The 56,051-nt window shown below is 62.7% G+C and carries 55 protein-coding genes and 2 tRNA genes (1 of these 57 running past the window's edge); 33 read left to right on the forward strand and 24 right to left on the reverse strand.

Annotated elements, in window-relative coordinates:
* The 6 genes from P1U75_RS14295 to P1U75_RS14320 all read left to right on the forward strand — a co-directional run.
* The coding region (locus tag P1U75_RS14295; RefSeq protein WP_300244652.1) for a type I restriction-modification enzyme R subunit C-terminal domain-containing protein at positions 1–1,945 on the forward strand (1,945 nt) is incomplete at its 5' end.
* A gap of 339 nt (positions 1,946–2,284) precedes the next feature.
* A complete protein-coding gene (locus P1U75_RS14300) occupies positions 2,285–5,194 on the forward strand; it encodes a hypothetical protein (RefSeq protein ID WP_300244654.1) in 2,910 nt (969 codons plus the stop codon).
* A complete protein-coding gene (locus P1U75_RS14305; RefSeq protein WP_300244655.1) occupies positions 5,191–5,655 on the forward strand; it encodes a response regulator in 465 nt (154 codons plus the stop codon). The genes P1U75_RS14300 and P1U75_RS14305 overlap by 4 nt, the downstream gene beginning before the upstream one ends.
* A gap of 1 nt (position 5,656) precedes the next feature.
* Positions 5,657–6,814 (forward strand): hypothetical protein, encoded by a 1,158-nt coding sequence (locus tag P1U75_RS14310; protein ID WP_300244656.1) that lies wholly within the window; start codon positions 5,657–5,659, stop codon positions 6,812–6,814.
* Between the two features lie 518 nt (positions 6,815–7,332).
* Complete coding sequence (locus P1U75_RS14315; protein ID WP_300244658.1) at positions 7,333–7,749, forward strand: DUF6088 family protein; 417 nt, start codon at positions 7,333–7,335, stop codon at positions 7,747–7,749.
* Positions 7,739–8,650, forward strand: a complete 912-nt coding sequence (locus tag P1U75_RS14320) for a nucleotidyl transferase AbiEii/AbiGii toxin family protein (protein ID WP_300244659.1) — start codon at positions 7,739–7,741, stop codon at positions 8,648–8,650. The genes P1U75_RS14315 and P1U75_RS14320 overlap by 11 nt, the downstream gene beginning before the upstream one ends.
* A 187-nt stretch (positions 8,651–8,837) precedes the next feature.
* Here P1U75_RS14320 and P1U75_RS14325 read toward each other — a convergent pair whose 3' ends face one another.
* From P1U75_RS14325 to P1U75_RS14345, 5 genes are all read right to left on the reverse strand, one after another.
* On the reverse strand, positions 8,838–9,644 hold the full coding sequence (locus P1U75_RS14325) for a DNA adenine methylase (RefSeq protein ID WP_300244771.1): 807 nt from the start codon (positions 9,642–9,644) through the stop codon (positions 8,838–8,840).
* A 179-nt stretch (positions 9,645–9,823) separates the two neighbouring features.
* Entirely contained in the window at positions 9,824–10,168 is a 345-nt protein-coding gene (locus tag P1U75_RS14330) for a hypothetical protein (protein WP_300244660.1), read from the reverse strand.
* 45 nt (positions 10,169–10,213) lie between these two features.
* Entirely contained in the window at positions 10,214–10,987 is a 774-nt protein-coding gene (locus P1U75_RS14335) for a glycoside hydrolase family 19 protein (RefSeq protein ID WP_300244662.1), read from the reverse strand.
* A gap of 69 nt (positions 10,988–11,056) precedes the next feature.
* Entirely contained in the window at positions 11,057–11,386 is a 330-nt protein-coding gene (locus tag P1U75_RS14340; RefSeq protein ID WP_300244663.1) for a phage holin family protein, read from the reverse strand.
* 68 nt (positions 11,387–11,454) lie between these two features.
* Positions 11,455–11,904 carry a peptidase G2 autoproteolytic cleavage domain-containing protein gene (locus P1U75_RS14345; RefSeq protein WP_300244665.1) on the reverse strand — a complete coding sequence of 150 codons (450 nt, stop codon included), beginning with the start codon at positions 11,902–11,904 and terminating at the stop codon, positions 11,455–11,457.
* On the opposite strand from P1U75_RS14345, the gene P1U75_RS14350 reads away from it, so the two are divergent.
* From P1U75_RS14350 to P1U75_RS14385, 8 genes are all read left to right on the forward strand, one after another.
* On the forward strand, positions 11,891–12,094 hold the full coding sequence (locus P1U75_RS14350; protein ID WP_300244666.1) for a hypothetical protein: 204 nt from the start codon (positions 11,891–11,893) through the stop codon (positions 12,092–12,094). The genes P1U75_RS14345 and P1U75_RS14350 overlap by 14 nt on opposite strands.
* A gap of 26 nt (positions 12,095–12,120) precedes the next feature.
* A complete protein-coding gene (locus P1U75_RS14355) occupies positions 12,121–12,420 on the forward strand; it encodes a hypothetical protein (RefSeq protein WP_300244667.1) in 300 nt (99 codons plus the stop codon).
* A gap of 69 nt (positions 12,421–12,489) precedes the next feature.
* Positions 12,490–12,864 carry a hypothetical protein gene (locus P1U75_RS14360; protein ID WP_300244668.1) on the forward strand — a complete coding sequence of 125 codons (375 nt, stop codon included), beginning with the start codon at positions 12,490–12,492 and terminating at the stop codon, positions 12,862–12,864.
* Positions 12,865–13,259: 395 nt separating this feature from the next.
* On the forward strand, positions 13,260–14,243 hold the full coding sequence (locus tag P1U75_RS14365; RefSeq protein ID WP_300244669.1) for a DUF2303 family protein: 984 nt from the start codon (positions 13,260–13,262) through the stop codon (positions 14,241–14,243).
* An 89-nt stretch (positions 14,244–14,332) separates the two neighbouring features.
* A complete protein-coding gene (locus P1U75_RS14370; RefSeq protein ID WP_300244671.1) occupies positions 14,333–14,542 on the forward strand; it encodes a hypothetical protein in 210 nt (69 codons plus the stop codon).
* Positions 14,539–15,585, forward strand: coding sequence for a hypothetical protein (locus P1U75_RS14375; protein ID WP_300244672.1), 1,047 nt, complete (start codon positions 14,539–14,541; stop codon positions 15,583–15,585). The genes P1U75_RS14370 and P1U75_RS14375 overlap by 4 nt, the downstream gene beginning before the upstream one ends.
* Positions 15,586–15,873: 288 nt before the next feature.
* Positions 15,874–16,806 (forward strand): hypothetical protein, encoded by a 933-nt coding sequence (locus tag P1U75_RS14380; RefSeq protein WP_300244673.1) that lies wholly within the window; start codon positions 15,874–15,876, stop codon positions 16,804–16,806.
* Positions 16,806–17,543, forward strand: coding sequence for a hypothetical protein (locus P1U75_RS14385; protein ID WP_300244674.1), 738 nt, complete (start codon positions 16,806–16,808; stop codon positions 17,541–17,543). Before P1U75_RS14380 ends, P1U75_RS14385 begins: the two co-directional genes overlap by 1 nt.
* A 510-nt stretch (positions 17,544–18,053) precedes the next feature.
* On the opposite strand, the gene P1U75_RS14390 is transcribed toward P1U75_RS14385, so the two are convergent.
* Both P1U75_RS14390 and P1U75_RS14395 read right to left on the reverse strand, forming a co-directional pair.
* Positions 18,054–20,024: a hypothetical protein gene (locus tag P1U75_RS14390; protein ID WP_300244676.1), complete on the reverse strand. Its 1,971-nt coding sequence runs from the start codon at positions 20,022–20,024 to the stop codon at positions 18,054–18,056.
* Positions 20,025–20,401: 377 nt separating this feature from the next.
* Positions 20,402–20,487, reverse strand: a tRNA-Leu gene (locus P1U75_RS14395).
* Between the two features lie 148 nt (positions 20,488–20,635).
* Between P1U75_RS14395 and P1U75_RS14400 the strand changes: the two genes are divergently transcribed.
* Positions 20,636–21,214 carry a YqaA family protein gene (locus P1U75_RS14400; protein WP_300244678.1) on the forward strand — a complete coding sequence of 193 codons (579 nt, stop codon included), beginning with the start codon at positions 20,636–20,638 and terminating at the stop codon, positions 21,212–21,214.
* Positions 21,211–21,672: a disulfide bond formation protein B gene (locus P1U75_RS14405; protein ID WP_300244680.1), complete on the forward strand. Its 462-nt coding sequence runs from the start codon at positions 21,211–21,213 to the stop codon at positions 21,670–21,672. The genes P1U75_RS14400 and P1U75_RS14405 overlap by 4 nt, the downstream gene beginning before the upstream one ends.
* Here P1U75_RS14405 and P1U75_RS14410 read toward each other — a convergent pair.
* Entirely contained in the window at positions 21,669–22,094 is a 426-nt protein-coding gene (locus tag P1U75_RS14410; RefSeq protein WP_300244681.1) for an Lrp/AsnC family transcriptional regulator, read from the reverse strand. The two genes, P1U75_RS14405 and P1U75_RS14410, sit on opposite strands and share 4 nt — an antisense overlap.
* 103 nt (positions 22,095–22,197) lie before the next feature.
* Between P1U75_RS14410 and rocF the strand changes: the two genes are divergently transcribed.
* Together rocF and P1U75_RS14420 are read left to right on the forward strand one after the other, a co-directional pair.
* Complete coding sequence (gene rocF, locus P1U75_RS14415; RefSeq protein WP_300244682.1) at positions 22,198–23,127, forward strand: arginase; 930 nt, start codon at positions 22,198–22,200, stop codon at positions 23,125–23,127.
* A complete protein-coding gene (locus P1U75_RS14420; protein WP_300244683.1) occupies positions 23,124–24,185 on the forward strand; it encodes an ornithine cyclodeaminase in 1,062 nt (353 codons plus the stop codon). Before rocF ends, P1U75_RS14420 begins: the two co-directional genes overlap by 4 nt.
* Before the next feature lie 48 nt (positions 24,186–24,233).
* Here P1U75_RS14420 and P1U75_RS14425 read toward each other — a convergent pair whose 3' ends face one another.
* Positions 24,234–24,818: an HNH endonuclease gene (locus P1U75_RS14425; RefSeq protein ID WP_300244684.1), complete on the reverse strand. Its 585-nt coding sequence runs from the start codon at positions 24,816–24,818 to the stop codon at positions 24,234–24,236.
* A 227-nt stretch (positions 24,819–25,045) separates the two neighbouring features.
* On the opposite strand from P1U75_RS14425, the gene P1U75_RS14430 reads away from it, so the two are divergent.
* Positions 25,046–25,621: a pseudouridine synthase gene (locus P1U75_RS14430; protein ID WP_300244685.1), complete on the forward strand. Its 576-nt coding sequence runs from the start codon at positions 25,046–25,048 to the stop codon at positions 25,619–25,621.
* Between the two features lie 12 nt (positions 25,622–25,633).
* Positions 25,634–26,086: a VOC family protein gene (locus tag P1U75_RS14435; RefSeq protein WP_300244687.1), complete on the forward strand. Its 453-nt coding sequence runs from the start codon at positions 25,634–25,636 to the stop codon at positions 26,084–26,086.
* 9 nt (positions 26,087–26,095) lie between these two features.
* On the opposite strand, the gene P1U75_RS14440 is transcribed toward P1U75_RS14435, so the two are convergent.
* The 3 genes from P1U75_RS14440 to P1U75_RS14450 are packed head-to-tail and all read right to left on the reverse strand — an operon-like array spanning position 26,096 to position 27,696.
* Entirely contained in the window at positions 26,096–26,398 is a 303-nt protein-coding gene (locus P1U75_RS14440; RefSeq protein ID WP_300244689.1) for a putative quinol monooxygenase, read from the reverse strand.
* A gap of 3 nt (positions 26,399–26,401) precedes the next feature.
* Positions 26,402–27,067, reverse strand: coding sequence for an alpha/beta fold hydrolase (locus P1U75_RS14445; RefSeq protein ID WP_300244690.1), 666 nt, complete (start codon positions 27,065–27,067; stop codon positions 26,402–26,404).
* Positions 27,064–27,696: a DNA-3-methyladenine glycosylase 2 family protein gene (locus tag P1U75_RS14450; RefSeq protein ID WP_300244692.1), complete on the reverse strand. Its 633-nt coding sequence runs from the start codon at positions 27,694–27,696 to the stop codon at positions 27,064–27,066. Before P1U75_RS14450 ends, P1U75_RS14445 begins: the two co-directional genes overlap by 4 nt.
* A gap of 76 nt (positions 27,697–27,772) precedes the next feature.
* Here P1U75_RS14450 and P1U75_RS14455 point away from each other — a divergent pair, with 76 nt between their 5' ends.
* Positions 27,773–28,993 carry an MFS transporter gene (locus tag P1U75_RS14455; protein WP_300244693.1) on the forward strand — a complete coding sequence of 407 codons (1,221 nt, stop codon included), beginning with the start codon at positions 27,773–27,775 and terminating at the stop codon, positions 28,991–28,993.
* A 2-nt stretch (positions 28,994–28,995) separates the two neighbouring features.
* Here P1U75_RS14455 and P1U75_RS14460 read toward each other — a convergent pair whose 3' ends face one another.
* From P1U75_RS14460 to cysS, 4 genes are all read right to left on the reverse strand, one after another.
* Entirely contained in the window at positions 28,996–29,775 is a 780-nt protein-coding gene (locus P1U75_RS14460) for a squalene/phytoene synthase family protein (protein ID WP_300244694.1), read from the reverse strand.
* Positions 29,759–30,730, reverse strand: a complete 972-nt coding sequence (locus P1U75_RS14465; protein WP_300244695.1) for an alpha/beta hydrolase — start codon at positions 30,728–30,730, stop codon at positions 29,759–29,761. The genes P1U75_RS14460 and P1U75_RS14465 overlap by 17 nt, the downstream gene beginning before the upstream one ends.
* Positions 30,727–32,355: a citramalate synthase gene (gene cimA / locus P1U75_RS14470; RefSeq protein ID WP_300244696.1), complete on the reverse strand. Its 1,629-nt coding sequence runs from the start codon at positions 32,353–32,355 to the stop codon at positions 30,727–30,729. The genes P1U75_RS14465 and cimA overlap by 4 nt, the downstream gene beginning before the upstream one ends.
* A 298-nt stretch (positions 32,356–32,653) precedes the next feature.
* Positions 32,654–34,042, reverse strand: coding sequence for a cysteine--tRNA ligase (gene cysS, locus P1U75_RS14475; protein WP_300244697.1), 1,389 nt, complete (start codon positions 34,040–34,042; stop codon positions 32,654–32,656).
* A gap of 260 nt (positions 34,043–34,302) precedes the next feature.
* On the opposite strand from cysS, the gene P1U75_RS14480 reads away from it, so the two are divergent.
* On the forward strand, positions 34,303–35,487 hold the full coding sequence (locus P1U75_RS14480; protein ID WP_300244698.1) for an aminotransferase class I/II-fold pyridoxal phosphate-dependent enzyme: 1,185 nt from the start codon (positions 34,303–34,305) through the stop codon (positions 35,485–35,487).
* Between the two features lie 60 nt (positions 35,488–35,547).
* On the forward strand, positions 35,548–36,204 hold the full coding sequence (locus P1U75_RS14485) for an FkbM family methyltransferase (RefSeq protein ID WP_300244699.1): 657 nt from the start codon (positions 35,548–35,550) through the stop codon (positions 36,202–36,204).
* A gap of 355 nt (positions 36,205–36,559) precedes the next feature.
* On the opposite strand, the gene P1U75_RS14490 is transcribed toward P1U75_RS14485, so the two are convergent.
* From P1U75_RS14490 to pdxH, 5 genes are all read right to left on the reverse strand, one after another.
* On the reverse strand, positions 36,560–40,234 hold the full coding sequence (locus tag P1U75_RS14490) for a vitamin B12-dependent ribonucleotide reductase (RefSeq protein ID WP_300244700.1): 3,675 nt from the start codon (positions 40,232–40,234) through the stop codon (positions 36,560–36,562).
* A 548-nt stretch (positions 40,235–40,782) separates the two neighbouring features.
* Positions 40,783–40,859: transfer RNA gene (locus P1U75_RS14495), tRNA-Pro, on the reverse strand.
* A 41-nt stretch (positions 40,860–40,900) separates the two neighbouring features.
* Complete coding sequence (locus P1U75_RS14500) at positions 40,901–41,362, reverse strand: DUF192 domain-containing protein (RefSeq protein ID WP_300244702.1); 462 nt, start codon at positions 41,360–41,362, stop codon at positions 40,901–40,903.
* A complete protein-coding gene (locus P1U75_RS14505; protein WP_300244704.1) occupies positions 41,362–41,904 on the reverse strand; it encodes a cold-shock protein in 543 nt (180 codons plus the stop codon). Before P1U75_RS14505 ends, P1U75_RS14500 begins: the two co-directional genes overlap by 1 nt.
* A gap of 152 nt (positions 41,905–42,056) precedes the next feature.
* A complete protein-coding gene (pdxH, locus tag P1U75_RS14510) occupies positions 42,057–42,662 on the reverse strand; it encodes a pyridoxamine 5'-phosphate oxidase (protein WP_300244706.1) in 606 nt (201 codons plus the stop codon).
* A gap of 133 nt (positions 42,663–42,795) precedes the next feature.
* Between pdxH and fabI the strand changes: the two genes are divergently transcribed.
* From fabI to trpE, 4 genes are all read left to right on the forward strand, one after another.
* Positions 42,796–43,602 carry an enoyl-ACP reductase FabI gene (fabI, locus tag P1U75_RS14515; protein ID WP_300244707.1) on the forward strand — a complete coding sequence of 269 codons (807 nt, stop codon included), beginning with the start codon at positions 42,796–42,798 and terminating at the stop codon, positions 43,600–43,602.
* Between the two features lie 39 nt (positions 43,603–43,641).
* Positions 43,642–44,145 carry a xanthine phosphoribosyltransferase gene (gene gpt, locus P1U75_RS14520; protein WP_300244708.1) on the forward strand — a complete coding sequence of 168 codons (504 nt, stop codon included), beginning with the start codon at positions 43,642–43,644 and terminating at the stop codon, positions 44,143–44,145.
* A 111-nt stretch (positions 44,146–44,256) separates the two neighbouring features.
* The gene (locus P1U75_RS14525) at positions 44,257–46,101 is read left to right on the forward strand and encodes a peptidyl-prolyl cis-trans isomerase (protein WP_300244709.1); all 1,845 of its coding nucleotides are present in this window, start codon (positions 44,257–44,259) and stop codon (positions 46,099–46,101) included.
* A gap of 10 nt (positions 46,102–46,111) precedes the next feature.
* A complete protein-coding gene (trpE, locus tag P1U75_RS14530; protein ID WP_300244710.1) occupies positions 46,112–47,623 on the forward strand; it encodes an anthranilate synthase component I in 1,512 nt (503 codons plus the stop codon).
* Positions 47,624–47,632: 9 nt separating this feature from the next.
* On the opposite strand, the gene P1U75_RS14535 is transcribed toward trpE, so the two are convergent.
* Both P1U75_RS14535 and dksA read right to left on the reverse strand, forming a co-directional pair.
* A complete protein-coding gene (locus tag P1U75_RS14535) occupies positions 47,633–48,811 on the reverse strand; it encodes an FAD-dependent monooxygenase (protein ID WP_300244712.1) in 1,179 nt (392 codons plus the stop codon).
* A gap of 110 nt (positions 48,812–48,921) precedes the next feature.
* Positions 48,922–49,344, reverse strand: coding sequence for an RNA polymerase-binding protein DksA (gene dksA, locus P1U75_RS14540; RefSeq protein WP_300244714.1), 423 nt, complete (start codon positions 49,342–49,344; stop codon positions 48,922–48,924).
* Between the two features lie 184 nt (positions 49,345–49,528).
* Here dksA and P1U75_RS14545 point away from each other — a divergent pair, with 184 nt between their 5' ends.
* The 4 genes from P1U75_RS14545 to P1U75_RS14560 all read left to right on the forward strand — a co-directional run bounded on the left by P1U75_RS14545 (position 49,529) and on the right by P1U75_RS14560 (position 53,367).
* Positions 49,529–50,368, forward strand: a complete 840-nt coding sequence (locus P1U75_RS14545; protein ID WP_300244716.1) for a MoxR family ATPase — start codon at positions 49,529–49,531, stop codon at positions 50,366–50,368.
* Between the two features lie 258 nt (positions 50,369–50,626).
* The gene (locus P1U75_RS14550) at positions 50,627–51,997 is read left to right on the forward strand and encodes a DUF2927 domain-containing protein (RefSeq protein ID WP_300244717.1); all 1,371 of its coding nucleotides are present in this window, start codon (positions 50,627–50,629) and stop codon (positions 51,995–51,997) included.
* 7 nt (positions 51,998–52,004) lie between these two features.
* Positions 52,005–52,172: an apolipoprotein acyltransferase gene (locus tag P1U75_RS14555; RefSeq protein WP_300244718.1), complete on the forward strand. Its 168-nt coding sequence runs from the start codon at positions 52,005–52,007 to the stop codon at positions 52,170–52,172.
* A gap of 10 nt (positions 52,173–52,182) precedes the next feature.
* A complete protein-coding gene (locus P1U75_RS14560) occupies positions 52,183–53,367 on the forward strand; it encodes a VWA domain-containing protein (protein ID WP_300244719.1) in 1,185 nt (394 codons plus the stop codon).
* Here the strand turns inward: P1U75_RS14560 and P1U75_RS14565 are convergent.
* On the reverse strand, positions 53,364–54,533 hold the full coding sequence (locus P1U75_RS14565; RefSeq protein WP_300244720.1) for a sialidase family protein: 1,170 nt from the start codon (positions 54,531–54,533) through the stop codon (positions 53,364–53,366). The genes P1U75_RS14560 and P1U75_RS14565 overlap by 4 nt on opposite strands.
* Positions 54,534–54,646: 113 nt before the next feature.
* On the opposite strand from P1U75_RS14565, the gene P1U75_RS14570 reads away from it, so the two are divergent.
* Positions 54,647–55,336 carry a M48 family metallopeptidase gene (locus P1U75_RS14570; RefSeq protein WP_300244721.1) on the forward strand — a complete coding sequence of 230 codons (690 nt, stop codon included), beginning with the start codon at positions 54,647–54,649 and terminating at the stop codon, positions 55,334–55,336.
* 30 nt (positions 55,337–55,366) lie between these two features.
* Positions 55,367–56,051, forward strand: partial view of an LLM class flavin-dependent oxidoreductase gene (locus tag P1U75_RS14575; RefSeq protein ID WP_300244723.1) — the 5' portion only. Its footprint extends 311 nt past the window's final position; 685 of the gene's 996 nt are visible here — the first part of the coding sequence; the start codon lies at positions 55,367–55,369; the stop codon falls past the right edge of the window.

Below are 56,051 nucleotides of genomic sequence, written 5' to 3' on the forward strand. Positions count from 1 at the left end.
GATCGTGATCGACGAGGCGCACCGCTCCGTCTATCGGAAATACCGCGCCATCTTCGAGTATTTCGACAGTTTCCTGATCGGCCTGACCGCAACCCCGAAGGACGAGATCGACCACGACACCTATTCGCTGTTCAACCTCGAACGCGGGGTGCCGACCGATGCCTATGATCTCGAAGATGCGGTGGAGGACGGCTATCTTGTGCCGCCGCGCTCGATCTCCGTCCCGTTGCGGTTCCAGCGCGATGGCATCGCATATGATCAGCTTTCCGAGGAGGAAAAAGACGAATGGGATGCCCTGGACTGGGATGAGGACGGCACCGTCCCGGACCGCGTAGAGTCGAACGACCTGAACAAATGGTTGTTCAACAAGAATACCGTGGACAAGGTTCTCGAACACCTGATGCGCAATGGGATCAAGGTGGCGGGCGGCGACCGGCTGGGCAAGACCATCATCTTTGCCAAGAACAGCAGACACGCCCAATTCATCGTTGAGCGGTTCGACGCGAACTACCCGCATCTGGCCGGGACTTTCGCCCGGTTGATCGACTACAGCGTGTCCTATGCCCAAACCCTGATCGACGAGTTCTCCGAGGCCGAAAAAGCCCCTCATATCGCCGTATCCGTCGACATGATGGACACCGGGATCGACGTGCCCGAGGTGGTCAACCTCGTGTTCTTCAAGATCGTCCGGTCCAAGACGAAGTTCTGGCAGATGGTCGGTCGGGGGACGCGGCTCTGCCCGGATCTGTTCAGCCCAGGTGAGGACAAGGAAGAGTTCCTGATCTTCGATTTCTGCCAGAACCTGGAGTTCTTCCGGGAAAACCCGGATGTCCGGGAGGCCGCCGGCACCCGCCCCATCGGCGAGCGTCTCTTCGCGACCCGCGTGGAGTTGATCGGCGATCTTCAGGAACAGCAGGACGATCACTCCGACCTTCTCGGCACCCTGAAATCCCGGCTCCGTGATGAGGTCATGGGCATGTCAGTCGACAATTTCATGGTCCGTGACAAACGCCGGGCGGTGGAGCTGTTTCAGGATGAGAAGAGCTGGGCAACGCTCGATCTCGACGCCCGCATGACGCTGAGCGAGGACATCGCGGGCCTGCCCTCCGCCTATGTCGACGATCCGCTCCCGGCAAAGCAGTTCGATCTGTTGATCCTGAACGCCCAACTGCTCCTGCTAAGGGGCGAAGCCGGGTTCACGACGCTCCAACGCCGGCTGATCACCTTCGCCAGTGCCCTTGAAGCTCTGTCAAACATCCCGACCGTTGCGAAGCAGATGCCGCTTATTCTCGAGATGCAGACAGACCCGTTCTGGGCGGATCTCACCGTCGAGATCCTCGAGGACATTCGCCGACGGTTGCGCAGCCTGGCCGACCTGATTCAGCCGAGCGAACGCAAGATCGTCATCACGAACTTCGAGGATGAAATCGGGGAAGGTGAAACCGTCGATCTTCCAGAGGTCGGCGGCGGCGTCGACAAGACCCGCTTCAAAATGAAGGTGCGTCGTTTCATTGAAACACACGCAAACCACATCGCCTTGCAAAAGATCCACCGGGGCGAACCAGTAACACGGCTGGATCTGGAGGAAATTGAAACAATGCTGATCGAGCAGGGCGTGGCAGACACGACGGCACTGAAAGAAATCGAAAGGGAGCAACCCCTGGGACGTTTTCTGAGGGGGCTTGTGGGCCTTGATCGCTCGACCGCAAAACAGGCCTTCAGCACCTTCGTGACATCCAACCGGCTCAACGCCGATCAGACCGAGTTCATCGACATGATCATCGACCACCTGACCGAAGGAGGCATGGTCGAACCAGCCCGCTTCTACGAAAGCCCTTTCTCCGATATCGATGGTCTTGGGATCGAAGGCGTGTTCAACAAGGACCAGACGTCAGAAATCATCCGGATTGTGCGCGCGATAAACGACGCTGCGGATGCTGCATGATGGGCGGTGAGTGGAGATTCGCTGCGCTCAAGACGAACGTCCGCGATGCGCAGGAAGTGGACGGTCGTCACCCGGCTCATGAAGGACAGTGCCCCAAGCCGATAACCCGCTGTAGATTCTCGTTTGATCCGGTCCAGATCCCGGGAAGAAGAGCATCGGCACCCAGCATAGCCTGCAAAGCAAAGCCCGCTCGCCTGTCTGGGGCAACACCGCGTATCAGCGTGGCACCACAAGGCTTTCCTTGCCTCCTCAAAGAAAGTGGCATTAACCTCGGTCGTGTCTATATGGCAAACAGGCGAATTAAGAAACCCTCTTGGAAGCAAAGCGCGAAAAGAAATAATGACGGTGAGTAACATTAGGTCGAAAAAGACAAAAAACCAGCTTCGAGGACTCCAAGGTAAGGACGCAAACAGCGCTACACTTAAGACATTGAATTTGTTGAGACAAGAAACCAGTCTGGAAGATGCTGGAGCTGTCGCCAACTGGCTATATGGCAGTGCACTATTCAAAGGCCTTAGCCTGCCAGTAGAGTTCCCGAAGCAACCTGCCAACTTCGACCGCTACGTATCTCTAGAAACAGCTAGCTTACAAGTTGAGATCGCGATGCTGTGCTCCCGGTTGGCTACAAACGAAGGCAAGCTCTTACAGTTCATAGAGACATACAAAGAAATTAATATTCTAATCAATGAAGAGCACCTAGGAGACGCACAATCTCTTATTGAGAGAACTGCAGAAGAATATGGGCACTCTATCCGAATACTACTCAAAGCTTCATACATCTACACACACCCTAGCGCTAATCCAAATACGGTCACAAGGTGCAAAATCTTCCTCGACTCATGCGGAATGGGGCAGAGAAACTTCGTTGCGCGAGGCGCAGTAGACATGCTCAGTGCAGACTATAACTTCCTCTCAATACGGCGAAATATCGCATCAAGGGAACGTGCTGGAAACAGAACGGCGTTTTCGAACGACATTGGTGAATGGCTGTTCTTTCCTATTCAGCGCACGCAACTGGGCTTCTCCGCTCAACTTAGAAGTCAGCGACAAGCTTCATTAATCGATGCCGCGTTCACTCTGTTTGAAAATGTTCTGAATCTGGATGGCGGCGATCGGTTTAAACTGAATGTCCGATCAATGACCGGTTTGGTGCGACTTTGTGCGGCTTGGGATGGACTGGCTTCGAAACCCACAAAAAGCCTAATGAAAAGAAGCGAAGGCTCCAAAGACAAAACCTTTCAGATATACCGAGATTCCATTGCCTGGCTTGAGATCGCCTCGATAACTCGGTTTCGAGCGCGCGTTGACGCTCTATATCGTGATCCCAAAAGTCGGAACGAACTTGAGGACGAATACTCAAGAGGGTTGAACCGGCTATACTACCGCGGTGTAAATTCTCTAAAAGAGCTGTGCGTAGACAGCTCCAACGATGCGAGTTTACAAGACTATTTCGACCCGAAATCGGAAAGTATTTTTGGGCGAACGCTTGCAGTACTCAACTTAATGCAGTCGCCATACACAGAAAAAAAACTGGATACTAGTGATCTACTCGCTTTGATGAACACCACCAGTGACATCGACACTCTCTTGGGTGAGTCAGACCTCGATATTCTCTTAGAGCATGGTGACGGCGCCCCACTTTTCCAGGTGATCATCCTTACACTGAAGTCACAACACACAGGCAGTCCAAGAGCCGCCAGTCGCCTGAGAACGGCTTTTGAAAACCTAGTGTGCGACAGTTACCACTCAGATCTCAGAGCCTTCTTCAGTGATCTAAACAAAAAGGCGACAGTAGTTGCTCAGTACCTGTTTGAACTTTGCGATGAACGGTTCCTAGAGTTACTGTATGAAGTGGTTCCAGAAGATGCTTCAGTATTGCAGATAAGAGCAGACCTTCTACTTTGGTATTCAGAAACATATGGAGAAAAGACGTATGCGGAACGCGCCCGCATCATGCAGATTGACGCGCGTATCCAACAAGTACGAGGAGCTATCGATGACACTCGCATCTATGTAGATAAGGTCCGATTCGCACATTGGATTCAAGACAACTACCTCGATGAGATCGCAGCCATTTCTAGAGAAGAAGTTAAATTGACAGATATTGCTGTTCTTGGCGGCTTTGGCGGGCAGGAGGATTCCTACCTACCGGAAGTGAGGATGGCAAAGGTTTTGCAGGCCGCTTACAAAGAGTTCTGTGAAAACACTCATTTTGGAATCGCATCGTATTTGGGCCGTCGTATTCGCCATGGAACTTTAGCGGGGGTTCTAATTTCTAAGATCGAGGAGTCAATCTCAACCGCAAAAGAAAATGATTTTTCTGAAAATTTGCAGGCTCAACGATACCTGGACACATGGCTTGAGGGCTACAAAAAGAATGTCAACAAGCTTGGGGCGGACTATTTGCAAGTCTACTCCCCAAAAGCAAAGCCGCACGGCCTATTAAATACCAATATCTGGGAAACACCGAAGGTTGATATAACTCGTGGAAGTCTGCGAGGTCTGTTCGAAGTTTTGGAATCAGATAACATTATGGACATGATAAACGGTATCATTCAGTCTTGCTGGCAGTTGATACAACTAGATCTTGTCCGCATAAGAGGTTTCCTAATATCAAGGCGTACGCACTGGGGCACGCTGGATGCTACAGAGTTCGCAAGAGCAAGCCACGCAGAGCGCAAAGCGGTTTCGGCATTCTGTGCAACCACGAACAATCTAACAGACGAGCTCTTCAAATCTGTTGTGAGTTGGTTTCATCAACCGCAAGAAATGGTTCCATCAGCACCGCTTACTTTGCTTTTTGACGCGGTCATGAAAGAAGTCCAAGAGGCCTTCCCGAATTTTGATCCAATTCTTGAGCCCCAAGGTGTAAGCGAGGTTACTCTCACCGGAGGCACCTATCATATCGTCTATGATGCATTGTATATTCTCCTTGGAAATGCCGCAAAGCATGGGAAGCAACCCATTAAGATTAGAAGGAAGCTTGAGTTTGTGCGCGATAAAGACAATCACAGGGAGCTTTTAGTGGTTGTCGCGACAGGTTGTTCTGATGCCCAAGCTACGAAAATCAAAGACAAGATGAATGAAGCGCTTTCGGGAGACAATTCTGACGCGAATAGCTTGGACCATGGCAGTGGTTTTAAGAAACTCGCCCATCTGCGAGACACCACCCGTGAACTAAAAAGGGTGGAGTACTCGATCGAAAATGGAGAATTTGGCGTGAATTTGTTCTTCGAACTTTTGGCATGAAGATGTCCGGCCGTATTCTGATAATCGAAGACGATGAATTCAAAGCGAATGATATTCAGTCGTTGCTTAAGAGGGAGCTGCCAACCTACGCCGTTCTAGTGGTTGGAGATGTGGGGAGCGGTGTCAAAGCTCTTAGGGGATCAGTCTTCGATTTAGTGATATTGGATATTGCTCTCCCGAGCCGACAGCTTAGACCGGGCGGTGGATCAACAGCTTCTCTTTTGTCGGGGGGGGTGGAGATCATTTACCGACTTGAGGAGGAAAATAGATCTGTCCCGGTTGTAATTCTGACGCAGTATCCTGACATTGAAATTGAGGGAGAGCAAGTGCCGGTCAGCAAAATGCGAAGCGTGCCTGAGAGATATTTCGATGCAAATATCGTTGCATGCATTAGGTACATGCGGGAGGATCAGGCTTCATGGACAACAACACTATCGAACGTACTTAAGGATTTGGGCTAATTTGCAACTACTGATTATTGAAGACGATGAGAAAAAGTTTGCGGCTCTTAAGGAGATTGCAGCATCTTTGCTAGGTGGCGGCAGCCTTGAGGTTGTTCGGGCATCTACGATGCGCGCTGCAACACGTGAGGTTTATCAGACCAAATATGATCTCATAATTGTCGATTTGATGTTGCCTGTGCGAGAAGGTGAACAGGAAATTGATGTTTCATCTGAGATACTGGAGGTATTGGCGAACAGTCAACTTAATAAAAATACTAGAGCAATTGCAATCACCGGATTCTTGGATCTTCTGGATGGCCGAAGCCGAGCATTTAATGAGTTGAACATCCCTATCGTTTACTATTCGCACAATGAGGATTCATGGAGCTCTGCTCTAAGCAGAAAACTCTGTGAAATTCAGAATGCGTCGGTCTTCGACTTTGTTATTGTCTGCGCTTTGGAAAAAGAACGTGAGGCCTTTCAGTATACCTCTGCTATGATAGGGGAGAAGCGCCTCATTAGGGGATTGGATTGCAGCGAAATCTCCATCGGCGGGCGCAAGGGCATGATTGTTAAGCCGCCTCGGGTGGGTGTGGTCGACTCCTCCATCACAACGACCCGCGTGATTGAATCGTTTAAGCCGCGGATCGTTTGCATGTCTGGCATATGTGCTGGGATACCTGGAGAGGTCGAAATTGGAGATATCGTGATCGCCGAAAATTGTTTTGAATACCAAGTCGGCAAATGGACAAAGAATGGTTTCGCGTTTGAGCTCTACCAGGTTCCAATACCAGAGACGGTAAGAGCACTGCTATCCCACCGTCTCTTGACGTCGGAAGTCAACGGTTCCATTAGATCAAATTTGGGCTTTCCTGAACTCTCTGGACGCTCGGTAAAGTTCGTTACACATGCAAGCGGGTCTGCTGTCGTCGCAGACAAGACAAAGCGAGACGAGATCAAAGCGCAGCACCGCAAACTTGCGTCAGTTGAGATGGAAATTTTTTCGGTCTATCGCGCGGCGAGTATTTCTATCCATGAGCCTCTTTTCTTTGCTGCAAAAGGTGTGGTCGATGATGCGGGCGTTTCTAAGGATGACAAGTATCATATCTACGGAGCGGTTACGTCTGCGCGCGTAATTGTCGAGGGTCTTGAAGTGCTCTTGACTGAGGCAATCTAAACAGCGTCCTACAGAAAAAGACTCAAACGGGCGCTTGCTATCGGTGACCCATAGCTCAATAACCGAGGGGTGCCCGGAGCTCTAAGGCTACTGAATGCATTACGGACGCACAACAATTTTGGTTCTCCTCGTTATCGTACAACGGCATTAGTAATGATCAGACTTCAGCTGGCGTCCCTCGCCGCATCATGCCAGCTAGGGATGAATGTCCTGTTGGCTTGACGCTGTCGTTCGCCGCACGGAACTCGAACGCCAGCAAAGGGCCGTTCCATGGAACTTTGCGAACCCCGCTCCTGCGCATCGCCGACGTTCGTGCCAGGTGCCGCGAAGGTCGGGAGCCAGCCCAAAGTTGCCGGTCGCTCCGGCCTATATCGGTTGGAGGCTCCGGCTGAGATGGTGGGAAACGGCCTTCCTACACCGCGGCGCTAGAAAAGCGAAAAGATGACAAGATAGAACCTTGTTTGATGTCGGGTTTTTGCATACACTATTTGTCGGGTGCTTGCAGAGGAAGGCTGAACATGCGCCGGACCAAGACATTGAAACAAAGAATCGAGACTCGCGTCACCAGAACGAAGCGGACCGATGTTTTTGTGCCACGTGACTTCGCCGATCTCAGCGGTGAGGATCAGGTTCTGCGTGCGCTTAGGTCGTTGGTGCATGAAGGGACACTGTTACGGCTTGGCTATGGTGTCTATGCTCGTGCGATGCGTTCACGCCTGTCCGGTCGTGTCATGGTCGCCAGTTCCAATGGTTTTCACAGCGCAGCGCTTCAGGCGCTTAGCAAGCTCGGTGTGCCTTGGGAGTTGAGCGACACCACCAAATCCTACAATGAAGGTCGTTCGACCCAGATCCCGGTGAATCCGACCGTCAAAGTAAAGACTCGTTTCACCAGAAAACTGTCTGATGGTCGCACGGAGCTTCGCGTTGAACGATAGACCAGAACTTAGAACCCTTCTCGAGACGCAGGAATATTTCGGCCTTCCTTCGGCTTCCTTGGTGGAAAAGGACTGGTTTATCGTACGGGCCCTCGCGGCCATCCACGATGTGCAGGTCGATGGCCTGACGTTGGCATTCGGCGGAGGGACGGCATTGGGCCGCGCCTACCGTCTGCTCGAACGCATGTCGGAAGACATTGACCTACGTATCGTAGGGGACAATGCTCGTTCACGCGGGTCCCTCAAGCGTCTGCGAGGCGAAGTGAACGAGAGGCTGAGTGCAGCAGGATTCTCGGTAGATGGGCACTATGCCGTCAAACAAAGCGACCGATACGTCCGTTACGATCTGCCCTATGAAGCCATCGCGAGTGGGGAAGGCGTCTTGCGCCCGGAAATCAAAATCGAACTCGCCGCTTTTCCGATTTGTGCCGATCCAGAGCAGTGTCCGGTTTCGTCGTTCATCGCTGAAGCCGAGGGGGCTAAACCCGAGGCAGAAAGCGTAGCCTGCGTTAGACTCATCGAAACCGCAGCAGACAAGTTTGTGGCTTTGGGACGTCGTAGTGGTTTTGCTTTCTCAGGCCTAGGTGAACTGGACCATACGCTTGTTCGTCATGTCTACGACCTGTCACGAATGGATGGCCACTATGATCTGGACGATGCTGCAACAATAGCCCTGACTACCATGATGTTAGAGGCTGCGAGCCGCGCTGACGACTATCCAGCTTACAAGGAAGATCCAAAAGCTGAAACGCTCCGAACATTCGAAGTGATGGCTAGCCATCCGGGCTTCATCGAAGAATATACGAAGCTTCTGGGCGATCTCGTCTATGGCGATAGGCCTGACTTCCCTGTAGCCTTCGATTCAGTCCAACGGTTCGCTCAACGCGTCCGCGATTCATAGGATCCACCCAGCGCACCCAGGCTTTGCACAGACCGATTTCTGCGCCTTCCTGCCGATCAGGGTGATTTGGCGACCGACTGCTTCCTGCCCGTTCCTGCCATTTGAGCATGACACAGCGAAGTTCCGGAAGTCGCCCTTCCCGCCCGCCGACCCGAGGCCCCTGCCCCGGACCGGCCTGGCGCCCCCCTCAGATCAACCCAACCCTGGGCGTGAAGTTGGCAATGATCAGCTCGGCGGCCTCGGTCGACCCACCGGCTGCAACAGAGTATTTCAGCCTCACCTCCTCCATCTCAAAGCCGGAGAAGATCTCGCGGATCTCGGGGCGGTCATTGATCGAGAGGATGAATCTGCCGCGGATCCCGGCCAGCTGCTCGGCCATGGTCTGGAACTGGCTGCGATCGAACAGCCCCTTGCCATAGTCGTTCTCGCCGCCCCAGTACGGCGGATCGAGGTAGAACAGCGTCTGGGCCCCGTCATAGCGGGCGATCAGGTCCGACCAGTCGAGGTTTTCGAAGACAACGTTTTCCAGGCGTTCATGGGCGGCCTCGAGGATCGGCTCGAGCCGGGTCAGGCTGAAGCGGGGCGGCCGGTCGGTTGCGACCCCGAACACCCCGCCGGGTTTGCCGCCAAAGGCCTGCCGCTGCAGATAGAGGAACCGGGCCGCGCGCTGCAGGTCGGTCAGGGTTGAGGGATCCACCTTGCGCAGCCGCTCGAACTCCCGGCGCGAGGCGATCTGATAGCGCATCACCTCCATCAGCTGCGGATAGTGCTGCTGCAGGATGCGGAACAGGTTGGTGATCTCGCCGTTGAAGTCATTGGCGACCTCGAGCTGCGGCTTCCAGCTGCGCCGCAGGAAGACACCGCCCATGCCGACAAAGGGCTCGGCATAGGTGGCGTGATCGACAGCGTCGATCCGCTCGATGATACGGGCGCTCAGGGCTTTCTTGCCGCCGAGCCAGGGGGCAACGGGTGCGGCCGGGCGCACCTTTGTCATTGTTGTCATGGATGATTCCAGAATATGCAGCGCCCACTCTCGCGAGAGTCGGGCGACATTTTCTGATAGGTCATGTCGGCGCAGCTACTTTCAACGGATGGCTGCGTGGGTAAGGGTGTTACAGCACCCGATCCCCCCGCCCTGCAGGCGGAAGGATCAATCGCATGGGTCGGCGCGCGTTAGCGCAGCGGCAGATCGACCAGGTTGAACTTGCCGGCCGCCAGCCGCTGCAGCACCGCGTCACTGGCCCCGAGCCGCGCGATGGCGTCGGGCACCGAGGCCCGCGCATGGGCGACCGCGCGCTCCACCAGAACATCGCGCCCTGCCCCCGGCCCGTCCTCGAACGCGGCGCGGGCGCCGCTCATCAGCGCGCTGTGCAGGGCCTCGCGGTGGCGGGCCTCGATATCGAGGCCAAAGCGCTGTTTGGCTTCGCGGGCGGCAATGCCGATCAGAATCGACAGAACCAGGCTCAGGGTGCTGATCAGCGCGGGCTGCAGCTGCACCAGAAGGTCATTCAGGGTCATGGGTCATACCTCGTTTCAGGAGTTGAGGGGGGAACGGCCGGCGGATCACGCCGCCAGCCAGGGAAAGATCCGCGCAAGAAGCGCGCGGAATGCGGAAGGTTGGAGGCGTGGCGCGGGGAGGATCGGCGGCAGCGCCAGCAGCGCCGCACGCAGCGCCACGCGGGATTGCGGGCCAAAGCGGCCATCCACCACCAGCCCGGCGCCGCGCTGGAAGGCGCGCAGATTCTCCGGGCCATGGCCCAGCAGCACCAGCTGCGCCCGATCGGTAAAGCGCTGACGCTCCGCCAGATGGGTATAGCCACCGTTGATCCGGCGGGTGATCCGGCGCAGATCGCCCGCGTCCGCCAAGTCGTTCAGCCCCCGGGTCGACCAGTACCAGAGCGGCCCCAGCCCCTCCCAGGGATCAAGGTTCGCCGCATCCGGATCCGCCTCGAAATCCGGCGCCGTGGGATCAAGGGTGCGCACCCACCGGGTGAAGGCGCGGTAGTTGCCCCGCCCGGTGATCTGGATCCCGGTGCGGCCCCGGTAGAGATAGCCGTCGCCGTCGCGCGCCGGCGTGTTGCCCAGATCGGTGCGGCTGTCATAGCGGGCCTGCGCCGGGGTCGGGCCCCAGATCTCGCGGTCATACCGGAAGGCGCCGCATTCCAGCAGCACCTGCCCCAGCAGGTAGGACAGCCGGTGCGGCCGGTTCAGCCCGCACGCCTCCCCGTGGCGGTTCAGCGCCAGCAGGAAAGAGCGCGCATTGCGCTCCTGGGCGCTGCCGGGCGCGATCGGCCCGGTGATCTGCTGCAGGGTGGCAAAGGTGAGGATGTCAGGCATGGGATAGCTCCAAAGAAAAACCCCGCACAGGACGGGGCGATTGCAGAAAATTCAGGATCAGGGGTCAGATCAGGGTTTGGGTGACGCGCCCCAGCGCCGCTCGATCAGTTCGAACAACCCGCGCGGGCCGAGGTAGCTGACCACCGCGACCACGCCGGTCGTGACGGTCGGCGGCAGACCGCCCCAGGAGGCGCCGGCCTCGGCCACCACCGCCATGGCCACCGCCGTGGGCGCCTCCCAGGCCAGATGCCAGCCGATCCACGGACGGCGCCCTGCCCGGGCCTCCTGCCCGTGCCAGATCAACCGGGCCAGGCCGGCCACGATAAGGGTGGTCACGCCACCGCCGAAAATCGCCTGCATCCAGCCGATCAGGCTGGTGGGTTGGGTGGGGTCGTGCATCCTGTTTCCTCCGGGCACAAAAAAACCCGCGCGCGGCGGGTGCCTTGATCTCAACTGTTCGGGGGCGCTCAACGCACCAGCCATTCCTCGACGCCGGCGCTCACATCCCGCATCTTGATCCAGGACGGCGCCACCGGCTGGCCTTTGAGCACCCGGCAAATCCCCAGCACGCCCACTGCATCCCATTCCGGGCGCTCCAGGCGCGGGGTATAGGGAACGTCAGGATCATACGACGGGTTCAGTACTTTGCGCTGCTGCGTGGTTCGCGCGGCGTCCGCAGGCACGGTCACGCCCTCGGGCACCGCATCGGCCGCATAGGAATGCGCAACCTCTTTCTCGATCACTTTCTCGACCTCGATCATACGAGGCGCCCGGTGCGCCCCCAGATCGTTGCCGGCCTCATCCCGCATCGGGAATTTATCGAACACCGGAACCTGAACCGTCTCGGTGATCGTGCGCTTGATCGCGGTGCCGTTCTCGACCTCGATCACCTCGCGCGCGCGGGTGGTTACCGCCACCCTCCTCTACGCCACCGCAATGGCCACCGTCGCGATGACCGGGCTGACCGTGGTCACGCTCGCCCTCGCCCTGCGCACGGCGATCCGCAACCTCTTCGCCCGGCGGTTCGACCAGGTCTTTACCGCGCCGCTGCTGGCGCTGACCGGGGCGACCGCCGCGCTGATCGCAATTCACCTCTGGGGGCTTTGACCGTGACCCACGAAAGGACCATCGCCATGACCCGACCCACCCCGCGCGACGTGCTCACAGATCCGGCGACCTACAGCGCCCTGCCCGCCCTCTTCGCCGAGGCCTGGGCCGCCCATGCCGCCGCCAGAGGCCGCGAGATCGACCCGGCCCGCCTTGGCCCCTCGGCCCACCTGATCACCCCGGCCGATGCCGCCTGCGCCCGCGCCGCCCGCATTCGGGCGCGCGTTGCCCGCCATGTCCGGCGCAAGGGCTATGACGGCCCCGCGCCGCTGATCCTGAACGACGCTGCCCTCGCCACCACTCACCCTCGAACGCGGAGCCGCTGAAACCTGCGCCCGCAAACTGGCCGGGGTGTGGGGACAGGCCCCGGCCGCTTTTTTCGACAGAGGATCACCATGAGCCACCAATTCGAAATCCGCAGCCTCGACCAGCTTTTCGCGCTGCTCGACGGCGGCAACTTCCTGCAGGAGGTGCTGGCCGCCAATACCGAGCTGCAGCGCGCCCTGCTGCACCACCGCGACGAACACGGCGGCAAGCCCAAGGGCGAACTCAAGATCGCGCTGAACTACCAGATGAACAAGCACGGCGATGTCTCGATCACCGGCACCTTCGACACCAAGGCCCCGAAGGCCCCCGCCGCCGCCGGCGTCGCCTATGTCAACCCGGACGGCCAGCTTTCGCTGCACTCGCCCATGCTGACCCAGATGCACAGCGGCGTGCGCGACGCCAGCGAGCGCCCCCGCGAAGTCCGCACCCCGGCGGCTGAGTGACCGCCATGCGCCGTATACGCGACCTGCTGAACCGCCTTTTTCCCTGCCGTGCCGAGCACGATTGGCAGTCCGGCGCGTTCATCGGAACCCACCCGGCACCGGGCGGCGGCCAACAGGTCGGATTTCTGCACGGCACCCGGTGCAGCCGCTGCGGCAAGTTCAAACCTACCTGATCTTGGAGGCACCAATGCCGAGGAAGAACGCACGACCTGCCGCCAAGAAAGCAGCCGCGAAGAGGAAAGCAAAGATCGCCGCGAAGTCATCGCCGAAACGGCGGGTCGGGATTATCGCACACCACCACCCATCAGGCACGACGCTGGCGCTTCTCGTTGCTGCGACGCTCCGCCGCTCCGACATGAACTAAACCTGAACCCACCACCATGAGAGGCAAGACCATGGAAGCAGACCACCCCACCCCCGAAAACGTCGCCCAAACCATGCGCGAGGCGATGGAACAGTTCGGCGCGACCGAGAAAATCCATCACCCCGAGCCGGACGAAATCCACTACCAGCCCGTCTTGGTCAGCGTTCCTCATGGGCGCGACATCAAGGATCTGACCAAGCATTTCCACGACGCTCTCGAATGGCTGCGCCCGGCCCGGCGCAAGGGCACCGCCAGGCTGCGCACGCTCGACAGCCTGATCGGCTGGGCCAACCGGTTCCAGGGCGAGACTAGCGTGCTCTATGCCGATCCCCGCCGCGACGCCCCCAGCCTGACCTGCATCGCCAACTATCACGGCGCAGGCCCGACCAACCTCGGCCCCGAGGGTGACAGTGCCGCCCATTGCGACCACCGGGGCACCTATGACTTCCCGCTGTCCAAGGAGTGGCAGGCCTGGATGAAGATCAGCGGCCAACCGCTTTCGAAAGATGACCTTTCCGAATTCATCGACGATCATGTCAAAGATCTGATGGACCCCACCCCGGCGCTGCTTTCGCCCGGCAAGGTCGAGACCACCGAGGATTGGGAGACCCGCAACCTTGAGATTGCGCAAAAGATCATGGGCCGGTTCGGGCAGGTGCATCAGCTCATCCACCTGAGCCGCGAATTCCAAGTCCACGAAAGCTCCGATCTGCATATCTCGACCGACCGCGACACCGGCGAAAGCACCGTACGCTTCGAGGAAAAGCACTCCGACGCCGCCGGCAAGCCGCTGCGTCTGCCCAACCTCTTCCTGATCGCGATCCCGGTGTTCGAGGCCGGCGACGTGTTTCGCCTCACGCTGCAGTTCCGCTACCGCAAGCGCGGCGGCAGCGTCCAGTTCGTCCTGTCGCTCTACGACCCCGAAACGGCGCTTGACACCGCCTTCGAAGAGGCCGTGAACAAGGCCGCCGAGGAAACCGACCTGCCGCTACTGATCGGCACGCCGGAGACCTGAGCGAACCACCCGCGCCTCTAGCCAGGGCACGGTTTCGGCGGCGCGGCCCCACTCCCTGCCGCGCCGCCGATCCAACCTAGGGACACGAAATGACCAAGGTCACTCAAATCGCTGTCAGAGAAGCCAACGCGGCCCGAATGCTCGACATACAGCGCAGTGATTTTCGCCGCCTTGTCTCGCTGGGCGCGCTGCCGCCCCCCGTCACGGTGGCCGGAGACATCGAACTCTGGCTTGTAGACGATCTTCGCGCCATCCTGACCGGGTCGGCCGCTCGCCCAAGTCAGGACTTCGAACTGTGATACGCCCGCCCAAGCCCCGGATCGCCAAGCCGCGTCTGACATGGAAATGGAACAAGAGCCGGGCGCGCTGGGATCCCTATCATCGCGTGAGCTGGATGGAGGACGGCAAACAGCGGCAGCGCGCCGTTCTGCTGAACTGGAAGGGTGATGCGCGGGAACTCGATCGCCTCTATTGGACGTGCGAGGCCGGGCGGCATGAGAGACAAAAGGTTCCAGCCAAATACACCTGGGGCGAGTTGATCATCGCCTGGCGCAAAGACCCACGCGTGCAGAACCGGCTGTCGGCCAGCACCAAGGCATCCTACCGGCGGGACATGGACCGGATCATGGAGAAAAACCGGGACAAGGACACGCGAGGCACCACGCGCCAGGCGGTGCGGGCGGCGCACGACAAGCTGGCAGCGACGCCGCGCAAGGCCGACAAGTATTTGCAGACCGTTAGCCTGCTGTGGAACTACGCGGCCGACAAGCTGGACTGGCCGCTCGGCCCCAACCCCGCGAAGGGCATCGACCATTTCGGCAAACAGCGCGAATACGAGCCGTGGCCGGACTGGATGGTCGAGAAACTGGCCGAGGCACCGCGAAATGTACGTACAGCGGCCGAGCTGATCCTCGGAACAGGGCAGCGCCCCAACGCTGCGATCGGCATGCGCCGCGACCAGTTTCGCGGCGAGTGGATGCAGGTGTTGGATGAGAAGTCCGGTGGGCTGTTTGAGACCTACTGTCCGCCCGACCTGCGCGCCTATCTCGATGCGCTGCCCAGCAAGGGCAGCCATGTACTGGCCAAGAACCTGACCCAGCCGCTGGGCTATGACGCTATCGAACGCGCCTTTCGCTCATGGCGCTCGGGCCTCGGAGACAACGCCCGGCCGTACGTGCTGCATGGTCTCCGTAAGCTGGCGATCGTCCGACTGGCCGAGGCCGGCTGCAGTGATGCGGAGATCCAGGCGGTGACAAACCAGAGCGCCGAAATGGTGGCGTATTACCGGAAACGGGCCAGCCGAAAGGCACTGTCGCGGTCAGCGCAGGAGCGGCGGCGGTAGATAGGCGCTATCGGCCCATAGCCGTCACTCCATCAGGTGTCACAATGCTGCGGTTGCAGCCCGCATAGCGGACTTTCACCGCGTGCGCAAAATGGGAAGATTGCCCTTTGACCTATTCGCTGGCCAAGCCGATGTTGGGCTCCTGACCGGTTGCGCTTGATTTACGCCCGTCTCTTCCGCAGACTGATTTTATTTAGTACCGGGATGGTGGGTATTATGCGCATAATTCTGACTGGTTTTCTTGTTGTGACGGGTACTTCGGCCTCGGCTGAGGACTATTGTCCAAACATGCATCTTTTCACCGAGCATCGAAGCGACGAGGCCTATGTCGGAAATTACGAGGCGGGCTACACCTCGGGATATCGCAAGACGGCGCAAGGGGATCACTTCTTTCGCTACTGCGTCAAAAATCTCAGCGATCAAACCATGTTCCAGTTTCTTTGGAAGGGCCCGCGCCCGGGGCGTTTGTTTCAAGGACGTCTGGCCTATGGTCATGACCAGGCAAGCGCTTGGTTTACGTCCGACAAAGGCCCAGATGACATTGACATGCGCGATCTTGGTTTTCGGAATGGTCGTGGCAGTGATTACACGACTGAACCGGTTGAGACCTTTTTTCGCAAGGCCGAGCTTCATGACCACGCGCAACCCTTGCGCGTGCAGGCCGTTGAAACCTTTGACCTTTCGTCTTGGGATCGGTTCACAACTGGGCTCCAAAACGCTTTGAACCCCGACGATCCCAGACTGCGCCGCACCGCCGGCGTCACGTTTAACATGCCTTCCGATCCGGCAGAGTGGGAGAGTTACATCGAAGGCAGCGAGGAGCCACTGCAAAGCCCGCCGGTTCCGGTTCAGGTCTTCATGGGACTCGAATACGATTTTGCGAGTTACGAGGTCTCGGTTATCACAAGCCTTGGTCTGAACGTCGAGGCTGCTGCTTCAACCGGCGCGAGTGAGGCGATCGTCGCAGCAATCACGCTTGAATTTCCAGGCCTTGCTGAGTTAGGGTTTGAGATCGGAAGCTCAAATTTCTCGACTGATGAGTTGTCCCAGACGGCAACGCAGCTTCAGGATTTCCGCAAGCAACCCGTTGCCAATTTCAAAGCATTCCTTCAAGACGAGCGGCCGGTTGGGAAGAGCATCTTTCCGATGACAGTCCTATTGAATAATGAACCGATTTTTGAAGTGCCGTTTCAGGCGCTTTTGTTACCCGAGGGGCTCTGATGCCCGTCTTTCGCGTAAGTGATTATCAGGTTGTCCCCACCGATGACGCCGTGTTTTCCAAGGCAACACCAGCCGCACTTGTGACTATCTGGGATGATGTGCAGCGGGTGCAAGGATTGATGCCTGCCGAAGTGGTCACCCCTGAACGTTACGCGCGTCTCAATCGGTTGGCCGGAGCGCTGAATAGGGTTGCCGATGGTGGCAACGTGCCGGCGGCCAAGGCCGAGATAGAAACGGTTGAGGCCGAGATCCTCGAGTCGCAGCGCGCGGTGCGCAAACATATGGCCAAGGCAGATTGGAAAGAGATTTGCTGGACCTTGGGCGCCGGAATTTTTGGTCTTGCCATATATTGCTTGCTTCGGTCAAACGGCTTCATCGATGTCCCCGATGGTGATACGGCGTATAGGCGAAACCTCCTTCAGAATTCCGTCGGTGCGACCGGCTATGCCATGCTTGGATTTGCGGTTGGGGTTGTGTTTCGACGGCTCTATCAGATGAAAAACCTACCCTTTTCAAGCCTTCTCGAAAGGTTTCGCCAAGGTCGGCGACCAATATTGGGCGCAGTTGGCAACCTCGCGCTTGTTCTTGCAGTCTGTCTCTCGGTCTTGATGGGGGTCGAGATTTTCGACACAGGTAATTTCGGTTGGCCCAATATCGAAAGGCCCCAAAGCGCGATCGTTCCCGGACTTCTTATTGGCCTCGCGGGGCAAAAACTCTTGAAGCTGCTCTTTGATTGACCCGCACAAAATATGGTGCGACCGATGAAAGACTGTTGGCTTCGGCGGCTGAGCCCTAATTTCCGCCATTTATGAGATTGATTTTGTACACGATATCAGACCGTTCGACCTCGAAGGCGTCCGTGCCTGATATGATTAATCTGAGCTGGAAAAATTGTCTGCGACCGCAGCAAGAAAAAACTCGGCTGGTGGCAAACACGGAACGTCAGCCCAGCTCCGTTCGCGGGTCATTCATGGAATGATGCGGCAGTCGTACGACCGCGCAAACCTCCCATTGAGCGTTGCAGAGAAATCAAGATACCGAGGTTACTCGGATGTCCGCTTGCATCGAATTGACATCGACAGCTCGATAGCGCAGCGAAACTGCTTCCCGCCCTGTCTGTCGTATGCTGCGACCGGCCCGGAGCCGCCGTCCGCCCGGGTCACCGCCCGCTGCGGTGCGGCCCGTCAAACCAGCCATTCGTTGCGCGCGCGTAGCTAAGGGCTGACAGGGGCACTTTGGGTTTCGCATCATTTGCCATCTTCTGATTGTGGCACTTCAGCCAGTGTCTTTACCGCAAGCTCCTTGAGTTCCTTATCTATCGTACAACGAAGAACCTGGCGCTCGTTATCATAGACGGCAATGAAGTCTTTCTTGTTTGGGAAGGAGTCTAATAATCCAGCTGGCTTGAGCGAATTTCTTTGGCGATCTGTTTGATAATGACCAACAAGAACCGAACCCATTAATCGCCCTGAAACCGTGACGTCGAACGTTTCAACAGTTTTATCGTCCTTCCCAATAAGCGCAGTTCCTAAGCCGTTTCCCGATTGTGTTCTCTGGAAACTACCCTTGGCCGTCACGCGGTCTGCCGCCTTGTTTACGAACAGTGTGACTTCTTCATCCACCCAAGTGTCGCCCATTGTGCTGGGAGTGGCTTGCCAAACCTGGTGCCCGACTTCCGAAAGAAACTTGCTTAGTTCTGGAGCGCCGCCCAGCTTCTTAACTCGTTCCTCTTCTTCATCTGCGGGTATTGAGTCGAGCCTTACTTGCGACTTCGCGACGTTCTTATGTGCGCCATCGATCTCTTTGGCACGCTGAAGTTCGCCCTCCGCCTCCTTCAAGAAACCAGCGGACATGAGCATCTCGGCTAGGTTGCTCATCGCCAATGTTTCTCCTTGGTTGGCAGCAGTCTTGTAGGCAGACACAGACAACCCCGGCAGCGAAAATCCCTGATAGACCACACCTAGATTATTCCAAGTAATGTGGTCGCGCTTTTCGCCTGGGATTTTCTCGTAGTGATACATCGTTAGAGAGTTGTTATCGCTTTCTGAGTGCGCATATGCGAGTTGAAATCGTTTCTGCATATCAGTCGGATCAATTTCAAGTTCACGTTCCATTATGGCCAGCTTCAGAATTTTACTTTCGCCATGCCATGAGGCCAATTTCTCTATTGTCGAAAGTAAGTCCTTTTCGTCTTCAGATGTTTCGACCAAGGATCGCAACTCGTTGATCGCGGTTTCGACACCACTGATGTCGCCGATAGACTGACAAATACGGGCAAGCGCAGATAACGCAATCCGCTTTTCAGAGTTCTCAACACTGATCTCCAAAGAAGCCTGATACTTTTCCCGCGCTCTATTGTAATCTTCGAAATGCTCGTATGCTCGAGCCAAATTCATCTGGATTTTCGAATTTTCGGGATAATTATTGGAAATGGAATTTATTTCCGATAGGTGGTTTTCTTCGGTAAACTGCGTCTTCATTAGCAGGCATGAAGTTGTCCAAATCGCCACTATTTCTTTATCTGCGCCGACCCTTTTGAGCCATGCGTCTGAGACAATTTCAGCCCTCTCCGCGTCTTTGAAAATTACTGCTTTAAAATACTCAAAGTCGAACTTCTTCTCGTTCCATTCGTCGTTTGGCTCTTCTGCGTCATGGCCCAACGGCTCTTCATGATCTTCACCAGATGCCGTGCCTTCGTTTTGTAATCTCGAAGAACGCGCAGCACTAACGCCTGAGCCTTGAAGGCTCGTTACCATCCCTAAAATGCTACTGAATGATTTTTCAACCGCGTCCCGATCAAATGGAATATACTCTATGTTGCCTTGCAAGCTGCCCGGCTTTCTTACGCCCCCCTGAAGGAGGATGATGATTTTCATCTTCCGACCGATTGCTAAGCCGATCTCTTGGATGATCCAATCAGATGTTTTGGCTTGGAGTTCGTCTTTCTTAATCTTCCAGAAATTTCCAAAAATGGTTCTTGCAAAACTATTTTCCTTTGCTACGCGTTCGTTTGGCGTACAGATTCCAATAAACAAGTTCCGACCATCTATGAGATCGAGCACCTTAAAGGCCACGTCGTCGGGTCTCGGCTCAGTAGCGTGAACCCAGTCGAATTCGTGGCTCCTTGAAAGCTCGTCAAAGAAATCTGTGAATTTTCTTACTACGGCTTCATCCTCTGGCAGGAAGCTGTGCCCAACGAATGCGCTAATATTTGCCATGTCTAAAACTACCGCTCTGATCTTGCTTCTAAGGTTCTTTCAGTCCTCAGCTTGAAGTTAGTCGCTAAATGCCGAAAGTTGTAGCTTCAATCTGACGTAAGGAGCGTTCGTTTGGAGCCGTTGCCGTAAGTTGGCCTATGACAACCTGCGGCGACATCGAATGTCAGCTACCATTTTGGCCGCCTAGCTGGCTCGCGATCGCAGCAAACGACCGCTCTCCGCCCTCCCCGACAAGCTGTCTCTTGGCACACGCTATGCCCTGCTAACCGAAGAACAGAACAAAAACAAAACAGGTCTATGTGAGTGGCGTGTGAGAGTCGCACGATCTCGGCCAAGGAGCCACACAACTTTCGGCCGGTTAACCCCTTGAAATCATTTGGTGCCCAAGGCGAGACTCGAACTCGCACGCTGTTACCAGCGGGGGATTTTGAATCCCCTGCGTCTACCATTCCGCCACTTGGGCCGCGCTCCGGGATACCCCAAGGCGCGGGGCGAGGTCCAGAGCGAAAAACGCACCCTGTCCCCCGGTGGGATGCCGCCAAGGTTGACCGCGGCGGCGGCGCATGGTTTGGCGATGGGTCAGAGACCTTGAGCCCGGGGACCGGCCAGCCATGTTGAACCGCCTTTACGACCGCACGCTTGCCCTGGCCGACCATCCAAGGGCGATGTGGGCGCTGGCGCTGGTGGCCTTTGTCGAAAGCTCGGTCTTCCCGATCCCGCCGGACGTGCTGATGATCCCGATGATCCTGGCCCGACCCAACCGCGCCTGGGCGATCGCGGGCGTCGCGCTCGTCGCCTCGGTGCTGGGCGGGCTGCTGGGCTATGCCATCGGCGCATTCGCCTACGAGGGGATCGGCCAGCCGATCCTGGCGACAATGGGCAAGGGCGACGCGATGGAACAGTTCAACGCACGGTTCAACGATTTCGGCTTCTGGGCGGTGCTGGCCGCCGGGGTCACGCCGTTTCCCTACAAGGTGATCACCATCATGTCGGGCTGGACCGGGATGCCGATCCTGACCTTCGTGGCGACATCGATCCTTGCCCGCGCGCTGCGGTTCTTCGTTCTGGCCGGGCTGCTGCGCACCTTTGGCGCGCCGATCCGCACCTTCATCGAATCGCGGCTCAACCTCCTCTTTTCCGTCTTCGTCGTGCTGCTGATCGGCGGTTTCCTTTTGGTGAAATACCTATGACCCGCAAACTCCTGATCCTCGCCGCCGCCGGCGGCTCCGCCGCGCTGTTGCTTGGCGCGCTGGGATTTCAATACCTGGGCGGGCTGCCCCCTTGCGACCTGTGCATCTGGCAGCGCTGGCCGCATCTGGCCGCCGTGGTCCTCGGCGGTGCCGCGCTGACCCTGCGTGGACGCGCGCTGCCGCTACTCGGCGCTGTCGCGGCCCTGACCACCTCCGGGTTCGGCCTCTACCACACCGGGGTCGAGCGCGGCTGGTGGCAGGGCCCGAGCACCTGCACCTCCGCCCCGGTTGGCGGGCTGACACCGGACCAACTGATGGAGCAGATCATGTCCGCCCCGCTGGTGCGCTGCGACGAGGTGCCGTGGGAACTTCTGGGGCTGTCGATGGCCAGCTGGAACGCCATCGCGGCGCTGGGGCTGGCGCTGGTCTGGCTGGCCGCCGCCCGGGCCACCCGCTAGGCCGACTTCCGGGTCGAGAGCAGCAGGCTGGTTTCACTGGTGCTGACCCCGTCCAGCATGCGGATGCGCGCCAAGGCCTGATCCAGCGCCTCCAGCGTCTCGGTGCCCAGTTCCACGATCAGATCCCAGCGCCCGTTGGTGGAGTGGATCGCCCGCACCTCGGGCAGCCCGTGCAACTGCCGGGTGATCCGTGCGGCCCCCCTGCCCTCGATCCCGATCATCATCAACCCGCGCACCGGGTCGCGCAGCGCATCGGCCTTCAGCACCACGGTAAAGCCCAGGATATCGCCGCGCCGCTGCAGCCGCTCGATCCGGGTGCGCACCGTGGTGCGCGACATCCCCAGCTGCAACGCCAGGTCCGAGAGCGAGGCGCGCGCGTCATGGCGCAGGGCAGCGATCAGGCGTTCGTCCGTTTTGTCCATTTCACCACCCGTTTCGTACATACACGAGCCGATTTGACCATTTTAGCCCGTTCACCTCAACGCATTTCGGCGGCATTCCCTTATGCGACACAATGGCGGAGCGATGATGGACCAAACGGACTGCATTCTGATCGGCGCGCCGGTCGACAGCGGCAAGCGCCGCGCCGGTTGCCTGATGGGCCCCGATGCCCTGCGCACCGCCGGGCTGGGTCAGGCCTTGCGCGATCTTGGCCACCGGGTCGAGGATCTGGGGAATCTGAGCCCCGAAACGTACAATCCCGACACTGACGACAACCGCCTGTTCAGACCGAGGGAAACCGCCGGCTGGGCCGCGCGGCTGATCGCGGCGGCCGAGGCGGCGATGGGGCGCGGGTTGCCGATCTTCCTCGGCGGCGATCACGCGCTGTCGCTGGGTTCGGTCGCGGGCGTGGCCAACCATGCGGCGCGCACCGGGCGACCACAATTCGTGCTCTGGCTGGATGCGCATAGCGACTATCACACGCCCCAGACCACCGACTCCGGCAACCTGCACGGCACGCCGCTGGGCTATGTGACCGGGCGCGACGGGTTCGACGGGTTTCCGCCGGTCGCCAACCCGGTGCCGCAGGAAAACATCTGCCTGCTCGGGCTGCGCTCGGTCGATGCGGCGGAACGCGCGGCGCTGGAGGGAACGGCGATCCAGCGACACGACATGCGCGAGATCGACGAGCGCGGCATCGCCCGCCCGCTGGGGGAGTTTCTCGACCGGGTCCGCGCCGCGAACGGGTTTCTGCATGTTTCGCTCGACGTGGATTTCCTCGACCCCACCTTCGCCCCCGCCGTGGGCACCACAGTGCCGGGCGGCGCCACCCTGCGCGAGGGGCATCTGGTGATGGAGATGATCTGCGACAGCGGGCTGATGAGCTCGCTCGACCTGGTGGAACTCAACCCGTTTCTCGACGAGCGCGGCCGCACCGCGCAGCTTCTGGTGGACCTCGCCGCCTCGGTGCTGGGGCGCCGGGTATTCGACCGACCGACAAGGGCCTTTGCATGACACATACGACCGAACCCTCCGACAAGGCGCTGGTGCCTTTCGTCTCCGTCGACCACATGATGAAACTGGTGCATCGCATCGGGTTGGCACCGATGCTGCGCGGGCTGGCCGAGAATATCGAGGCCGATTTCCGCCGCTGGGAGCTGTTCGACAAGACCCCGCGCGTGGCCAGCCATTCGGCCGAGGGGGTGATCGAGCTGATGCCCACCTCGGACGGCGAGGTTTACGGGTTCAAATACGTCAACGGCCACCCCAAGAACATGAAGGAGGGGCTGCAAACCGTGACCGCCTTTGGACTTTTGGCGGATGTCGGAAACGGATACCCGGTGCTGTTGAGCGAGATGACGCTGCTGACCGCGCTGCGCACCGCCGCAACCTCGGCCATGGTGGCGAAACACCTGGCGCCCATGGGGGCCCGAACCATGGCGATGATCGGCAACGGCGCCCAGTCGGAGTTCCAGAGCCTTGCGATGAAGGCGATCTGCGGCATCGACAGCGTGCGGCTGTGGGACATCGATCCGCAGGCGACGGCGAAATGCGCCGCCAACCTGGCCGGACACGGGCTGCGCGTGACCGCCTGCGCCAGCGCCGAAGAGGCGATCGAGGGGGCGCAGATCCTGACCACCTGCACCGCCGACAAGCAATGCGCAACGATCCTGAGCGACAACATGGTCGGCCCCGGCGTGCATATCAACGCCATCGGCGGCGACTGCCCCGGCAAAACCGAGCTGGCGCCGGGCATCCTGAGCCGCGCCGGTGTCTTCGTGGAATACCCGGACCAGACCCGGATCGAGGGCGAGATCCAGCAGATGCCCAAAGATTTCCCGGTGACGGAGATCTGGGAGGTGATCACAGGCCGGACGCCGGGCCGGAAGCGCGCCGAGCAGATCACCCTGTTCGACAGTGTCGGCTTTGCCATCGAGGATTTCAGCGCCCTGCGCTTCGTGCGCGACCGGGTGGCGGGCACCGACCTTTACCATCCGCTCGACCTTTTGGCCGATCCCGACGATCCGCGCGACCTCTTCGGCATGGTCCAGCGCGCGGCGCCCGTCGCGTGACTCCGGGGACCAGGCCCAGCGGATGTCGGGCGGCCAGTGGTCGCCCGATCAGGCCTCCAGTTCCGCATCCCAGTAAAGAAAGTCCATCCAGCTTTCGTGCAGCAGGTTGGGCGGGAACTTGCGCCCGGTGTTGCGCAGCTCCTCGGCGCCGGGCCGGCGCGGCGGGCGGCGCAGCGACATGCCGGCGCGGTGCAGCGACTTGGAGCCCTTTTTCAGGTTGCAGGGCGAACAGGCCGCGACCACGTTTTCCCAGCTGGTCACGCCACCGGCGGCGCGCGGCACCACGTGATCGAAGGTCAGATCGCCCCTGGCGCCGCAGTACTGGCAGCGGAATTCGTCGCGCAGGAATAAATTAAAGCGCGTGAAGGCCACGCGCTTTTGAGGTTTGACGTAATCTTTCAGGACCACCACGCTGGGCATCCTGATGCTGGTACTGGGACTGTGCACGAACTCGTCGTATTCGGCGACGATGTCCACCCGGTCGAGCCAGGCCGCCTTGATTGCCTCCTGCCAGGACCACAGCGACAGCGGATAATAGGATAGCGGCCGGTAGTCCGCGTTCAGCACCAGCGCCGGGTGCTGCTTCAACGCGCCGGGTTCGCGCACAAATTCCGTTCTGAAATCGCCGTCCATCGCGTGACTCCGCCCTCGCCCTGGCTGCCCGTTGCGCGCCCCAGGACGGGGAGTCCCGCCCCAGCCGTAATCCGACTATATATCGCGGTTGACCTCTGGCAAGCCCAGAATAACCACAACATGTCGCCACATCGATACGTTGCCCGGATGACAGGCGGATGACAGTTATCCACAAGGGCGCGCGCGCGGCCGTTCCCTTTCACCGCGCGGTGAGCTAGGGGCGGCGCATGGCGCATCTGATCCGCTTCAACAAACCCTTTGACGTGCTGCCCCAGTTCACCGACCGGGGCAGCGACGGCAGCCCGCGCCGCACGCTGTCGGATTTCATCGACCTGCCCGGGGTCTATCCCGCCGGGCGGCTGGACCGCGACAGCGAGGGGCTGATGCTGCTGACCGATGACGGGCGGCTGCAGGCGCGCATCACCGATCCCCGGCACAAGATGGAAAAGACCTACCTCGTGCAGGTCGAGGGGGAGCCCGATGAGGCGGCGCTGGCGGCGCTGTGCGCGGGCGTCGATCTGAAGGACGGGCGCACCCGGCCCGCCAAGGCGCGGCGGATCGAGACGCCGCCGGGCCTCTGGCCGCGCAATCCGCCGATCCGGGTGCGCAAGAGCGTTCCCGATTGCTGGATCGAGCTGACGATCCGCGAAGGCCGGAACCGGCAGGTGCGACGGATGACGGCCGCCGTGGGCCACCCCACCCTGCGGCTGATCCGCTGGCGCATCGGGCCGTGGTCGCTGGACGGGCTGGCGCCCGGCGCCTGGGAGGCGCTGCCGCCCCCTGACAGGGGCGCGCGGCGTTGATAGGCTTTTGCCATGTCACAGAATCATCTTTATCCGCTTTCTTCGCTTCCCCCCGCCCCGGCCCCCGGCGCCGTGCTGGAAACCGCGCTTTATGCCGCCGATCTCGATGCGGCCGAGGCCTTCTATGGCGGGCTGCTGGGGCTGGAGCGGATCACGCGGGCGGGCAATCGCCACGTGTTCTTTCGCGTCGGGCCGGGCGTGCTGCTGCTGTTCAACCCGGAGGAGACCGAAACCGACACCGGCGCGACGACGATGCCGGTGCCGCCACACGGCGCGCGCGGGCCCGGGCACATGTGTTTCGCCATGGCGCGCGAAGCGATCGCGGCAATGCGCGCCCGGCTGCTGGCGGCAGGGCTGGAGATCGACGCGGAGTTCGACTGGCCGAACGGCGCGCACTCGCTCTATGTCCGCGACCCGGCGGGCAACTCGGTGGAGTTCGCCGAACCACGTCTGTGGCAGGGCTGAGGCCCGCGCTCAGCCCAGCGGGACCTTTAGCCCCGCCTGGATCAGGAACAGGGCACGGTCCCGCACGCCGTTTTCCGCCATCGCCGCGCGGTAGGTGGTCATATGCGCCGACTGCCGGTGGGCGTCGAGCGCGGCGGCCTCCTCCCATTCCTCGTAGACGCGGAACCGCTGCGGCGCCCCGAGCGCTTGGGAAAAATCATAGGTCAGGCAGCCCGCCTCGGCGCGGGTGGCCTGCATCATCTTGGTCATGGCGCTCTGCGCGGCCTCGATCCGGTCCGGGGCAACCTCGAATGTGCCTGTGATGATCAGCATCGCTCAGAGCCCCAGCTTGTCGCGCATGAAGGCCAGCGCCACGCTCAGCCCGTCGGGCGCGATGCCGTGGCCGGTGCCCTTCATCACATGCGCGAAGACCTCCTTGAACCCGGCCTCCTGCAGCGCCTCGGCGGTCTCCGGCAGGGATTGCGGCGGCACCATGTCGTCCTGATCGCCATGGACAAGCAGCACGGGCATGCGGCTCACCACCTCGTCCTTGAGGGTCTCCGGGTTCAGCAGGCGGCCGGAAAAGGCGACGATACCGGCAACCGCATCCTCGCGCCGGGGGGCGACATGCAGGCTCATCATCGTGCCCTGCGAGAACCCGAACAGCACCACCTGTTCCGGCAGCACGTCCTCGTCGACCATCAGCGCGTCGAGAAAGGCGTTGATGTCCTCGACCGCCGCGCGCATCCCGCGCTCGGCCTCTTCCTCGGACGAGCCGTCGAGCCAGGGGATCGGGAACCACTGAAAGCCAAAGGGGGCACCGGCGCAATTCTCCGGCGCGTCGGGGGCAACGAACAGCGTGTCGGGCAGATGCTCGCCCAGCGGATCGGCCAGCCCCAGCAGGTCGGCGCCATTGGCACCGTAGCCATGCAGAAACACCACGATCGAGCGCGTCTGCCCCGAAAGCGGCCCCTTGCGGCCGGCGTTCAATACTCGTGTCATCGGATCCCTTCCCTGTCCTTGGCCACGCGGTAATAGGCCCACAAAAGCCGCGCCGCAACCGAGCGCCAGGGCGCCCAACCCTCGGCCATCTGCCGCAGCGCCTTTTCGTGCGGGCGTTCGGGCAGATCGAACAGCAGGCGCACCGATTCCTGCAAGGCCAGATCGCCGGGGGCAAAGACATCGGCGCGGCCAAGGCTGAACATCGCGTAGATTTCCGCCGTCCAGACACCGATGCCCGGCACCTGCGTCAGGGTCGCGATCACCGCGTCGTTGGGGGCGGTGCGCAGCGCGGCATAGTCGATCCGCGCCTCGGCCAGGGCGCGGGCATAGCGGATCTTTTGCCGGCTGAGCCCGACGGCGCGCAGATCGTCATCGCTGGCCCACTGGATCTTGCGCGGGCCGGTCAGGCGGGCGGCCCGCATCCGGCCCCAGATCGCATTGGCCGAGGCAACACTGACCTGCTGGCTGACGATGGCCGACAGAAGCTGTGCAAACCCGTCGGGGCGCAGGCGCAGCGGCAGCGGGCCGGTCTGCGCCAGCGCCGCGGCCAGCCGCGGATCGCGCGTGGCGAGCCACGCCGCGCCCTCGGCGACGCAGCCGGGGGCTTCGATGATCCGTCCGATGCTCATGCCCCGAACCATAGGAATTGTATCGATACAAGCAAGCCATCTTGTACCCGTTCACATTCACGGATACGAAATCGTCATGCATGATATCGACGACAACAAGGCCAAACGCAACGTGGCCGTCCTGGTCGCCGCCCAAGCACTGCTGGGCGCGCAGATGCCAATGATCTTCACCGTGGGCGGGCTGGCAGGGCAATCGCTGGCCAGCAACGCCTGCCTGGCGACGCTGCCGATCTCACTGATCGTGCTGGGTTCGATGATGGCGGCGACGCCGGTCTCGGCGATCATGCAGAAATGGGGCCGCCGCGCGGGCTTCATGCTGGGCGCCGGCGCCGGGGCCACCGGTGGGGCGATCGGGGCCTATGGCCTGTACCTCGCATCGTTCCCGGTGTTCCTGCTGGGCAGCCTGATCACCGGCATCTACATGAGCGCACACGGTTTTTACCGGTTTGCCGCCGCCGATACCGCGTCGGACGCGTTCCGGCCCAAGGCGATCTCCTATGTGATGGCGGGTGGGTTGCTGTCGGCGATCATCGGCCCGCAGCTGGTCAAGGTGACCGCACAGTCGATGGTTATTCCGTTTCTCGGCACCTATCTTGCGGTGATCGGGGTGAACCTGATCGGCTCGCTGCTGTTCCTGCTGCTCAACATCCCCAAGCCGAGGCCACCCGCGGCGGATGCGCCGCGCGGCCGCACGCGCTGGGAGCTGATTACCACCCCGCGCATCATGGTCGCGGTGATCTGCGCAATGGTCTCCTACGCGCTGATGAACCTGGTGATGACCTCGACGCCGCTGGCGGTGGTCGGCTGCGGGTTCGAACAGAACAGCGCCGCCGACGTGGTCACCAGCCACGTGCTGGCGATGTATGTGCCCTCCTTCTTCACCGGCCATCTGATCGCCCGTTTCGGGGTGGAAAAGATCATGGCGGCGGGGCTGGCCATCCTGGCCGGGGCCGGGGCCGTGGCCCTGAACGGGGTAGAGCTGGAAAACTTCTTCGTCGCACTGGTGCTGCTGGGCGTCGGCTGGAACTTCGGCTTCATCGGCGCCACCACCATGCTGGCCGGCGCGCATGAGCGGCATGAACGCGGCCGGATGCAGGGGCTGAACGACCTTCTGGTGTTCGGCGGAGTCACCATGGCCTCGCTGGCCTCGGGCGGGCTGATGAACTGTTCCGGTGGCACAGCGCAAGAGGGCTGGACCGCCGTGAACATGGCGATGGGCCCGTTCCTGATGCTGGCCGGCGGCGCGTTGCTGTGGCTGATGTTCCAGCCCGAACAGGGCCGCCAGCGCGATATCTGACCCTACCAGCGCCCCGAGGCGGCGCGCGCCATCAGCGTCAACCGCTTGCGCGCCTCGCTCTGGCCCAGAGTGCCCTGCGCCACCCGCGCCGGCTTCTTCCAAGCCTGCCGCAGGATAACCCCCGTTTGCCAACCGGCCAGCAGCGCAGGGCGCGCCTCACGCGAGACCGCGCCGCGCGCCGCCCTTGCACGTGACAGGTGATCGAGGCCGCGTTCGGCCAGTTCGCGCACCGCCCCGGGCCGTCCGTCGAGCAGGGGAATGCGGCCGCGCGCCTCAAGCTCGGGTACCGCGCGCAACCAGTTGGCCAACCCGGTGGCAAAGCCGAAATCGCGCACCGCCCGCTCCTCCGCCGCGCCCAGCATGCGCGCCGCAGCCCAGAGCAGGCTGCCCGCGCTCTGGTCGATGTAGCGGTCGAAATGGGCGGCATCCTCGAACGGGTCGCGGTAGATATCCCAACGCCTGACCGCGACATGCTCATCCATCTCGGCGGCCAGATCCGGCGTCATGACCGCGCTCAGCGGTGTCACCACCTCGTGGCGGCGCACCGTGCCGCCGGTGGCGATCTCTTCCAGCGCATCGCGCCACCATTGCAGCCGCATCTCGGCGATCATCGGCTCCTGCGTGACCCAGGGGGCGCGGGCGACCTCGACGTTCATCGCCAAGAGCGGAAACAGCGCCCGGCGCGCCGAAGGGGGCGCGGCCATTGTGGCGAGGAACCGGTCGGGGTCGCCGCGCTGCACCAGTCCGGCGCAGGCCGCCAGATCGTCAGTCGAGATGGTCAAGGTACTCTCCCATCAGGCGCGAGGTGATGGCGGCACCGATCACCCCCAGGTGGCTCACCCCCGGGATCAGGTGGTAGGATCCGCCGGGGTTCGCCGGGGCCATCGTCGCCTGGAACCGGTCGGCGCGAAACGCCTCGTCGGCATCACCCGAGACCAGAAGAAACGGCGGCAAGACGCTGATATCCTTCAGGTAATCCGATCTCGGCGCGTAGGAGGCATTGAGCCGGTAGCTGTAGGCGTCGGTCATCTCGCCGCGCAGGCGTTCCGGCACGTTGAACTCGATCGCAGTCAGCCCGTTCAGCGCCCGGATCCCCACCGCGTTGAGCATCGACAGCCCAATGATCCTCCGGGTCAGGGGACGCGCCCAACCGCCTGAATTCTCGCGCATTACCGGCGCGTCGTATTTCAGGAAGGGGGAAAGAAGCATGGCGCCGTCCGGGCGCGGGGTTTGCGCCCCGCCGGCATAGCGAATCGCCAGCCCGCCGCCCGAGGAATGACCGGCAAGAACGAACGTCTGACCCGGCTCCAGATGCGCACGGGCGAGATCGGCGATATCCTCTTCCAGCTGGCCGATATGGGTCACGTCGGGGGCCTTGGCGCGGCTGGCCCCGTGACCGCGCAGATCCGGCAGCAGCACGGTGGCATGTTCCGAGAGCGCCTCGGCCAGCCCGGCGTAGTAGAGCCCATGGGCACCGGAGCCATGGATCAGCACCACCAGCGGCGCGCCGTCGGGGCCGGGAAACAGGCGATAGATCAGTTCGACGCCGTCGCGGGCGGTGTAGCTTTGCGGCGCGGGCGCGGCGATTGGCCCGCCGCGTTCCGGAAAGGTCAGCCCGCCGCCCACGAACGGCTGCCCCGGCCGCTGCGACAGGATCAGCCCGCCCGCGATCGCCAGAAAGACCGCCGCGCCGATCAGCGCGATGCGCAGCAGCGTCCGGGCGAGGCCGGGAATCATGCGCCCCCCGCAGCCGGGGCGGCGTCGCGGATCAGCTTCCAGCGGATCGCGTCCAGCAGCGCCTCGAAACTGGCGTCGACGATGTTCGGGCTGACCCCCACGGTGGACCAGCGCCGCCCCTGCCCGTCGGCGCTATCGATGATGACGCGGGTCACCGCCTCGGTCCCACCTTGCGTGATGCGCACCTTGAAATCGACCAGCCGCATGTCTTCGATGATCTCCGAATAGCGGCCCAGATCCTTGGCCAGCGCCTTGGACAGCGCGTTGACCGGGCCGCGATCCGATCCGGTCTCGTCCAGCGACTCGCTGACCGAAAGCTTCTTCTCGCCATCGACCTTGACCACCACCACGGCCTCGGAGAGGCTGACCATGCGGTCATACTTGTTCTTGCGCCGCTCCACCGTCACCTTGTAGCGCTTGACCTCGAAGAACGCGGGCAGTTTGCCCAGTTCGTCGCGCGCCAGCAGCTCGAAACTCGCCTGCGCGGTGTCATAGGCATAGCCTTCGTCCTCGCGCGCCTTGATCCGGTCGAGGATGCGGCCAAGGGCGGGGTCACGCGGCGCCACCTCCAGCCCGGCCTCGGCCAGACGGCGGCGCAGATTGGATTGCCCGGCCTGGTTCGACATCGGGATGATGCGGGCATTGCCGACCAGATCGGGCAGGATATGCTCATAGGTCGCCGGATCCTTGAGGATGGCGCTGGCGTGCAGCCCGGCCTTGTGGGCAAAGGCCGAGGCGCCGACATAGGGCGCCTGTTTCATCGGCACCCGGTTGAGGATGTCGTCCAGCATCCGGCTGGTGCGGGTCAGATCCCTGAGCGCCTCAAGGCTGATGCCGGTCTCATAGGCGCTGGCGTAGGGCTCCTTGAGCAGGAGTGTCGGGATCAGCGAGGTCAGGTTGGCATTGCCACAGCGTTCGCCCAGCCCGTTCAGCGTGCCTTGCAACTGCCGCACCCCGGCGTCGACGGCGGCCAGCGTGCCGGCGACCGCGTTCTCGGTGTCGTTATGGGTGTGGATGCCCAGGGTATCGCCGGGGATGCCCTCGGCGATCACATCCTTGACGATGCGGGCGATTTCCTCCGGCAGGGTGCCGCCGTTGGTATCGCAGAGCACGATCCAGCGCGCGCCGCCCGTCTGTGCCGCCTGCAGGCATTGCAGCGCATATCCCGGGTTGGCCTTGTAGCCGTCAAAGAAATGCTCGGCATCGAACAGCGCTTCGCGCCCCTGCGCCACGATATGGGCGATGGAGGCGCCGATATTCTCGAGGTTCTCCTCCAGCGTGATGCCGAGCGCGGTCTCCACATGGAAATCATGGGTCTTTCCGACAAGACAGACCGAGCCGGTGCCCGCGTTCATCACCGCCGCCAGCACGTCGTCGTTTTCCGCCGAGCGCCCGGCACGCTTGGTCATGCCAAAGGCGGTCAGCCGGGCCTTTGTCGTCGGGGCCTCGTCGAAGAACGCGCTGTCGGTGGGGTTGGCGCCGGGCCAGCCGCCCTCGATGTAATCGACGCCAAGGGTATCGAGCGCCTGCGCGATGCGGATCTTCTCGGGGGTGGAGAATTGCACGCCTTGGGTTTGCTGCCCGTCGCGCAGGGTGGTGTCATAGATGTAGAGGCGGTCGGTCATTGGCCCCTCCTTTCGACGGCAAGTGCGAAGGGCCGCGCCCGACCCTGGGGTGAGGCCCGTCTTGGAAACGGTCCGGTGGACCGGTTCAGGGCCGAACGGGCGGAGCCCCGAGGGTCGGATGATTGAGGCGCGAAGGGCCGCGCCCGACCCTGGGTGGGCGCATCCACGTGGCCTTCAGCGTAGAACGCCGTCGCACACACCACATCCGTTCGGCGCGAAACATCCAAGAGTGCGCCCTCCCGGGGGGTGGGTCGGGCGCGGCCCGGCCTGCGGCCGGGCGAAACGGGTTGATGCGGTGTCATTCGAGGCCCTCCAGCTTGGTGGGGTCGAAGTTTGCGGTGACTTCAGCTTGCGGACCAAGCGTTGTCACCGTGAACTTGACACCGATTTCCAGCATCTTGTTCCGAAGCGCGTCGGCCGCAGCGAAGTCCTTGCGCAAACGCAACTTTTCCCATTCCTTGAGAAACGGTTGAAGTTCATGAAGGTGTCCACCCTCGGACGCATACGCATGGGACGGTACTCGCCACCAATCTCGCTTTGCCCCGCCTGAGAAGCCGATAAAGTTCATTCCAGCCTTTAGTGCTCCAAAAGAATCGGCTCGCGCCAATTCGTGCATTCTGGAAATGAAACCTGCGGTGTTTAGATCATCGCACAGCGGAGCGACTAAATAATCCAACGCGCTTTCATCTGCTTCTACCCCCTCGGTTGCGGCATACCATCTTCCTAGGTGGTATCGCGCCTCCTCCGCCTTCTTCTCCGTCCAATCCATCGGCTTGCGATAATGCGTCGAGAGAAACACGAAGCGGATCACCTCGCCCGGCACGCCCTTGTCCAGCAGATCCCGCACGGTGAAGAAATTGCCGAGGCTTTTGGACATCTTCTTGCCCTCGACCTGCAGCATCTCGTTGTGCAGCCAATAGCGGGCGAACTCCCCCTTGGGGTGGGCGCAGCAACTTTGCGCGATCTCGTTCTCGTGGTGCGGGAACATCAGGTCGTTGCCGCCGCCGTGAATGTCAAAGCTCTCGCCCAGCAGTTCATAGCTCATCGCCGAGCATTCGATATGCCAGCCGGGCCGCCCGCGCCCCCAGGGGCTGTCCCAGCCGGGCTGGTCGTCGCTCGAGGGTTTCCACAGCACGAAATCCATCGGGTTGCGCTTGTAGGGCGCGACCTCGACCCGCGCGCCGGCGATCATGTCATCCACCGTGCGGCCCGAGAGCTTGCCGTATGCCTTGTAGCTTTCCACCGCGAACAGCACATGCCCCTCGGCCGCATAGGCGTGACCGCCCGCGATCAGATTCTCGATCATCGCCACCATCTGCGGGATGAACTGGGTCGCGCGCGGCATGGCGTCGGGTTCCAGCGCGCCAAGCGCACCCATGTCGTCAAGAAACCATTGCGTGGTCTCGGCGGTGATTTGGTCGATCGGCCGGCCGCTTTCGTCGGCGCGCCTGATGATCTTGTCGTCCACGTCGGTGAAGTTGCGCACATAGGTGACGTGATCGGCACCGTAGGTTTCGCGCAGCAATCTGTACAAGACATCGAACACCACGACGGGGCGCGCGTTGCCCAGGTGCGCCCGGTCATAAACCGTCGGCCCGCAAACATACATCCGCACATTGTCCGGGTCGATGGGGGTGAACACCTCTTTACGGCGGGTGCGGGTGTTGTGCAGTTTGATCGTCGTCATGACGTACTCCTCGACGGCGCGGCGCGTGGCGCGGGCTTAGCAACTTGTCTCGGAGATGGAAACGACAGATACCGGCCCGCTGGTGCGATCAGCAGGGAATGCAGCAGGTAATAATGATGCAGGGCATCCGGCTCATGACGCTGGATTAACACGGGCACGCCCCCCGGGGGAAGGTCAAAAGGACGCGCCGGGCGCGGCCGATTGACATTCCCGGCGCGCTCTGTCCCCTTGGCGGCGGTTTTTCCCGGCGGAGGTATCCCATGCAGCTGTCCCATCGCATCACCCATCTGACCGGCGGCGGATCGGACGGGTGGGACGTGTTCTATCGCGCCCGCGCCATGATCGCGGCGGGCGAGGCGGTGACCGAGCTGACCATCGGCGAGCATGACATCCGCACCGATCCCGCGATCCTCGCGGCGATGGACGCCAGCGCGCGCGGCGGCCATACAGGCTATGCCGAGGTGCCCGGCGTCGCCGCCCTGCGCGACCGGGTCGCGGAACGGGTGCAGGCACGCAGCGGGGTGCCGACCGGGCGCGGCAACGTGCTGATCACCCCCGGCGGGCAGGCCGGGTTGTTCGCCGCGCATAGCGCCACCTGCGATCCCGGCGACGCGGCGCTGTTCATCGACCCCTATTACGTCACCTATCCCGGCACCATCCGCGGCGTCGGCGCGCGCCCGGTCCCGGTGCGCACCCGGCCCGAGGACGGGTTCCTGCCGCGCCCGCAGGATATCGCGGCACGGGCCGACGGGGCGAAATCGCTGCTGATTAACACCCCCAACAACCCCACCGGCGCGGTCTATGGCCGCGACACGCTGGAGGGCATCGCGCAGGTCTGCCGCGACCGCGATCTCTGGCTGATCTCCGACGAGGTTTATGAGACGCAAGTCTGGGACGGCGCGCACCTGTCGCCGCGCGCCCTGCCGGGGATGGCGGACCGCACGCTGGTGATCGGCTCGATGTCGAAATCGCATGCCATGACCGGTTCGCGCTGCGGCTGGATCGTGGGACCGGAGGCGGCGATCACCCATCTGGTCAACCTCGCCACCCACACCACTTACGGCGTACCGGGCTTCGTGCAGGACGCGGCACTTTTCGCGCTCGAGCAGGGCGAAGAGATGGAGCAGGCCATCGCCGCGCCGTTCCGCCGCCGCCGCGCACTGGCGCAGGAGATCCTGTCGCGACAGAACGTCCTGCGGCTGCTGCCGCCGCAGGGGGCGATGTACCTGATGCTGGATGTCAGCGCGACGGGGATGGACGGCCACGACTTCGCCGCGGCCCTGCTGGACGCGCAGCGCATCGCGGTGATGCCCGGCGGCAGCTTCGGTGCCGCCGCCTCGGGCCATATCCGGGTGGCGATGACCATCGCCGACGCGGAGTTCGCCGCAGCACTGGAGCGGCTTTGCGCCTTTGCCGCCGAACGCGCGCGCGAGCCGGCGGTCTGAGCCGCGCTTGTCCGGCTCCGGCCCGGCCCCTATGATGCAATCCAGGATGGAGAGACCGCAATGGCATCGCTGAAACGCTGGCTGGATCGTCGGCGCAACCCGTGGAAAGGGGTGGCCTTCGACTCGTTTCACAAGTTCCGCAAGGACAAGGCGCTGCCGCGGCTGACCGATTTCTTCGATCTCGACCCGGGATCGGTGGTGATCGATTTCGGCGGCTTCGAGGGCACCTGGACCGATGCGGTCCTGGCCGCGCAGCCCGAGGCCCGCGTGCATGTGTTCGAGCCGCACCCCGGCTATGCCGCCGCGCTGCGCGACAAGTACTGCGACCGTCCCAATGTCACCGTGCACGAGGGGGCGCTGGGGCGCGCCGCCGGGACGCTGTCGCTGTCGGACGCGGGCGATGCCTCCTCCGCGGTGGCCGATCATGACCACAGCTTTTCCGCCCCCGTCTTTGCGGCGCGGGAGTTTTTCGAGGCGCAGGGGATCGACCGGGTGCAACTGGCCAAGATGAACATCGAGGGCGGCGAATACGAGTTGTTGCCGGCACTGATCGAGACCGGGCTGATCGGGCGGATCGCGCGGCTGATGGTGCAGTTCCACCTGTTCCGCCCCGCTGACGAACCGGCGCGCGCCGCCGTGGCGGCCCGCCTTGCCGAGACACACGCGCCGGCGTGGTCCTATCCCTTTGTCTGGGAAGAATGGCGGCTTAAAGACTGATCTGAAACGATTTCCCGAAATCACCAAAAAAAGAGGGGGCTTGCGCCCCCCTCAGTTTCGCCGTCCAGGCTCATCTCGTTGACCGCCCAAAGTGTTTTTTGCCTGCGGCCAGGACGTCGTCAGGGGCGAGCGCACCCGCCCCGGAAGAGAGTGGGAAGGACGATACCCTGCCCCACCCTGTACGCGCGGAAAATCAGGGATTTTCCGCCGGGCGGGACAGAGTGGAAACCAAGGGTTTCCGCGGAGTCCCGCACCTTTGTCGTCTGGGCGAGCGTTGCCGCCCTGCCCCCAAATTCGTCGGGGCCGGACCCGAAGGCCACCTCTGCCCCTGAGCGCCGTTGCCGGCGCTGTCGGTTCAGCTACACCCCGACGTTCCGCCGCAGGTGTTGCATTTCATGCAGGTGCCATTGCGCACCAGCGTGTAGTTGCCGCATTCGCCGCAGGCCTCGCCCTCAAAGCCCTGCATCCTTGCCTTGGTGCGGGCGTCCATCGACACCGTGCCGCTGCTCATCGCGGTACTGGCAGCGGCGCGGGCACCGGCCGATGCGGTCTCGGGCACCAGCGTTTGCAGCGCCGCCTGGGCATCGCCGGCCTGGCTCAGCGCGGTGGCGCCGAGGCTCTGGCCGCCGTTCAGCACGATCAGTTCCTGCGGCAGGCGCTTGCGCAGATAGCCGGTGGAGCTGATCTGTTTCAGCACCTCAAGCGAGCGCGAGGCGGCGGTTTCGCTCATCTCCGAGATGTTCGAGACGCCCTCGGCCTCGCCGTGACCCAGATCGTCAAAGCTGGTGCCCTCTGGCTTGATATGGGCCAGATCGGTGCGGTCGAGGTAGGAGACCGCCAGTTCGCGGAAGATGTAATCGAGGATCGAGGTCGCGTTCTTGATGCTGTCGTTGCCCTGCACCATGCCCGCCGGTTCGAATTTGGTGAAGGTGAAGGCATCGACGAATTCCTCCAGCGGCACGCCGTATTGCAGCCCGACCGACACCGCGATGGCGAAGTTGTTCATCATCGCGCGGAAGCCGGCGCCTTCCTTGTGCATGTCGATGAAGATCTCGCCGAGGTTGCCGTCCTCATATTCGCCGGTGCGCAGGTAAACCTTGTGGCCGCCGACGATGGATTTCTGGGTATAGCCCTTGCGGCGCGACGGCATTTTCTGCCGGCCGCGGGCGATCTCCTTGATCACCACCTTTTCGATCACCTTCTGGGCCAGCGTCGCGGCCTTTTCCTGGGCCGACCCGGAGGCGAGGATTTCCTCGGCCTCCTCGTCGTCCTCGACCAGGGCCGAGGCCAGAGGCTGGCTCAGCTTGGAGCCGTCGCGGTAAAGCGCGTTGGCCTTCACCCCCAGCGACCAGCTGAGTTCATAGGCCCTCTGGCAATCCTCGATGCTGGCATCGTTGGGCATGTTGATGGTCTTGGAGATCGCGCCCGAGATGAAGCTTTGCGCCGCCGCCATCATGGTGATGTGGCTGTTGACGCCGAGGAAGCGTTTGCCCTTCTTGCCGCAGGGGTTGGCGCAATCGAATATGCTGTAATGCTCTTCCTTCAGGTAGGGCGCGCCCTCCAGCGTCATCGTCCCGCAGACGTGGTCGTTGGCGGCCTCGATGTCGGCGCGGGAATAGCCCAGGTGCCGCAGCAGATCGAAGGTGGGGTCGTTCAGCTTTTCCGCCGGGATGCCCAGCACGTTTTTGCAGAACGCCTCGCCCAGGGTCCACTGGTTGAAGACGAAGCGGATGTCAAAGGCGCTTTCCAGCGCCGCCTCGACCTTGGCCAGCTCGTTCTCGCCAAAGCCGTGGCCCGCCAGGGTGATGGCATTGATCGCCGGGGCGTTGCCGATCGAGCCGTGACCGACGGCATAGGCGACGATCACCTCGATCTGGGCCGAGGAATAGCCGAGGTTCTCCAGCGCGGCGGGAACCGAGCGGTTGATGATCTTGAAATATCCGCCGCCCGCCAGCTTCTTGAACTTCACCAGGGCGAAATCGGGCTCGATCCCGGTGGTGTCGCAGTCCATCACCAGGCCGATGGTGCCGGTCGGCGCGATGACCGAGACCTGCGCGTTGCGATAGCCGTGCTTTTCGCCCAGGTGCAGCGCATCGTCCCAGGCCGCCATCGCCATCCCGACCAGGCGGGCATCGGGGCAGTTGGCATGATCGAGCGGCACCGGCTTGACCGCGAGCCCCTCGTAGCCGTGGCCGTTGCCCTGCGCCGCGTTGCGGTGGTTGCGGATCACCCGAAGCATGTGCTCGGCGTTGCGGGCATAGCCGTCAAAGGCGCCCAGCTCGCCCGCAATCTCGGCGCTGGTGGCATAGGCGGTGCCGGTCATGATCGCGGTCAGGGCGCCGGCCATGGCGCGGCCCTCGTCGCTGTCATAGCCCAGCCCCATGTTCATCAGCAGACCGCCGATGTTGGCGTATCCCAGCCCCAGGGTGCGGAAATCATAGGAAAGCTGCGCGATTTCCTTGGACGGGAACTGCGCCATCGTCACCGAGATTTCCAGCGTCAGCGTCCACAGCCGGGTGGCGTGGATGTAATCCTCGGCCTGGAATTCGCCGTCCTTGAAGAAGGTCAGCAAGTTCATCGAGGCCAGGTTGCAGGCGGTATCGTCGAGGAACATATACTCCGAGCACGGGTTGGAGCCGCGGATCGGGCCGTCCGCCGGGCAGGTATGCCAGGCGTTCACGGTGTCGTGGAACTGGATGCCCGGATCGGCGCAGGCCCAGGCGGCATGACCGATCTTTTCCCACAGCTCGCGGGCGCTGACGGTTTTGGACACTTCGCCGTTTGTGCGGTTGATCAGCTCCCACTTTCCATCCTCGCGCACCGCCTTGAGAAAGGCATCGGTGACGCGGATCGAGTTGTTGGAGTTCTGGCCGGAGACAGTATTGTAGGCCTCGGAATCCCAATCGGTGTCATAGGTCGGGAACTCGATGCTGGTATAGCCCTGCCTGGCGTAATCCAGAACCCGCTTGACGTAGGTTTCCGGGATCGCCGATTTTTTGGCGTCGCGGATCGCCGCCTTGAGCCCCTCGTTGGTCTTGGGGTCGCAGGCGTCCTCGATGCGTCCGTCCCAGGATTTGATCGCGGCGAAGATGCCGTTGAGCTTTTGCTCGTGCATCTTGGAGCCGGCGACGATGCTGGCGACCTTCTGCTCTTCCAGCACCTTCCAGTCGATGAACTGCTCGATATCGGGGTGGTCGGCATCGACGATCACCATCTTGGCCGCGCGCCGGGTGGTGCCGCCCGACTTGATCGCGCCGGCCGCCCGGTCGCCGATCTTGAGAAAGCCCATCAGCCCCGAGGATTTGCCGCCGCCCGAGAGCGCCTCGCCCTCGGCACGCAGACGGCTGAAATTGGTGCCGGTGCCCGAGCCGTATTTGAACAGTCGCGCATCGCGCACCCAGAGATCCATGATGCCGCCCTCATTCACCAGGTCATCACCGACCGACTGGATGAAGCAGGCGTGCGGCTGCGGATGCTCGTAGCTGGATTTCGACTTGGTCAACTTGCCGGTCTTGAAATCGACGTAGTAGTGGCCCTGCGCCGGCCCGTCGATGCCATAGGCCCAGTGCAGCCCGGTGTTGAACCACTGCGGAGAGTTCGGCGCGGCGCGCTGGGTGGCCAGCATGTAGCGCATCTCGTCGTAATAGGTGCGGGCATCTTCTTCGGTGGTGAAATAGCCGCCCTTCCAGCCCCAATAGGCCCAAGCCCCGGCCAGCCGGTCGAGCACCTGCTTGGACGAGGTTTCGCCGGTGGTTTCCACACCGTCGCCGTCAGGGACCGAGCGCCACAGGAACTCCGGCACGTCCTTTTCGCGCACTTTCTTCAGGCGCGCGGGCACGCCGGCCTTGCGGAAATATTTCTGAGCGATCACGTCGCTGGCGACCTGGCTCCAGCCGGTCGGAATCTCGATGTTCTCCAGCCGGAACACGATGGTGCCGTCGGGATTGCGAATCTCGGATGTCGCCGACACGAAGTCCAGATCGGCGTATGCGTCCTGCCCTGCCTTGGTGAATTTTCTTTCGATCTTCATTATCGCTGCCTCTGATCTTCGGTTCTTCACGTTCGGCCCGGGTTGCGGACCAGTCCCTCTGGCGCCTGTCGCGCCCTTTTTCGACGGCATCGTTCGCGCAATCCGGTCTGCTGCGGGGCCACGCCGGGCCCGCGCATCGAGCGTTCTGCCCGTGCCGATCATTGCTTGTTGTGCCGTTCGTGCGCGCCGGGAGCCCTAGTTCAATCCGCTAGATTTAGTGGCTACCCGGCTAGCCCACACAATTTGGAGCATTCGGGAGGGGAGGGTCAACGGTTTTATTTGGCTTCCGGGGGCATATTTTCGGTTGACCCCTGCTGGCATGGAAACCCGTCACGATTCTTCCACAGGATGCTGCGCGGCAGCGGTTCACAGCCTGTCACAGCCGCGCCCCGGAACCTCTTTTTTTCGCAAGACAAAACAGGGATCGGCCATGAGGCCCGCAAATGCGGCGCAGCATGGGCGCCGATTTTCTGGGCAAACCGCGGGGATGAAAGCAAGCGTCGGCCGCATCCGGGAATTGCACCCGGTTCCTGCGACTCGCTTGAAGATGGTCGGGGCGGCGAGATTCGAACTCACGACCCCCTGTACCCAAAACAGGTGCGCTACCAGACTGCGCCACGCCCCGACGCCGGCCTGTCTAGCGGGACATCGATGGCTTGAAAAGCCCTAACAAGGCCAGGCCGCCGGGCCGCCCTCGAAAACCGGGTGGCGCATCACCGTGCCCGGCGCAATACCATAGCGTTCGGCCAGTTGCGCGTTGATCTCCAGCACCGCGTAAACGCCGGGGCCGCCGTCGATCGGCGTCAGGTCGCCCGGAATCGCCCCCCCATGCACGCGGGTGACGCGCCCGGTCCGGTCGGCAAAGATCATATCGAGCGGGATCAGCGTGTTCTTCATCCAGAAACTGGCGTGCTGCGGGTGCTCGTAGACGAACAGCATCCCGGCCCCGCGCGGCAGCGACTCGCGGAACATCAGACCGCGGCCGCGCGCCTCGGGTGTCTCGGCCAGTTCGACGGTGAATTGCGCCTGCCCCCAGTCGCCGCGCAACGCGACCTGGTCGGCCCGGCATCCGGCCAGAGCCGGCACCGCCCCCACCACCAGAAACAGAAGGGCGGCGAGGCGGAGCATCAGTCGTCCTGCGGTTCCGTAAGGGCGGCCTCCCAGGCCATCACCTCGGCGGCCATTCTGCCGCGGCGCCCCTCGATTACCCGCATCGCCAGCGCCTCGCCCGGCTGCAGATCGGCCAGGCCGGACCGGCGCAGCACCTCGATATGCAGAAAAACGTCCTCGTCGCGCCCGAAAACATTGGCAAAACCAAAGCCCTTGGCCTTGTCGAACCACTTGACCCGAGCCGGTTCCAGCGGGGTTTGCCGGATCTCCTCCGGGTCCAGGTGGCTGAAATCGGACAGGACCGGTCCACACTCCTCGCGCACGGGCGGTTCGATGGAGAGAACCTCGATCGCCTGAACCCCCCGGTCGGTCTGATGGGTCAGCACCTCGATGCGCGATCCATCCGCCACCGAGCTTTGTCCGAAGTTCCGCAACACGTTCATATGCAACAGAATATCCGGGCCACCGCACTCGGACACGACGAACCCATAGCCCTTGGCCGGGTCGAACCATTTCACCTGTCCGATGATCTGGTTCATGTTGCTGAGGTCTTCTGCCACTTGTGCTTTTTCCACATTTTCGTTCTTCACGCGTGCTCGGGACGTGTCGGAATGTGTGCAATATGTAAACTGGACATTTCAAGTCAAAAACATCGAACTAGGCGAAAATCCACACATATTATCAAAGCTTTGCATTTCACGTGACGTGAATGTCACGGGCTCAACCTCTGGATTTCCCACGCGGATTCGGCGTTTGGACGGCGCCAGACGAAGCGGTCGTGCAGCCGGAACGCGCCATCGGCCCAGAACTCGATTTCCACCGGAACCAGGCGATAACCGCCCCAGAACGGCGGCCGCGGCGGGTTCGTTCCCAACCGCGCGGTCACCTTCGCCACCTCGGCCATCAGTGTGGCGCGCCCGTCCAGCGGCTGCGACTGATGCGACGCCCAGGCCCCCAGCCGGCTCTTGAGCGAGCGCGACTTGTAATAGGCATCCGCCTGCGGCCCCTCCTCGCGGCTGATGTGGCCGCGGACCCGGATCTGGCGGCGCAGCGATTTCCAGTGCAGGACAAAGGCCGCCATGCCGGCCTGGTCCAGCTCCTGCGCCTTGGCGCTGCCGTAGTTGGTGTAAAAGACAAAGGCGGCGGGTTCGATTTCCTTCAGCAACACCATGCGCACATTCGGCAAGCCGGCGGCATCCACCGTCGACAAGGCGATCGCGTTGGGATCGTTGACCTCGCTGCGTTCCGCGTCGCTTAACCAACGGCGCGCGATCTCGAACGGATCGCCGCCTGAAAAAAGTCCGGTCCTGTCGCCCATGTTGTCCCCATCATGAACAGTGATTTGAACACTAGGGCGCGCTCCGACCGGCGGCAACCCCGATACTCTTGATGCGCCACGACCAATCGCCTAAACGTCACTCTCACACCGTTAGGAGAGGCGGAGAACCTTCATGTCAAATCAGTTGTTGGCCGGCAAGCGCGGCCTGATCATGGGCCTGGCCAATGACAAGTCCATTGCCTGGGGGATCGCAAAGGCCCTGGCAGGCGCGGGGGCAGAGCTCGCCTTTTCCTACCAGGGGGACGCGTTGAAGAAACGGGTCGATCCGCTGGCCGGGCAATTGGGAAGCGACATCGTGCTACCCTGCGACGTTGGCGACGAGGCCTCGATCGACGCGCTGTTTGACAATCTCAAGGAGCGCTGGGGTCAGCTGGATTTCCTGGTCCACGCCATCGGCTTTTCCGACAAGAACGAGCTGCGCGGGCGCTATGTCGACACCAGCCGCGCCAACTTCCAGCTCAGCATGGATATCTCGGTCTATTCCTTCACCGCCGTGGTCAAACGCGCCGAAAAGTTGATGAAGGACGGCGGTAGTTGCCTCACCCTCACCTATTACGGCGCCGAAAAGGTGATGCCGCACTATAACGTGATGGGCGTGGCCAAGGCGGCGCTGGAGGCCTCTGTGCGCTATCTCGCCGAGGATCTGGGCAAGGACGGCATCCGCGTCAACGCCATCAGCGCCGGCCCGATCAAGACGCTGGCGGCCTCGGGCATAGGCGATTTCCGCTACATCATGAAGTGGAACGAATACAACTCGCCGATGCGGCGCAACGTGACCATCGACGATGTCGGCGGCTCGGCGCTCTACCTGCTGTCCGAGCTTGGCGCCGGCGTCACCGGAGAGGTGCTGCACGTGGACGCGGGCTATCACGCCATCGGCATGAAGGCGGTGGACGCCCCCGATATCGCCAAGGGCTGACCGCCCATCGCCCCGAGGATCAAGAAAAGGACCCGCGCCATGACCGACCGCCTGCCACACGAAAAAGGCTTCCACGTCAGCTGGGACCAGTTGCACCGCGACGCCCGCGCCCTGGCCTGGCGGCTGCAGGGCGACGCCCCCGAACAGGGCGGCTGGCGCGCTGTGGTGGCGATCACCCGCGGCGGCATGGCCCCGGCGATGATCGTCGCGCGCGAGTTGGACATCCGCACCGTCGATACCATCAGCGTGAAATCCTACAACCATCAAAGCCAGAGCGAGCCGGTGGTGATCAAATCGCCCGACATGGACCTGGTGGGAGATGGCTCCGGGGTGCTGATCGTCGATGACCTGGTCGATACCGGCCGCACGCTGGAGGTGGTGCGCAGGCACATGCCAAAGGCGCATGTCGCCACCGTCTATGCCAAGCCCAAGGGGCGGCCGATGGTCGATACCTTCATCACCGAGGTCAGCCAGGATACCTGGATCTTCTTCCCCTGGGACATGGCGCTGCAATACGTCGAGCCCTATCGCGGCAGCGATTGATCAAGGCCACCGTCCGGACCATCGCCGCCCTGTCCATCTGACCTTGCCCCCCCTTTGCGCGCATCGTATGCAGGGCGCCGAACAACAGGGCACCGTCACGAGAGGGGCATCATGGCCGCGCGGATCAAAAAGCTGTCGTCAACCTTTGTCTGGATCCTGCTCGGCCTGCTGATCGCCGGCCTGGCCGGGTTCGGCGCCACCAACCTTTCCGGAACCGTGCGCACCGTGGCGAAGGTGGGCAGCGAGACAGTCAGCGTCGATGACTACGCCAGGGAATTGCAGCGCGAGATTCGCGCCGTCGAGGCGCAGACCGGCCGGTCGTTGCAAATGAGCGATGCCGCCGCGATGGGGCTGGACCGGCAGGTCCTGTCCCGGCTGGTCGCGCTGGCCTCGATCGACAACGAGGTCTCGGAACTGGGTCTGTCGGTGGGCGACGAGAAGCTGCAGCAGGAAATCCTGGCGATTCCCGCGTTCCAGGGCATCGACGGGAAATTCGACCGCGAAACCTATCGCTTCGCGCTGGAGCAGGCCGGCATCGACGAGGCCGCCTTCGAGGCCGACCTGCGCGCCGAGGCCGCCCGCACTCTGGTGCAAAGCGCGGTGATCGGCGGCGTCGAAATGCCCGACACGCTGGTCAACACGCTGACCGATTTTGTCGCGGCACGGCGAAGCTTCACGATGGCGACGCTGACCGAGGCAGATCTGGCCGCCCCCCTGCCCGATCCCGACGACGCCGCACTCCGCGCCCATTACGACGCGCACCCCGACCGGTTCACCCTGCCCGAGACCAAGAAGATCACCTATGTGACGCTGACCCCGGAGATGATCCTCGATCAGGTCGAGATCGACGAGGACGCGCTGCGCGCGCTCTACCGGGAACGTGCGGAAGAGTTCAGCGTGCCCGAACGCCGCCTGATCGAACGCCTCGTGTTCGCAGATGAGGCGGCCGCCTCGGGCGCGATGGCGCAGATCGAGGTCGGCGGCAGCACCTTCGAGGCGCTGGTCGAGGGCCGCGGGCTGAGCCTGTCGGACGTGGACATGGGCGACATGACCGCAGGCAATCTGGGCGAGGCCGCCGCGGCGGTGTTCGCCGCAGAGGTCGGCGATGTGGTCGGCCCCCTGCCCTCGGATCTCGGCCCGGCGCTCTACCGCGTCAACGGCCGGCTCGAGGCGCGCGAAACCCCGTTCGAAGAGGCCCGCGGCGAGCTGCGCGAGGAACTGGCCGCCGAACGCGCCCGCCGGCTGATCGAGACCCGCGCCGAGGCCATCGACGACCTGCTGGCCGGCGGCGCCACGCTGGAGGAACTGGCCGAGGAGACCGACATGGAGCTGGGCCAGATCGACTGGACCGCCGACAGTTTCGAGGGCGCGGCGGCCTATGACGCCTTCCGCGCTGCCGCGCGGTCGGTCAGCATCGAGGATTTCCCCGAGGTCGCCTTTCTCGAGGATGGCGGCGTCTTTGCTCTGCGGCTTGACGATACCCTGCCGCCGCGCCCCGAACCCTTTGACGCAGCCCGCGACCGGGTGATCGAGGGCTTGACCCTGGAACAGACCGAGGCGGCGCTGACCGCGCAGGCCGAGGCGCTGGTGAAAGAGCTGAAGAAAACCGGCGATTTCACCGCCACCGGGCTTGACGTCAAGGTCGAGGCCGGGATGACCCGCGGCGCCTACCTGGACGGCACCCCGCCCGATTTCATGGCCAAGGTGTTCGAGATGGAGCCGGGCGCCTACCGGGTCATTGCCGGCGGCGACCGGGTGCATGTGCTGCGGCTCGACGCGGCGCTGCCGCCCGAGGAAACCGCCGACCTGGCGCGGCTGCGCAGCGGCTTTGGCCAGGAGCTGGACCAGGCGCTGGCCCAGGCCCTGTTCGAGGCCTTCGCCCGTGACGCCCAGCTGCGCGCCGGCCCGACCGTGGACCAGCGCGCGCTGAACGCGGTCCAGTCGAGCTTCCAGTAGGGGCGGAACGATGGTGCTGACCCCGGATTTCGACAGTTTTTCCAAGGCATATGAGGCCGGGCAGAACCAGGTCGTCTATACCCGCCTTGCCGCCGATCTCGATACGCCGGTGTCGCTGATGCTGAAGCTGGCGGGCGGGCAAAAGGACGCCTTCATGCTGGAGTCGGTGACCGGCGGCGAGGTGCGCGGGCGCTATTCCATCATCGGGCTGAAACCGGATCTGATCTGGCGCTGCGACGGCGACAGGGCGTCGCTCAACCGGCAGGCGCGATTCGACCCCGAGGGGTTCACCCCAGAAGCGGCCGATCCGCTGACCAGCCTGCGCGCGCTGATCGCCGAAAGCCGGATTGATCTGCCCGAGGATCTGCCGGCATCGGCGGCGGGCCTGTTCGGCTATCTCGGCTATGACATGGTGCGGCTGATCGAGCATCTGCCGGACGTGAACCCCGATCCGCTGGGCCTGCCCGACGCGCTGATGCTGCGCCCCTCGGTGGTGGCGGTGCTGGACGGGGTCAAGGGCGAGGTCACCGTGGTGGCTCCTGCCTGGGTCAGCGGCGGTCAGAGCGCGCGCGCGGCCTATGCCCAGGCCGCCGAACGGGTGATGGACGCCGTCCGCGACCTGGAGCGCGCGATGCCCGCCGAGAGCCGCGACCTGGGCGAGGCGGAAGAGGTGGCGCCGCCAGTGTCGAACTTTACCCACGAGGGCTACAAGGCGGCGGTCGAAAAGGCGCGGGAGTACATCCGCGCCGGCGACATCTTTCAGGTGGTTCCGGCACAGCGCTGGACCCAGGATTTTCCGCTGCCGCCCTTCGCGCTCTATCGCTCGCTGCGGCGCACCAACCCCTCGCCCTTCATGTTCTATTTCAATTTCGGCGGCTTCCAGGTGATCGGCGCCAGCCCGGAGATCCTGGTACGGGTGTTCGGCAGTGAGGTCACCATCCGCCCGATTGCCGGGACCCGGCCGCGCGGCGCGACGCCGGAGGAGGACCGCGCGCTCGAGGCCGAGCTTCTGGCCGATCAGAAGGAACGCGCCGAACACCTGATGCTGCTGGATCTGGGTCGCAACGATGTCGGCCGGGTGGCGCGGATCGGCACCGTACGCCCGACCGAGAAATTCATCATCGAGCGGTACTCCCACGTGATGCATATCGTCTCAAACGTGGTGGGAGAGCTGGCCGCGGACAAGGATGCGCTGGACGCCTTCTTTGCCGGCATGCCTGCCGGGACGGTCAGCGGCGCGCCCAAGGTGCGCGCGATGGAGATCATCGACGAGCTGGAGCCGGAAAAACGCGGGCTCTATGGCGGCGGCGTGGGTTATTTCAGCGCCGGCGGCGACATGGACATGTGCATCGCCCTGCGCACCGCCATCGTGCAGGATCAAAAGCTCTATATCCAGGCCGGCGGCGGCGTCGTCTATGACAGCGACCCGGAGGCCGAGTACCAGGAGACGGTACATAAATCCAACGCCATCCGCCGCGCGGCGGCGAATGCGGCGCGCTTTGCCGGTGGCGGCAACCGCTAGGCCCGGCGCCTATCGGTCCGGCGCGGTTACGTCGTGGCCATAGATCCAGTCGAACTGATGCACCGCGCGCGCGGGGGCCATCGCGCCGCCCAGCCGCAGCGCCAGATGCCCCAGCTCGCGCAGCGGCGACAGGCGGAAATGGTATTTCCACGCGTTTGCATTGGCCGCCGCGATCACCCGCACCGCCCGGTCACGCCGACGCGCCTGATAGCGGCCCAGCGCGCTGACCTGGTCGGCCTGCCCCGCCAGGCAATCGGCCAGAACCCAGGCATCCTCCAGCGCCAGGTTCGCGCCCTGGGCCAGGAATGGCAGCGTCGGATGGGCGGCGTCGCCCAGGATCGCCACGCCCGCACCCTGCCAGCGCTCCGCCACCGGGTGCCGGAACAGCCCCCAGAGCAGCACCTCGCGCACCTCATCAAGAAGCGCGACCGGCAGCCCGCGAAAATCGGCGAAGGCGGCGCGCAGGTTGGCCGGATCGTCCTTGTGGTGCCAACCCTCGTCGGCCCAGGCCCTGCGCTCCTGCACCGCCACGATGTTGACCAGCCGCCCCGCGCGCAGCGGGTAGCAGACCAGGTGCCGCCCCGGCGCCATGAAGATCTGTGCCTCCGGTGGCAGGTCCAGGTGGTTTGGCACCGTCGCGCGCCAGGCCACCTGGCCGGCAAAAAACGGATCGTCCGCCCCGTTCAGCGCCACCCGCGCGCGCGAGTGCAGCCCGTCGGCGCCGACCACCAGATCGGCGCGCGCCTGCGCTTCGTTGGCAAGATGCAGTTCGGGCACCTCGCCGGGTGTCACCCGATCAACCCGTTGCAACAGGCGCAGGGGAATGCCGGCCGCGCGCACCGCGCCCGTCAGCAGGTCGATCAGATCGGCGCGATGCACCAGGTAGAACGACTGGTCCGGGGCGTGGCGTGCCAGGTCCAGCCGCAGCACCTCGCCCGCGCGGCGATAGTCGCGCAGCACCACCGCGCGCGACGGCGTCGCGACCCGGGCCAGCGCCTCTTCCAACCCAAGCGCGCGTAGCACCGCCGCGCCATTGGGGCTGATCTGCAGCCCGGCGCCGACCTCGGCAATCTCGCCGGCCTGTTCCAGTACCGTCACCTCGGCGCCGCGCGCGCGCAGCGCCAGCGCCGCCGCCAGACCACCGATTCCGGCACCCACGACGATGATGTTCCGGCCCTTCAACCCCATTCCAACCTGCCTACCCGTACCCGTCGCGGCCCGTGACCGCCGTCAAAAAAAACGCCAGGGTGGCAAGACCCCGGCGTTTCCCAAACTCTCATCGTCCGTCGTCGCCACGCTCAGTCGTCGCGGTGCACCTTCTCGCGCCGCTCGTGACGCTCCTGCGCCTCCAGGCTCAGCGTGGTGGTGGGACGCGCCACCAGCCGCTTGAGCGAGATCGGCTCACCGGTTTCCTGGCAATACCCGAACTCTCCCTCGTCGATGCGGCGCAGCGCGGAATCGATCTTGGACACCAGTTTGCGCTGACGATCCCGGATACGCAATTCCAGCGCGCGGTCGGTCTCTTCGCTGGCGCGGTCGGCCACGTCGGGAATGTTGCGCGTGCCGTCCTGCAGTCCGGCGATGGTGGATTTGCTTTCGTTCATCAGATCGTTCTTCTGACGCAGCAACTCGCGTCGAAACCACTCGAGCTGCCGCTCGTTCATGAACGGCTCATCCTCGGCCGGACGATAGTCCTCCGGCAGAAAGTTTTCCTGCTTCATCTTGGTTCCCTCGGTCTGGCCAACAACGTCCCTCAAACTCGCTGATTTAGACATCTGGCTCCCCCTTCTGCCGCAGCGTTTATCGGAGAGATTCCAGATTGTCACTACACAATAGCATTTCATCTGGGCTAAAACCGCCGCCAAACCGTAACGCGCAACTGCGAACAGCAAAGGGTTGGAAAACATGAGATTTCAGGGCACCAAAGACTATGTGGCGACCGAGGACCTTACCATTGCAGTGAATGCAGCGGTCACCTTGGAACGTCCATTGCTGGTCAAGGGAGAACCCGGAACCGGCAAGACCGAACTGGCCCGCCAGGTCGCCGATGCGCTGGGCCTCGGAATGATCGAATGGAACGTCAAATCCACCACCCGCGCCCAGCAGGGCCTGTACGAATACGATGCCGTGAGCCGGTTGCGCGACAGCCAGCTAGGCGAGGAACGCGTGCATGACGTCGGTAACTACATCAAGAAAGGCAAGCTTTGGCAGGCCTTCGAGGCCGACGAAAAGGTGGTGCTGCTGATCGACGAGATCGACAAGGCGGATATCGAGTTTCCCAACGACCTGCTGCAGGAACTCGATAAGATGGAATTCTTCGTCTACGAGACCGGCAAGACGATCCGCGCCCGCCAGAGACCCGTCGTCATCATCACCTCGAACAACGAAAAGGAGCTGCCGGACGCCTTTCTGCGGCGCTGTTTCTTTCACTACATCCGCTTCCCCGACGAGACGACCATGCGCAAGATCGTCGAGGTGCACCACCCCGGCATCAAGGAATCGCTTCTGACCACGGCGCTGACCCAGTTCTACGAGTTGCGCGACACCTCGGGGCTGAAGAAGAAACCCTCGACCTCGGAGGTACTGGACTGGTTGAAACTGCTGCTGGCCGAAGATCTGGACGCCGAGGACCTCAAACGCGACGGCGTCAACGCCCTGCCCAAGCTGCACGGCGCATTGCTGAAGAACGAACAGGACGTGCACCTGTTCGAGCGGCTCGCCTTCATGGCGCGCAGCCAGCGGTAGGTATTTTTCAGGCTTTCTTGACGGGCTTCGGCTTGCGCGCGGCTTCGGGACGCGGGCCTGTGCGATCGTGTTTCGCCGTGCGGAGGGAACGCCGCACCCCGCCATTGCGACGCGCGGCGTTCGCGCCTATCGTGAGGTCACCACATTTTTGTCTGCTTTGGCCCCTATGCTCGAAGTCGACCCCAAACGTTTCATGGATGCCGCGTCTGATATGATCGATCTGACACTGAACCCCGCCCGTCCGTGGCATCCTCGCCCATGATCCGCGCCGCCCTTTTCCTTTGCTTCGGCCTGGTGCTGGCGGCCTGCAACGCAGTGCCGCTTGCCGACACGCCAACGCGGGCGAAGATCACCGACAGCACACTGCCGCCGATGAAGGCTTTCGCCACCCCGGCGCCCAGCGCGCCGGGGCGGTCCAACGCGAATATCGCCGCTGATTTCCTCTCGCTGCATTTCCAGTTGGAAAGCGGTCGCAAGCTCGAGGTTTTCACCCGGTTCGAGATGCCGATCACCGTGCGCGTCACCGGATCGCCCCCGCCAAGCCTGGAGCCCGATCTGCGCCGCCTTTTGGTGCGGTTGCGGCGCGAGGCCGGGCTCGACATCCGCCAGATCACCAGTGGCGCGGCCAATATCACCATCGAGGCGGTCAGCCGCACCGAGATCCGACGCGCCCTGCCGCAGGCGGCCTGTTTCGTGGTGCCCAACGTGTCCAGCTTTGACGAATTCCGCCGCGACCGCCGCAAGCCCAAGACCAACTGGTCGGTACTGCGCACGCGCACCCGGATGGGGATTTTCGTTCCCTATGACACCACCCCGCAGGAGTTGCGCGATTGCCTGCACGAGGAACTGGCGCAGGCGCTCGGCCCGCTCAACGATCTCTACCGGCTGCCGGACTCGGTCTTCAACGACGACAACGTGCACACGGTTCTCACCGGGTTCGACATGCTGATCCTGCGTGCCACCTATGCGCCGGAGCTGCACAGCGGCATGACCGAGGGACAGGTCGCGGCGCTGCTGCCGGCACTGCTGGCGCGGCTCAACCCCGCCGGCAACCGCCATCCCGCCGCCCCGGTCGCCGAGACGCCGCGCAGCTGGATCGACGCGGTGCAGACCGCGCTTGGCCCCGGCGCCGCCCCCGCCGCGCGATACGCTGCCGCCACTGCGGCCGCGCGCACGGCACAGTCGCTGGGCTGGCAGGATCACCGCCGCGCATTCAGCGACTACATGCTGGGGCGCATCACCCAGATGACCGATCCCGACGCCGCGCAACAGTATTTCCGCGCCGCGCTGCACTACCTGTCGCAAACCCCTGCGACACGGCTGCACGCCGCCTATGTGGTGACCCAGACGGCGGCCTATGCCGTCGCCACCGGCAACGGCGCCCAGGCCGTGCGGGAGATCGACCCGATGCTCGATGTGGCGGCGCGCGCCGAGAACGCGGCGCTGCTGTCCACGCTGATGCTGCTCAAGGCCGAGGCGCTTGACCAGATGGGCCGCCCCGACGAGGCCCGCAGCGTCAGACTGGACAGCCTGGGATGGGCGCGTTACGGGTTTGGCACCGATTGGGCGGTGCGGGCCAAGATGCGTGAGATCGCGGCGCTGAACCCCCAGAACAGAGGGCGCGGATAAACCAACGATGATCGTAATTGCAGCGGCGCTGTTCGGCGCCATTCTCGGCGGGATCAGGGCACAGAAACGCGGCGGCAAACCCGCCGACATCGCCCAGTACGCGGTGGTCCACGCGATCATCTTCGCCATCGCCGGCCTGCTGGCGACGATCCTGCTCCACCGCGCGGCAATCTAGGCGAGGTCCGATGTTCCTGCCCTTCTTCGAGAACCTTCGCAAGTCCGGCATTCCGGTCTCGCTCCGCGAATACCTCACCTTTCTGGAGGGGATGAAGGCGGGCCTGGCCACCTATGACGTGGAGGCGTTCTATTACCTCGCCCGCACCGCGATGGTGAAGGACGAGCGCAACCTCGACAAGTTCGACCGCGCCTTTGCCGCCAGCTTCAAGGGGCTGGAGCAGATCAGCCTCGACCAGGTTCTGGAGGCGGTCGATCTGCCCGCCGACTGGCTTCGCAAGATGGCCGAAAAACACCTGAGCGACGAGGAAAAGGCCGAGATCGAGGCGCTTGGCGGCTTCGAGAAGCTGATGGATACACTGCGCGAGCGGCTGAAGGAACAGGAGGGGCGTCACCAGGGCGGCAACAAGTGGATCGGCACCGCCGGCACCTCGCCATTCGGCGCCCATGGCTACAACCCCGAGGGCGTGCGCATCGGTCAGAAAGAGGGCCGCCATGGCCGCGCTGTCAAGGTCTGGGACAAGCGCGAGTTCAAGAACCTCGACGACACCGTGGAACTGGGCACCCGCAACATCAAGGTGGCGCTGAAACGGCTGCGCCGCTGGGCCCGCGAGGGCGCGCATGAGGAGCTTGACCTCGACGGCACCATCCGCGCCACCGCCGAGCATGGCTATCTAGACGTCAAGACCCGGCCGGAACGGCACAACGCGGTCAAGGTGTTGCTGTTTCTCGATATCGGTGGCTCGATGGACCCGCATATCAAGGTGGTGGAGGAGTTGTTCAGCGCCGCCCGGACCGAGTTCAAGCACCTTGAATACTACTATTTCCACAATTGCCTCTACGAGGGGGTCTGGCGCGACAACCGCCGCCGCTGGGATGCGCAGACCCCGACCTGGGAGGTGCTGAACACCTATGGGCCGGACTACAAGTGCATCTTCGTCGGCGATGCCAGCATGTCGCCCTACGAGATCGCCTATCCAGGTGGCGCGAATGAGCATTGGAATGCCGAGGCCGGCCAGACCTGGCTGCAGCGCGCGCGCGAGCAGTGGAAAGACAACCTCTGGATCAACCCGGTGCCCGAGAAGTATTGGGATTATACCCATTCGATCCAGATGATCCGGGAACTCTTCGACAGCCGCATGGTGCCGATGACACTCTCGGGGCTGGAACGCGGGATGAAGGAGCTGACGCGCTAGACGCGCCTCACCCCCTCCTCGACCACCTCGACCGAAAGGATCGTCGGCAGGTGGCGGGCAATCTCGGACCAGTTTTCCCCCTCGTCGAAACTTGCAAAAACCGATCCGCTGTTGGTCCCGAAGTAGACCCCGGCGGGATCGGCCCTGTCGCCCGCCATCGCCTGACGCAACACGGTAAAGAAACAGCCGTTCTGCGGCAGCCCGGCGCGATGATCCTGCCAGCTTTTCCCGCCATCGCGGGACCGCCAGACCGCCGCCGCCGCGCCGGGCGGGAAGCGCCCGTTGTCGTCACCGTTCAGCGGCAGCGTCCAGATCATCTCCGGGTCACGCGGATGCACCTGAATCGGAAAGCCAAAGGTCGAGGGCAGCCCCTCGTTGATATCCTCCCAACTACGGCCGCCATCGGGAGAGCGCCAGACACCGTGGTGGTTCTGCTGGTAAATCGTGGCCCCTTCGCCGGGCGCCAGCATCATGTTGTGCACGCAATGGCCGGTCTCGCCGTCGCGCGGCGCCGCCGGGTGATCGTGCGGCGGACAGGCGGCGGCATTGGACAGCCGGTTGCGGCGCTCCCAGCTCTGGCCGCCGTCCTCGGTGGCAAAGACACCGGCGGCGGAAATCCCCACCCACATCCGCTGTGGATCGGTGGGATGCGTGAGGATGGTGTGCAGCGTCAGCCCCGCCGCGCCGGGGGACCACTCTGCCGCCGACGGGTGATCGGTCAGCCCGTCCACCCGCTCCCAGGCCCTGCCGCCGTCCTGGCTGACCAACAGCGTCGCCGGCTTGGTCCCGGCATAGAGCGCGCCATGGGCGAACCGCAGCGACCAGACTTGGGCGAACGCATCGGCAAAGGGCAACGGATCGCCAGTGACACCGAACATTTCGGCGACATCCGGATCGTCCTCGGCCCAATCGTCGATCGTTCCCCGGGTCAGCCGGGTCTTTTCCCAGCTTTCACCACCATCCTCGGAGCGCCAGACAGCGGCGCCGTACCAGTCGCCGCCGCCCCCGGCCCAGAGCAGGCCCGAGGCATCCCCGATCACGTGGTTGACCGGCCAGCCATCGCAGAATGGCCCTGCGACGGCCCAGTTCGCCCGGTCCCCGTCGCCGCGCAGCAGAAATACGCCCTTGGTGGTGCCCAGCAGCACCGTGAACGTCCTCTCGGGCATCCCTTTTCCTCCTCCGTTTCCGTCCGAGAATAACATGTATTTGCCATGCAAGCATCCGGGACCGCCGCAACGGCGCACTTGTCCCGCGCCGGTTCCCGGACCATATCAAGTGCATGTTGAAATTTACGCCCATTCTTCTGGCAATTCTTTACGCGCTGGTGATGTACCGCGTGTCGGTCTGGCGCACCCAGCGCGAGCTGAGCGCGAAATCCACCGAACTGGCCGACGCGCGGCTCAAGCATCTGACCGACCGGCTCGCCGCCGCGCTGGGGATCGCCCGCATCCCGGTCTATATCTACGAGATCGACCCGGTGAACGGGCTGGCCGCCCCGGACGGGCGCATCTTCATCACCCGGGGGTTCTACCGCAAGTACCGCAACGGCGAGGTGACGGGCGAGGAGATGGCAAGCGTCATCGCGCATGAGATGGGCCATGTGGCGCTGGGCCACGCGCGGCGCCGCATGATCGACTTTTCCGGCCAGAACGCCCTGCGCGCGGCGCTGGTCATGGTGCTGGGCCGCTACATCCCGCTGATCGGACCGTGGATCGCCAACGCGCTGGCCGGGCTGCTGGCCGCCGGGTTGTCACGCTCCGATGAATACGAGGCCGACGAATACGCCGCCGCGCTGCTGACCAAGGCGGGGATCGGCGTCGGCCCGCAGAAATCGCTCTTTGCCAAGCTGGAGGACCTGACCCAGTCGCGCGCCGGGGTCTCCCCCGCCTGGCTGATGAGCCACCCCAAAACCGTCGAACGCATCGCGGCGCTGGACCGGCTCGAGGCGCGCTGGGGCGTGAAGAGCTGATCCCCCGGTCAGAACATTCAAAGGACAGACATGCGATATTCCCTGCTCGACCTCGCCCCGATCCCCGAGGGATCGGACGCCGCCACGGCGGTGCGCAACTCCGTCGCGCTGGCGCGCGCCGCCGAGACGCTCGGATTTCACCGCTACTGGCTGGCCGAGCATCACAACATGCCCGGCATCGCCTCATCTGCCACGGCGGTGATGATCGGCCATATCGCGGCGGCAACCACGACCATACGGATCGGCGCGGGGGGCATCATGCTGCCCAACCATGCCCCGCTGGTGATCGCGGAACAGTTCGGCACGCTGGCCACCATCCACGGCGACCGGATCGACCTCGGCCTTGGCCGCGCACCGGGAACGGATATGGAAACCGCCCGCGCGCTGCGCCGCAACATGACCGCACAGGACAGCTTTCCGCAGGACGTGCTGGAACTGATGGCCTATCTCGGTGACCCGGAGCCGAACCAGCGGCTGCATGCCATTCCGGGCGAAGGCACCAAGGTGCCGGTGTGGATCCTCGGCTCGTCGCTCTATGGCGCGCAACTGGCGGCGCACCTGGGGCTGCCTTATGCCTTTGCCTCGCATTTCGCGCCCGATGCGCTGGAAGAGGCGGCCGAGGTCTACCGGCGCGGGTTCCAGCCGTCCCAGACGCTGGAAAAGCCCTATTTCATGATGGCGATGAACATCTTTGCCGCCGATGATGCGGATGAGG

The organism is Antarcticimicrobium sp., assembly GCF_029212575.1.
Taxonomy (GTDB): Bacteria; Pseudomonadota; Alphaproteobacteria; order Rhodobacterales; family Rhodobacteraceae; genus Antarcticimicrobium.

Coding starts and splice junctions, on each gene's coding strand:
- P1U75_RS14300 (WP_300244654.1), top strand. CDS start 2,285: ATGACGGTGAGTAACATTAGGTCGAAAAAGACAAAAAACCAGCTTCGA.
- P1U75_RS14305 (WP_300244655.1), top strand. CDS start 5,191: ATGAAGATGTCCGGCCGTATTCTGATAATCGAAGACGATGAATTCAAA.
- P1U75_RS14315 (WP_300244658.1), top strand. CDS start 7,333: ATGCGCCGGACCAAGACATTGAAACAAAGAATCGAGACTCGCGTCACC.
- P1U75_RS14325 (WP_300244771.1), bottom strand. CDS start 9,644: ATGACAAAGGTGCGCCCGGCCGCACCCGTTGCCCCCTGGCTCGGCGGC.
- P1U75_RS14330 (WP_300244660.1), bottom strand. CDS start 10,168: ATGACCCTGAATGACCTTCTGGTGCAGCTGCAGCCCGCGCTGATCAGC.
- P1U75_RS14335 (WP_300244662.1), bottom strand. CDS start 10,987: ATGCCTGACATCCTCACCTTTGCCACCCTGCAGCAGATCACCGGGCCG.
- P1U75_RS14340 (WP_300244663.1), bottom strand. CDS start 11,386: ATGCACGACCCCACCCAACCCACCAGCCTGATCGGCTGGATGCAGGCG.
- P1U75_RS14355 (WP_300244667.1), top strand. CDS start 12,121: ATGACCCGACCCACCCCGCGCGACGTGCTCACAGATCCGGCGACCTAC.
- P1U75_RS14360 (WP_300244668.1), top strand. CDS start 12,490: ATGAGCCACCAATTCGAAATCCGCAGCCTCGACCAGCTTTTCGCGCTG.
- P1U75_RS14365 (WP_300244669.1), top strand. CDS start 13,260: ATGGAAGCAGACCACCCCACCCCCGAAAACGTCGCCCAAACCATGCGC.
- P1U75_RS14370 (WP_300244671.1), top strand. CDS start 14,333: ATGACCAAGGTCACTCAAATCGCTGTCAGAGAAGCCAACGCGGCCCGA.
- P1U75_RS14380 (WP_300244673.1), top strand. CDS start 15,874: ATGCATCTTTTCACCGAGCATCGAAGCGACGAGGCCTATGTCGGAAAT.
- P1U75_RS14385 (WP_300244674.1), top strand. CDS start 16,806: ATGCCCGTCTTTCGCGTAAGTGATTATCAGGTTGTCCCCACCGATGAC.
- P1U75_RS14390 (WP_300244676.1), bottom strand. CDS start 20,024: ATGGCAAATATTAGCGCATTCGTTGGGCACAGCTTCCTGCCAGAGGAT.
- P1U75_RS14400 (WP_300244678.1), top strand. CDS start 20,636: ATGTTGAACCGCCTTTACGACCGCACGCTTGCCCTGGCCGACCATCCA.
- P1U75_RS14405 (WP_300244680.1), top strand. CDS start 21,211: ATGACCCGCAAACTCCTGATCCTCGCCGCCGCCGGCGGCTCCGCCGCG.
- P1U75_RS14410 (WP_300244681.1), bottom strand. CDS start 22,094: ATGGACAAAACGGACGAACGCCTGATCGCTGCCCTGCGCCATGACGCG.
- rocF (WP_300244682.1), top strand. CDS start 22,198: ATGATGGACCAAACGGACTGCATTCTGATCGGCGCGCCGGTCGACAGC.
- P1U75_RS14420 (WP_300244683.1), top strand. CDS start 23,124: ATGACACATACGACCGAACCCTCCGACAAGGCGCTGGTGCCTTTCGTC.
- P1U75_RS14425 (WP_300244684.1), bottom strand. CDS start 24,818: ATGGACGGCGATTTCAGAACGGAATTTGTGCGCGAACCCGGCGCGTTG.
- P1U75_RS14430 (WP_300244685.1), top strand. CDS start 25,046: ATGGCGCATCTGATCCGCTTCAACAAACCCTTTGACGTGCTGCCCCAG.
- P1U75_RS14435 (WP_300244687.1), top strand. CDS start 25,634: ATGTCACAGAATCATCTTTATCCGCTTTCTTCGCTTCCCCCCGCCCCG.
- P1U75_RS14440 (WP_300244689.1), bottom strand. CDS start 26,398: ATGCTGATCATCACAGGCACATTCGAGGTTGCCCCGGACCGGATCGAG.
- P1U75_RS14445 (WP_300244690.1), bottom strand. CDS start 27,067: ATGACACGAGTATTGAACGCCGGCCGCAAGGGGCCGCTTTCGGGGCAG.
- P1U75_RS14450 (WP_300244692.1), bottom strand. CDS start 27,696: ATGAGCATCGGACGGATCATCGAAGCCCCCGGCTGCGTCGCCGAGGGC.
- P1U75_RS14455 (WP_300244693.1), top strand. CDS start 27,773: ATGCATGATATCGACGACAACAAGGCCAAACGCAACGTGGCCGTCCTG.
- P1U75_RS14465 (WP_300244695.1), bottom strand. CDS start 30,730: ATGATTCCCGGCCTCGCCCGGACGCTGCTGCGCATCGCGCTGATCGGC.
- cimA (WP_300244696.1), bottom strand. CDS start 32,355: ATGACCGACCGCCTCTACATCTATGACACCACCCTGCGCGACGGGCAG.
- cysS (WP_300244697.1), bottom strand. CDS start 34,042: ATGACGACGATCAAACTGCACAACACCCGCACCCGCCGTAAAGAGGTG.
- P1U75_RS14480 (WP_300244698.1), top strand. CDS start 34,303: ATGCAGCTGTCCCATCGCATCACCCATCTGACCGGCGGCGGATCGGAC.
- P1U75_RS14485 (WP_300244699.1), top strand. CDS start 35,548: ATGGCATCGCTGAAACGCTGGCTGGATCGTCGGCGCAACCCGTGGAAA.
- P1U75_RS14490 (WP_300244700.1), bottom strand. CDS start 40,234: ATGAAGATCGAAAGAAAATTCACCAAGGCAGGGCAGGACGCATACGCC.
- P1U75_RS14500 (WP_300244702.1), bottom strand. CDS start 41,362: ATGCTCCGCCTCGCCGCCCTTCTGTTTCTGGTGGTGGGGGCGGTGCCG.
- pdxH (WP_300244706.1), bottom strand. CDS start 42,662: ATGGGCGACAGGACCGGACTTTTTTCAGGCGGCGATCCGTTCGAGATC.
- fabI (WP_300244707.1), top strand. CDS start 42,796: ATGTCAAATCAGTTGTTGGCCGGCAAGCGCGGCCTGATCATGGGCCTG.
- gpt (WP_300244708.1), top strand. CDS start 43,642: ATGACCGACCGCCTGCCACACGAAAAAGGCTTCCACGTCAGCTGGGAC.
- P1U75_RS14525 (WP_300244709.1), top strand. CDS start 44,257: ATGGCCGCGCGGATCAAAAAGCTGTCGTCAACCTTTGTCTGGATCCTG.
- trpE (WP_300244710.1), top strand. CDS start 46,112: ATGGTGCTGACCCCGGATTTCGACAGTTTTTCCAAGGCATATGAGGCC.
- P1U75_RS14535 (WP_300244712.1), bottom strand. CDS start 48,811: ATGGGGTTGAAGGGCCGGAACATCATCGTCGTGGGTGCCGGAATCGGT.
- dksA (WP_300244714.1), bottom strand. CDS start 49,344: ATGAAGCAGGAAAACTTTCTGCCGGAGGACTATCGTCCGGCCGAGGAT.
- P1U75_RS14545 (WP_300244716.1), top strand. CDS start 49,529: ATGAGATTTCAGGGCACCAAAGACTATGTGGCGACCGAGGACCTTACC.
- P1U75_RS14550 (WP_300244717.1), top strand. CDS start 50,627: ATGATCCGCGCCGCCCTTTTCCTTTGCTTCGGCCTGGTGCTGGCGGCC.
- P1U75_RS14555 (WP_300244718.1), top strand. CDS start 52,005: ATGATCGTAATTGCAGCGGCGCTGTTCGGCGCCATTCTCGGCGGGATC.
- P1U75_RS14560 (WP_300244719.1), top strand. CDS start 52,183: ATGTTCCTGCCCTTCTTCGAGAACCTTCGCAAGTCCGGCATTCCGGTC.
- P1U75_RS14565 (WP_300244720.1), bottom strand. CDS start 54,533: ATGCCCGAGAGGACGTTCACGGTGCTGCTGGGCACCACCAAGGGCGTA.
- P1U75_RS14570 (WP_300244721.1), top strand. CDS start 54,647: ATGTTGAAATTTACGCCCATTCTTCTGGCAATTCTTTACGCGCTGGTG.